The sequence below is a fragment of the Pseudomonas laurentiana genome (genome assembly GCF_014648275.1).
Classification (GTDB): Bacteria; Pseudomonadota; Gammaproteobacteria; order Pseudomonadales; family Pseudomonadaceae; genus Aquipseudomonas; species Aquipseudomonas laurentiana.
The window spans coordinates 115,344-167,087 of sequence record NZ_BMQU01000012.1; the positions used below are offsets into that span (position 1 = coordinate 115,344).

The 51,744-nt window shown below is 58.6% G+C and carries 53 protein-coding genes, 1 tRNA gene and 5 pseudogenes (1 of these 59 cut by a window edge); 33 read left to right on the top strand and 26 right to left on the bottom strand.

Annotated features, from left to right (window positions below):
• The 7 genes and pseudogenes from IE038_RS14190 to IE038_RS25315 form a co-directional block, all read right to left on the bottom strand.
• Positions 1–968, bottom strand: the 5' portion of a protein-coding gene (locus IE038_RS14190; RefSeq protein ID WP_163939562.1) for a right-handed parallel beta-helix repeat-containing protein. It extends 724 nt beyond the left edge of the window; only the first 968 of its 1,692 coding nucleotides appear in the window; the start codon lies at positions 966–968; the stop codon falls past the left edge of the window.
• Entirely contained in the window at positions 965–2,161 is a 1,197-nt protein-coding gene (locus IE038_RS14195) for a hypothetical protein (protein WP_163935249.1), read from the bottom strand. Before IE038_RS14195 ends, IE038_RS14190 begins: the two co-directional genes overlap by 4 nt.
• Positions 2,158–3,552 (bottom strand): ABC transporter ATP-binding protein, encoded by a 1,395-nt coding sequence (locus IE038_RS14200; RefSeq protein ID WP_189395810.1) that lies wholly within the window; start codon positions 3,550–3,552, stop codon positions 2,158–2,160. Before IE038_RS14200 ends, IE038_RS14195 begins: the two co-directional genes overlap by 4 nt.
• The gene (locus IE038_RS14205) at positions 3,549–4,400 is read right to left on the bottom strand and encodes an ABC transporter permease (RefSeq protein WP_163935258.1); all 852 of its coding nucleotides are present in this window, start codon (positions 4,398–4,400) and stop codon (positions 3,549–3,551) included. Before IE038_RS14205 ends, IE038_RS14200 begins: the two co-directional genes overlap by 4 nt.
• A gap of 5 nt (positions 4,401–4,405) precedes the next feature.
• Positions 4,406–5,956 (bottom strand): CDP-glycerol glycerophosphotransferase family protein, encoded by a 1,551-nt coding sequence (locus IE038_RS14210; RefSeq protein ID WP_163933339.1) that lies wholly within the window; start codon positions 5,954–5,956, stop codon positions 4,406–4,408.
• Positions 5,957–6,623: 667 nt separating this feature from the next.
• Positions 6,624–7,298 (bottom strand): nucleotidyltransferase family protein, encoded by a 675-nt coding sequence (locus IE038_RS25310; RefSeq protein WP_438810775.1) that lies wholly within the window; start codon positions 7,296–7,298, stop codon positions 6,624–6,626.
• 42 nt (positions 7,299–7,340) lie between these two features.
• Positions 7,341–7,670: pseudogene (locus tag IE038_RS25315) on the bottom strand (CBS domain-containing protein); the annotation flags it as partial.
• A 612-nt stretch (positions 7,671–8,282) separates the two neighbouring features.
• Here IE038_RS25315 and IE038_RS14220 point away from each other — a divergent pair.
• From IE038_RS14220 to IE038_RS14255, 8 genes are all read left to right on the top strand, one after another.
• Complete coding sequence (locus IE038_RS14220) at positions 8,283–9,263, top strand: NAD-dependent 4,6-dehydratase LegB (RefSeq protein ID WP_163933342.1); 981 nt, start codon at positions 8,283–8,285, stop codon at positions 9,261–9,263.
• Positions 9,264–9,271: 8 nt separating this feature from the next.
• Entirely contained in the window at positions 9,272–10,423 is a 1,152-nt protein-coding gene (locus IE038_RS14225) for a LegC family aminotransferase (protein ID WP_163933345.1), read from the top strand.
• The gene (gene neuC, locus IE038_RS14230; protein WP_163933348.1) at positions 10,420–11,574 is read left to right on the top strand and encodes a UDP-N-acetylglucosamine 2-epimerase; all 1,155 of its coding nucleotides are present in this window, start codon (positions 10,420–10,422) and stop codon (positions 11,572–11,574) included. The genes IE038_RS14225 and neuC overlap by 4 nt, the downstream gene beginning before the upstream one ends.
• 27 nt (positions 11,575–11,601) lie before the next feature.
• Positions 11,602–12,663, top strand: a complete 1,062-nt coding sequence (neuB, locus tag IE038_RS14235) for an N-acetylneuraminate synthase (protein ID WP_229775670.1) — start codon at positions 11,602–11,604, stop codon at positions 12,661–12,663.
• Positions 12,664–13,074: 411 nt separating this feature from the next.
• Positions 13,075–14,388 carry an N-acetyl sugar amidotransferase gene (locus IE038_RS14240; RefSeq protein WP_189395812.1) on the top strand — a complete coding sequence of 438 codons (1,314 nt, stop codon included), beginning with the start codon at positions 13,075–13,077 and terminating at the stop codon, positions 14,386–14,388.
• The gene (gene hisF, locus IE038_RS14245) at positions 14,385–15,146 is read left to right on the top strand and encodes an imidazole glycerol phosphate synthase subunit HisF (protein ID WP_189395813.1); all 762 of its coding nucleotides are present in this window, start codon (positions 14,385–14,387) and stop codon (positions 15,144–15,146) included. Before IE038_RS14240 ends, hisF begins: the two co-directional genes overlap by 4 nt.
• Positions 15,139–15,789: an imidazole glycerol phosphate synthase subunit HisH gene (gene hisH, locus IE038_RS14250; RefSeq protein ID WP_163933357.1), complete on the top strand. Its 651-nt coding sequence runs from the start codon at positions 15,139–15,141 to the stop codon at positions 15,787–15,789. The genes hisF and hisH overlap by 8 nt, the downstream gene beginning before the upstream one ends.
• Positions 15,786–16,481 carry an acylneuraminate cytidylyltransferase family protein gene (locus IE038_RS14255; RefSeq protein WP_189395814.1) on the top strand — a complete coding sequence of 232 codons (696 nt, stop codon included), beginning with the start codon at positions 15,786–15,788 and terminating at the stop codon, positions 16,479–16,481. Before hisH ends, IE038_RS14255 begins: the two co-directional genes overlap by 4 nt.
• Before the next feature lie 11 nt (positions 16,482–16,492).
• Here the strand turns inward: IE038_RS14255 and IE038_RS14260 are convergent, their stop codons facing one another.
• Entirely contained in the window at positions 16,493–17,173 is a 681-nt protein-coding gene (locus tag IE038_RS14260; RefSeq protein ID WP_229775671.1) for a metallophosphoesterase, read from the bottom strand.
• Positions 17,174–17,527: 354 nt separating this feature from the next.
• Here IE038_RS14260 and IE038_RS14265 point away from each other — a divergent pair, with 354 nt between their 5' ends.
• Both IE038_RS14265 and IE038_RS25320 read left to right on the top strand, forming a co-directional pair.
• Positions 17,528–17,851, top strand: coding sequence for a hypothetical protein (locus tag IE038_RS14265; RefSeq protein WP_189395815.1), 324 nt, complete (start codon positions 17,528–17,530; stop codon positions 17,849–17,851).
• A 320-nt stretch (positions 17,852–18,171) separates the two neighbouring features.
• A pseudogene (locus tag IE038_RS25320) lies at positions 18,172–18,360 on the top strand (ComEA family DNA-binding protein); the annotation flags it as partial.
• 56 nt (positions 18,361–18,416) lie between these two features.
• Here IE038_RS25320 and IE038_RS14275 read toward each other — a convergent pair.
• Complete coding sequence (locus IE038_RS14275; RefSeq protein WP_229775672.1) at positions 18,417–18,566, bottom strand: DUF2897 family protein; 150 nt, start codon at positions 18,564–18,566, stop codon at positions 18,417–18,419.
• A gap of 203 nt (positions 18,567–18,769) precedes the next feature.
• Between IE038_RS14275 and IE038_RS14280 the strand changes: the two are divergent.
• Positions 18,770–19,403, top strand: a pseudogene (locus tag IE038_RS14280) (orotidine 5'-phosphate decarboxylase).
• Between the two features lie 10 nt (positions 19,404–19,413).
• Here the strand turns inward: IE038_RS14280 and IE038_RS14285 are convergent.
• The 3 genes and pseudogenes from IE038_RS14285 to IE038_RS24515 all read right to left on the bottom strand — a co-directional run.
• A complete protein-coding gene (locus tag IE038_RS14285; protein WP_163934973.1) occupies positions 19,414–19,782 on the bottom strand; it encodes a hypothetical protein in 369 nt (122 codons plus the stop codon).
• 22 nt (positions 19,783–19,804) lie between these two features.
• Complete coding sequence (locus IE038_RS14290; RefSeq protein ID WP_163934976.1) at positions 19,805–20,551, bottom strand: formyltransferase family protein; 747 nt, start codon at positions 20,549–20,551, stop codon at positions 19,805–19,807.
• 162 nt (positions 20,552–20,713) lie between these two features.
• Positions 20,714–20,806: pseudogene (locus tag IE038_RS24515) on the bottom strand (hypothetical protein); the annotation flags it as partial.
• A 219-nt stretch (positions 20,807–21,025) separates the two neighbouring features.
• Between IE038_RS24515 and IE038_RS14295 the strand changes: the two are divergent.
• Positions 21,026–21,346, top strand: a complete 321-nt coding sequence (locus tag IE038_RS14295) for a ComEA family DNA-binding protein (RefSeq protein ID WP_163934979.1) — start codon at positions 21,026–21,028, stop codon at positions 21,344–21,346.
• A 122-nt stretch (positions 21,347–21,468) separates the two neighbouring features.
• Here the strand turns inward: IE038_RS14295 and IE038_RS14300 are convergent, their stop codons facing one another.
• Complete coding sequence (locus tag IE038_RS14300) at positions 21,469–21,636, bottom strand: DUF2897 family protein (protein WP_065759863.1); 168 nt, start codon at positions 21,634–21,636, stop codon at positions 21,469–21,471.
• Between the two features lie 145 nt (positions 21,637–21,781).
• On the opposite strand from IE038_RS14300, the gene pyrF reads away from it, so the two are divergent.
• A complete protein-coding gene (gene pyrF, locus IE038_RS14305) occupies positions 21,782–22,483 on the top strand; it encodes an orotidine-5'-phosphate decarboxylase (RefSeq protein WP_163934981.1) in 702 nt (233 codons plus the stop codon).
• On the opposite strand, the gene IE038_RS14310 is transcribed toward pyrF, so the two are convergent.
• Positions 22,473–23,477, bottom strand: a complete 1,005-nt coding sequence (locus IE038_RS14310; protein ID WP_163934984.1) for an NADP-dependent oxidoreductase — start codon at positions 23,475–23,477, stop codon at positions 22,473–22,475. The two genes, pyrF and IE038_RS14310, sit on opposite strands and share 11 nt — an antisense overlap.
• Before the next feature lie 1,192 nt (positions 23,478–24,669).
• Here IE038_RS14310 and IE038_RS25325 point away from each other — a divergent pair.
• A pseudogene (locus IE038_RS25325) lies at positions 24,670–24,888 on the top strand (HAMP domain-containing protein); the annotation flags it as partial.
• Positions 24,889–24,891: 3 nt separating this feature from the next.
• Positions 24,892–25,755, top strand: coding sequence for a methyl-accepting chemotaxis protein (locus IE038_RS25330; RefSeq protein WP_438810776.1), 864 nt, complete (start codon positions 24,892–24,894; stop codon positions 25,753–25,755).
• A 43-nt stretch (positions 25,756–25,798) separates the two neighbouring features.
• On the opposite strand, the gene IE038_RS14320 is transcribed toward IE038_RS25330, so the two are convergent.
• Positions 25,799–26,992 carry a benzoate/H(+) symporter BenE family transporter gene (locus IE038_RS14320; protein WP_189395817.1) on the bottom strand — a complete coding sequence of 398 codons (1,194 nt, stop codon included), beginning with the start codon at positions 26,990–26,992 and terminating at the stop codon, positions 25,799–25,801.
• Between the two features lie 147 nt (positions 26,993–27,139).
• On the opposite strand from IE038_RS14320, the gene IE038_RS14325 reads away from it, so the two are divergent.
• Positions 27,140–27,742 carry a glutathione S-transferase family protein gene (locus IE038_RS14325; protein WP_163934987.1) on the top strand — a complete coding sequence of 201 codons (603 nt, stop codon included), beginning with the start codon at positions 27,140–27,142 and terminating at the stop codon, positions 27,740–27,742.
• 36 nt (positions 27,743–27,778) lie between these two features.
• Here IE038_RS14325 and IE038_RS14330 read toward each other — a convergent pair whose 3' ends face one another.
• From IE038_RS14330 to IE038_RS14350, 5 genes are all read right to left on the bottom strand, one after another.
• On the bottom strand, positions 27,779–28,150 hold the full coding sequence (locus IE038_RS14330; protein ID WP_163934990.1) for a glutaredoxin family protein: 372 nt from the start codon (positions 28,148–28,150) through the stop codon (positions 27,779–27,781).
• Between the two features lie 59 nt (positions 28,151–28,209).
• The gene (gene folE, locus IE038_RS14335) at positions 28,210–28,755 is read right to left on the bottom strand and encodes a GTP cyclohydrolase I FolE (RefSeq protein ID WP_065759870.1); all 546 of its coding nucleotides are present in this window, start codon (positions 28,753–28,755) and stop codon (positions 28,210–28,212) included.
• 69 nt (positions 28,756–28,824) lie between these two features.
• A complete protein-coding gene (locus IE038_RS14340; RefSeq protein WP_065759871.1) occupies positions 28,825–29,382 on the bottom strand; it encodes a Smr/MutS family protein in 558 nt (185 codons plus the stop codon).
• A 53-nt stretch (positions 29,383–29,435) separates the two neighbouring features.
• The gene (locus IE038_RS14345; protein WP_163934992.1) at positions 29,436–29,756 is read right to left on the bottom strand and encodes a hypothetical protein; all 321 of its coding nucleotides are present in this window, start codon (positions 29,754–29,756) and stop codon (positions 29,436–29,438) included.
• A 68-nt stretch (positions 29,757–29,824) separates the two neighbouring features.
• Complete coding sequence (locus IE038_RS14350) at positions 29,825–30,415, bottom strand: cysteine hydrolase family protein (protein ID WP_065759873.1); 591 nt, start codon at positions 30,413–30,415, stop codon at positions 29,825–29,827.
• Positions 30,416–30,602: 187 nt separating this feature from the next.
• On the opposite strand from IE038_RS14350, the gene prmB reads away from it, so the two are divergent.
• Entirely contained in the window at positions 30,603–31,511 is a 909-nt protein-coding gene (gene prmB, locus IE038_RS14355; protein ID WP_163934995.1) for a 50S ribosomal protein L3 N(5)-glutamine methyltransferase, read from the top strand.
• 102 nt (positions 31,512–31,613) lie between these two features.
• Here prmB and IE038_RS14360 read toward each other — a convergent pair whose 3' ends face one another.
• Positions 31,614–32,411: a hypothetical protein gene (locus tag IE038_RS14360; protein WP_163934998.1), complete on the bottom strand. Its 798-nt coding sequence runs from the start codon at positions 32,409–32,411 to the stop codon at positions 31,614–31,616.
• 106 nt (positions 32,412–32,517) lie between these two features.
• On the bottom strand, positions 32,518–33,477 hold the full coding sequence (locus IE038_RS14365; RefSeq protein WP_163935000.1) for an alpha/beta hydrolase: 960 nt from the start codon (positions 33,475–33,477) through the stop codon (positions 32,518–32,520).
• 136 nt (positions 33,478–33,613) lie between these two features.
• Here IE038_RS14365 and aroC point away from each other — a divergent pair, with 136 nt between their 5' ends.
• From aroC to IE038_RS14435, 14 genes are all read left to right on the top strand, one after another.
• Positions 33,614–34,705 carry a chorismate synthase gene (gene aroC / locus IE038_RS14370; RefSeq protein ID WP_189395818.1) on the top strand — a complete coding sequence of 364 codons (1,092 nt, stop codon included), beginning with the start codon at positions 33,614–33,616 and terminating at the stop codon, positions 34,703–34,705.
• Positions 34,706–34,743: 38 nt separating this feature from the next.
• On the top strand, positions 34,744–35,892 hold the full coding sequence (locus IE038_RS14375; RefSeq protein ID WP_163935003.1) for an MFS transporter: 1,149 nt from the start codon (positions 34,744–34,746) through the stop codon (positions 35,890–35,892).
• Entirely contained in the window at positions 35,889–36,509 is a 621-nt protein-coding gene (locus tag IE038_RS14380; protein ID WP_102053189.1) for a methylthioribulose 1-phosphate dehydratase, read from the top strand. The genes IE038_RS14375 and IE038_RS14380 overlap by 4 nt, the downstream gene beginning before the upstream one ends.
• Positions 36,510–36,535: 26 nt before the next feature.
• Positions 36,536–37,081 carry a 1,2-dihydroxy-3-keto-5-methylthiopentene dioxygenase gene (locus tag IE038_RS14385; RefSeq protein ID WP_163935006.1) on the top strand — a complete coding sequence of 182 codons (546 nt, stop codon included), beginning with the start codon at positions 36,536–36,538 and terminating at the stop codon, positions 37,079–37,081.
• A gap of 11 nt (positions 37,082–37,092) precedes the next feature.
• Entirely contained in the window at positions 37,093–37,776 is a 684-nt protein-coding gene (mtnC, locus tag IE038_RS14390; RefSeq protein WP_163935009.1) for an acireductone synthase, read from the top strand.
• A gap of 210 nt (positions 37,777–37,986) precedes the next feature.
• Entirely contained in the window at positions 37,987–38,508 is a 522-nt protein-coding gene (locus IE038_RS14395; protein WP_163935012.1) for an ankyrin repeat domain-containing protein, read from the top strand.
• A 57-nt stretch (positions 38,509–38,565) separates the two neighbouring features.
• A complete protein-coding gene (locus IE038_RS14400; RefSeq protein WP_163935015.1) occupies positions 38,566–39,096 on the top strand; it encodes a hypothetical protein in 531 nt (176 codons plus the stop codon).
• Between the two features lie 72 nt (positions 39,097–39,168).
• Positions 39,169–39,360, top strand: a complete 192-nt coding sequence (locus IE038_RS14405) for a PLDc N-terminal domain-containing protein (protein ID WP_163935018.1) — start codon at positions 39,169–39,171, stop codon at positions 39,358–39,360.
• A 127-nt stretch (positions 39,361–39,487) separates the two neighbouring features.
• Positions 39,488–40,348 carry a polyamine aminopropyltransferase gene (gene speE / locus IE038_RS14410; RefSeq protein ID WP_065759885.1) on the top strand — a complete coding sequence of 287 codons (861 nt, stop codon included), beginning with the start codon at positions 39,488–39,490 and terminating at the stop codon, positions 40,346–40,348.
• Positions 40,349–40,555: 207 nt separating this feature from the next.
• The gene (locus IE038_RS14415; RefSeq protein WP_163935021.1) at positions 40,556–42,640 is read left to right on the top strand and encodes an LTA synthase family protein; all 2,085 of its coding nucleotides are present in this window, start codon (positions 40,556–40,558) and stop codon (positions 42,638–42,640) included.
• A gap of 248 nt (positions 42,641–42,888) precedes the next feature.
• On the top strand, positions 42,889–43,221 hold the full coding sequence (locus IE038_RS14420) for a ribonuclease E inhibitor RraB (protein ID WP_163935024.1): 333 nt from the start codon (positions 42,889–42,891) through the stop codon (positions 43,219–43,221).
• Positions 43,222–43,405: 184 nt separating this feature from the next.
• On the top strand, positions 43,406–44,815 hold the full coding sequence (locus IE038_RS14425; protein WP_163935027.1) for a circularly permuted type 2 ATP-grasp protein: 1,410 nt from the start codon (positions 43,406–43,408) through the stop codon (positions 44,813–44,815).
• Positions 44,816–44,818: 3 nt separating this feature from the next.
• Positions 44,819–45,769, top strand: a complete 951-nt coding sequence (locus IE038_RS14430; RefSeq protein ID WP_163935030.1) for an alpha-E domain-containing protein — start codon at positions 44,819–44,821, stop codon at positions 45,767–45,769.
• Positions 45,766–46,563: a transglutaminase family protein gene (locus IE038_RS14435; RefSeq protein ID WP_163935033.1), complete on the top strand. Its 798-nt coding sequence runs from the start codon at positions 45,766–45,768 to the stop codon at positions 46,561–46,563. The genes IE038_RS14430 and IE038_RS14435 overlap by 4 nt, the downstream gene beginning before the upstream one ends.
• 2 nt (positions 46,564–46,565) lie before the next feature.
• Here the strand turns inward: IE038_RS14435 and IE038_RS14440 are convergent, their stop codons facing one another.
• A complete protein-coding gene (locus tag IE038_RS14440) occupies positions 46,566–47,369 on the bottom strand; it encodes a cytochrome c (protein ID WP_189395819.1) in 804 nt (267 codons plus the stop codon).
• A 530-nt stretch (positions 47,370–47,899) separates the two neighbouring features.
• Between IE038_RS14440 and IE038_RS14445 the strand changes: the two genes are divergently transcribed.
• Positions 47,900–48,628 (top strand): amidotransferase, encoded by a 729-nt coding sequence (locus IE038_RS14445; RefSeq protein WP_163935036.1) that lies wholly within the window; start codon positions 47,900–47,902, stop codon positions 48,626–48,628.
• Between the two features lie 9 nt (positions 48,629–48,637).
• Here IE038_RS14445 and IE038_RS14450 read toward each other — a convergent pair whose 3' ends face one another.
• From IE038_RS14450 to IE038_RS14460, 3 genes are all read right to left on the bottom strand, one after another.
• On the bottom strand, positions 48,638–49,609 hold the full coding sequence (locus IE038_RS14450) for a magnesium and cobalt transport protein CorA (RefSeq protein ID WP_163935040.1): 972 nt from the start codon (positions 49,607–49,609) through the stop codon (positions 48,638–48,640).
• 62 nt (positions 49,610–49,671) lie between these two features.
• A complete protein-coding gene (locus IE038_RS14455) occupies positions 49,672–50,394 on the bottom strand; it encodes a lysophospholipid acyltransferase family protein (RefSeq protein ID WP_163935043.1) in 723 nt (240 codons plus the stop codon).
• Between the two features lie 176 nt (positions 50,395–50,570).
• Positions 50,571–51,260 (bottom strand): crotonase/enoyl-CoA hydratase family protein, encoded by a 690-nt coding sequence (locus IE038_RS14460; RefSeq protein WP_163935046.1) that lies wholly within the window; start codon positions 51,258–51,260, stop codon positions 50,571–50,573.
• Positions 51,261–51,549: 289 nt separating this feature from the next.
• On the opposite strand from IE038_RS14460, the gene IE038_RS14465 reads away from it, so the two are divergent.
• Positions 51,550–51,639 (top strand) — tRNA-Ser (locus tag IE038_RS14465).
• Positions 51,640–51,744: the final 105 nt, after the last annotated feature.

The window sequence follows — 51,744 nt, forward strand, 5'->3', positions numbered from 1 at the left end:
TTGAGTATCAACGTCTGCTGGTCGGAGGTGTTATTGCCCAGGTCTTTCACTCGTGTTTTGTCATGGTTGTCGGGTAAGTAGTAAGGAATTAATGACTGCGTGACATCGTTGTCGCGTATGGCGCCAGCTTCCGAGCGTTTGAATGTGATGCCATGTATGAAGTTCTTGACAGTATTACCCTTCACCAACACATCGGTGGCTCCATCACCGCCGACCCATATACCGTAGGTTGAGCGTGAGCGCGTGTGCCAGGCAGGCATATCAGAAGTGAGTTCCAGAGATCGATTGGAAATGCGGTTGCCTCGAACGATACTGCCGTCACCGAAGTGAGTCAGGCAAATGCCGACGCCTTCGCCTATGTCCTTGACGCCGCTACCCCGGACCTCCTCGATAGTGTTGTCACTGACCTGTATGTCTTTGCCATAGACTTCGATGCCCATGGCGTAGGCGTTGGCGATCCCAGTGCTCCCGCCTATGTCAGTAATCGTATTGTTGCGTATGACTGAATTATTACCTTCGACCCTGATGCCCCTGAAGGTGCTGTCATGAATAGTCAGTCGCTCGACCAGATGCTTGCCTTCACCCATGTCGTCAGAGGTTTTTGCGCGGTCGAAATAACCGGAGATGTAAACGGCATACTGGAAACCCGAGAGGGTTCCATTCCTGATTTCGAGTGCTTTATGCCCAAAGGCAGAAATGCCATAGAAGGCATTATCGGGTGTGCGAGGACCGCTCAGTGTGTGTCCGCCAAGATCCAGTACGACGTTGTCCGCAGCAATCTGGATGCCATTGCCCTGGGTTTCGAGGGATGCAGATAGTGTGTAGTGCCCAGGTACGCTGATGGTATAGGGCAGCGAGCTAATCTGCTGCACAGTTGCAGGGTTGGCAAGGGTGGTGTGCCCCCACAAACTGAATACAAGCAGGATCGTTGTTCGCAAGGAGGTAAGGTTGGCGAAGATACGGTTCATTGGTTTTGATCTTGTCGAAGAGCAGGCTTGTTAAGTCGGGTCGAGTTTCGCATTATCCGGTCGTTGGCGCTGTTCATGTATTGGCGTTGAGCTGGAACAAACAGGCTTCCTATGTGCTGCCGTGTCAGGGCATGGATCACCGAGCTGTCGGACGACAGGGCTAGCAATGCTGAGGCCGATGAAACCGAAATCACCTTGCATTGTTGGTTGAGTACCGTAAATAGCTCGATGGGCAGATGTTCCAGATGCTCTGGAAATGGTTGTACCCTGTATTCGCCAAGCGCGTCGAGTAACTGTGTGACAAAGGCAGAGTCTGTACCGGCGTGTTTTTTTATATAAAGCAATTCGCGGGTCGTCACGTGCTCTTTGCAAATGTCGATGTACAAAGCGAGCTCATTTTTCTGGCTGGTAAATTTACTTCGGGTGAAGTTGCTGAGTATCAATAAGGCCGTCGTGCTATACCCCGCTTGGATTACATGCTGTTCGAATTCATCGATTTCTGGAAACGTTTTCTTTAGGGAATGCAGGGTGTGCATTACCGCATCGGCGGGAATCACCACCGGTTCAGGGTAGGGAATCCCTTCGACCTGATCATCGAAGTTGATCGCGATCAGTGCCTTTTCCGCCGTTAGCCATGTTTTCACATTGCGCAATCGGCTTCGCCAGAACAACTCCTTAAAGCCACGTAGGCTTAGGGGCGCGCGCGGCCGCTCAGGTGGGTAGGAGGGGTAGAGAAATCCCGGCGCATCACCGTAGCAGATTATTCGCCCGGGCCTGAGGGCTTGCATGAAGGCCTGGGACGTATGGTCTGAGCTCGCATCGTGAGCGTAATAGAATGTGGAACAGCCACCGATTTCACTCAACCGCTGCTCAAGCCATCGAGCACGCTTCATCAGATTCCGATAGGGCGATAGGGGGCCGTCGCGCTCTTGCCGGGAAAATATCAATGTTGAAATGAAAGGATATTGGTGGAGTGCGCTAGCAAAGAACTGGCGTGTTCGCGAATCCGGCTCGTGGTCGCTTGCCTCGTAAGACCATAGCACCAAGACCGCCGGAGTATCGGTCGGTATGGCATTGATTACACGGTCATGTTCCAGTGCACACAGTGCGTGCAATAGTTGGTGAGGAAACGACACCATCATGACCGCACACGCTGTCTGCGCGACAGCGGTGTCAGGGTTCGAATGGCTCATGGTTTCTCGCGCAGGGGCGACATCTGGATGTCCCAAGGCAGATGAGGGCGAATCAGGCAGCCGGGCCAAGTGTTCGGCCAGTTACCTCGCACACCCGCAGCTTGACTATCGTCTGCCACGCTGAACTTCAGCACTGAAGACTGGATGATTCGATGTTCGGCTTCCGAGCCGGGCCAAAGCTCCACGTCGATACGGAAGTCCCCCACGTTCAGAAGTGGAGATTGGATCGTGCAGCGTTCAGTATATTGGCCTATCGCGCGGACACCCGGTGGGGCCTGATGATTGTCCATGCTGAACAGCAGGTAGTGGCCCGCGAGATCCTTGAGGTGGATGTGGGCGTTGATAGGCCATTTTTCCTTGAGGATGGTGAAGGTTATCTCAACGGTGCAACTGGCTTTGATATCGAATTGAGCGCTCGGCTTTCCATCCAAGTCGACGATCCTGACGGAATCCAGGCGCACGCAATCGTCGAACAGCGGCGCTTCGGACTCTGCCCACACTACCTCGGAGGTCATCGCTATTCCCGACCTGATATAGGAACGGGTGATGTCTGAAACGGTTGGTGCCGAGTCCCTTGACGCTTGGAGGTGTGTCTGTTCGATCCTGCTATCGTTGATGATTCTGCCGTGGGCCATGTGTACAGCACGATTGCAGATCCGGTTGACAGCATCCATATCGTGGCTGACGAACAGGAGCGTGCGACCTTGGTCCGCGACCTGCAGCATCTTGTCTGTGCAACGTCGCTGAAAGGCCGCGTCACCAACCGCCAGCACTTCGTCGACGATCAGGATTTCGGATTCTAGGTGCGCCGCCACCGAGAACGCCAAGCGAACATACATGCCGGATGAATAGCGTTTGACGGGCGTATCGATAAGTTCTCCGAGCTCGGAGAACTCGATGATCTCCTCGAGTCGCCGGCTGATTTCCTTGGGCTTCATGCCCATGATCGAGCCGTTCAGGAAGATGTTTTCACGGCCGGTAAGATCACCATGGAACCCTGTGCCGATCTCTAGCAAACTGATCAGGCGACCGCGAAAGCGGAACTTGCCAGACGAAGGTGAGGTAATGCGTGACAAAATCTTGAGCAGCGTACTTTTTCCGCAGCCATTTGGGCCGATGATACCGACACGGTCACCCTCTCCGATTTCCAGATTGATATCTCTGAGCGACCAGAAATGGTTAAGCGGTGCATCCTCTGTCTGCAGCCCGTCAAGGATGGTATGGGTACCAGGTGCTTCATAGGCAATCTTCACTGCAGGTTTGCGCAGGGGATTGACCACCCGGCCAAAGGCACGGCGCAATTGCTGATTGACCATTTCGGCGGCGGTCACATTCGATTTGCCAATTCGATACAGCTTGGAAATTTCTTCGCAACGAATGGCCCAGGTCATAACGTATCCACGACATTTTTTTCGAAATGCTGGAATATCAATACCCCAACAGTGAAGCACACCACTGCGATCGCAATCAGTGTCAACAACGTGCTTTGCGCCGGCCACTCTCCGTGCATGGCGTCACGGTAGCTGGTGATGACTAGGGAAAGCGGGTTAACCGAGTACCAAGGCTTGGCCCAGGACGGTACTGCCGAGACCGGATAAATGGCCGGTGTGGAGTAATAGAACAGCTGTAGTGCCAGGGGGACCAGATGCTTGATGTCGCGATACTTGGCGTTGAGCGGTGCCAGCATGAGGCCTACGCCCAGTCCGATCATCAGCGTGCAGCCGAGCAGTAGCGGCATCAGCAGCAGTAGTTGCAGCGTCCACACGCCGTAGGCGATGGCGAAAGGGGTGATCAGAAAAGCATACGCAATCAGGAAGTCGACTGCTGCACCTACGGCATATGAACCGCCAATCAGCAGCCTGGGAAAGTAGACCTTGCTGATCAGTCCCGCGTTGCCCTCGATCATTTGTACTGAAGGATTCAACACGTTCATGAACGCGTACCAGGGGATCACCGCGACCAGGTAGAACATAATGGTAGGCAATCCATCGGTCGGTACTTTCACCATTAGCCCGAAGACGATGACGAATACACCAACGGTAATCAGCGGAGTTAGAATGACCCAGCCCAGGCCGAAGATAGTCTGTGTATAACGGCCCTTCAGGTCGCGTTTGCAGAAAACCCACAGCAGTAGTCGAAAGTCCCAGAGGTTTCTAAGCAGCCCCAGAAGGTCGAATTGGCTGGTGTTGCTGACGACCGTTTCCCTGAGTGGGGGACGGCTGTTTCCTTTGCTACTCATGGGCGTCACGTTCTGCTTGAGGTGGTGAACTGGGCTTGAACGCTGGTCAGTTCGGCGATCAGGTCAATTATGCGCGCCATGGAGCGCCCGTCCTGCATACCCCATTCGCTGGCACTCTCAATTTGACCGGCGCGGGCCCGTTCATATGCCTCCTTGTCATCGGTCAGGCGCTCGAGCGTGGACTGGAAGACGCTGTATCGATTGGTCGTCACCAGGCCCTTGGCCCCGTCGAAATCGGTATAGCCATAGTCATAGCAGTCGTAGTTGATTGCCGGGATGCCACATGCAGTCGCCCAGCGCAAGGTAGAGGAGACGCAGGCGACAAAGAGGTCGCAGGCCGGTACCAGATCGAGGGTATCGATATCGGTAACGCGATGATGCAGGCGATAAGGTCGCAGTACCTCGGTCAGCAGTTCGGGGTCGGTTACCGGGTGAGGGCGGATGACCACGTTGAAGTCAGTGAATCGGCTGACAGTGGCTAGTGCTTTGGCCCAACCCTTGCATAGCGCCTTGTAGTCGGGAAACTCCATGGGGATATTGCGCGAACCGTACTGGTCGGTGGGCCAGGCGCACACCAGCAGTGGCTTCTCGGGGTCTAGCCTCAGGCGCCGGAATACACGGTTTCTCGCCTGCTCGTCATGCCGTGCGGCATGCAGGATGTCGTCATAGGCAGCCCCCGTCACGCGCAATTGACTCTCGGGAAACTGCATCCGCTGATAGTAACGTTCCATTTCGGGGCTTTCGACACCGATGCAGGTAACGCGACTGCTATTGGGGATCCATGGGTGCTCGGGGGCACACCCGAATGCTTCGAGCAAAATGATCCTGTCCCCAGGCATCCGTAACAGTTTTTTCGAAGCGTAATAGTTGACCCAGTGTGGGAATAGTGACGCGGTGATCTTGTTGATCAGATTGTGTTCGGCATCATACATCGGCTTGTCGAACAGGCTTTCCACCATCTCCTTGGCTGTGCCCACAGCGAAAGGAATGATGAGGGTCGGCACCTGGTCGTTGTTGCAAAGCTTGGTAAGCAAGGCGTTGACCGAGCCAGGGAACTCCTGGCCAAAGACCACTAGAGAAGGGTTCACCTTCTTGTACACCTGGCGTGCGTAATAGAATGGTCGGAAGAATTTTGCGTTTCTTTTCTTCTGCTGTTTTTCCACGGCACTGGCCGTCGCATCGGTGAGCCTAAGCAGAGGACTCAGCAAAGCCGACAGCATAAGGACGCCCCATACGGACCATTTGCTTTTGTTGCTGCGCTGCTCTCGCAAAGAGTTTGGAACGTAGCCGTTCTCCAGGCCGTCGGCTATCTCCTCGTACTTTTTCGACAGTGGCGAGTGCTTCAATGATTTACCTGGAAAGTAGTCACTGAAGTCGTTGAGGCGACAGGTCGCCCGATCCTGCTTGAGGTTTATGTAGCCTGGCTGCGCAAAGAGAAAGCTGATGCCGTAACCAGCCTGTTTCGCTGCCACGGCAACCCGACGGAGCTCTACGAACTCACCTGCCTCATTGATGACAAAAAGAATGTTCTTGTCAGGAAGAGAACTGCACTTCATTCGTTACTCACTCGCATCGTAGCTGAGTCTCCATGCTTGAATACTATCTGTGGAGGACGGCCCTGGGGGCGTACCTTGGGTATGCGTGGTCTGGTCGAGTGCTTGTCAGGATCACCGTGTGTCGTTGAGTGCATTTAAAGCGCGCAATCGGGCGCTCTCGGTTGCCTTCGCAGCTTCTGCGACAGGCCCCGACCCAGGCGTAAACTTTGCAATTTCCTTTGTCAGTTGCGCGTAGGCATTCAGCTTGACCATCGATGATTCGGGGGATGCGGAAAGTTCGCCCAGCGATTTTTCCGAGGCCAAGCGAGCGGCAGCTGCAACGGACTCGGGTGCTTTCGTGGCGAGTTTGGCTGCAGCTTCCGGTGAGGACACTGCCAAGTTCAGTGCATCATCCTCTAGTGTCCCCGCCTCGTCACTGATCTCTGCGGTCAGGGTGGGGGCAGGAGGCACGGGAGCTACAGCTGGAGTAGCAGGGGTGGAGGCGCTTAGCGAGGCAGGGCGGCCAATTATCTCGTTCTTGACTTTCGGGGAATTATCACAGCCGGTGAGGAGTAGGCACATTGAGCTCAGCACAATGAGAGACATAGGAAGCTTTTTCACGGATATCAACCTTTCAATGCGAGGCCTGCAAAGTATCCCCGATATGGGGGCGCCAAGTTATTTGCAGTCATCTTTGCGAGGGCCATTCGTGTTGGGCGCGCTCAAACTCTTCGATCTGGCCGATATCCAGCCAATACTCCCGTAGCGGGAATGCAGCCGTGCTCTTGCGGGCCTTGATCAGGTCCTCGAACAGGGTCGGCATGTCGTAGAAAGTCTCGGGCGGAATCAGGTCAAGCGCAGCGGGCGAGATCGCATAAATGCCGGCGTTGACAAAGAATCGGTGGACCGGCTTCTCATCGATGGACTCGATGGCTGCACCGTCCATTCGTACCACGCCATAGGGGACCTGGAAGTCGTATTCGCGGACGGTCATGGTCGCCAAGGAATCATGCTCGTCATGGAATTGCACCAAGTTGTCGAACCGAGCGTGTGTCAGCAGGTCACCGTTCATGACTAGGATCGGATCTTGTGGGCGTTCTGGTAGCAGCGAAAGCGCACCCGCGGTGCCCAGGCGCTTGTGCTCCTGCAGGTAGCAAATGTTCACGCCCCATTTGCTGCCATCGCCGAAATGGTCTCGCACCACGGACGCGAGGTAGTTCACCGAAAGGAAGAAGTTGCGAAAACCCTGCTCGATGAAGCTTTCCAGTATGCATTCCAAGATTGGCTTGCCTGCGATCATCAGCATGGGTTTGGGGCAGTTTTCGGTCAGCGGACGCAGACGCTCGCCCAGCCCGCCGGCCATGAGTACGACCCAGTTCGGGCGCTCCAGAATGCCGGCAATGCCGTCCAGCGTCACCAGGCCGACAACCTTGCGTTGGTCATCGATCAGGGGTAAATGGTGCAGCACGTTGCGCCGCATCAGCTTGAGCTGTTCGGCGGGCAGGGAAGTAGTGTGCGCGGTGATCGGCGAGGCATTCATGACTTCGGATGCGGGGCCGTCCAGCGAAAAACCACGGAGTATGGCCCGGCGGACATCGCCGTCGCTCAGCGTGCCGACGAGCTGTTGATCCTTGTCTAGCATCAGCGCCAATTGCAGGCCGCTGGCGTCGATACAGCGAATGGCGTCGCGCAGCGTTGCGTCCGTGCCAACTACGGTGTCTCTCCAGTCCTTCACTTATTGATTTCCTAATCTGTGCCTATTACCAGGAACTAAGATATCCCCGGTTGTCCTTGTCTTGCGAATGATCCCAGCGCGACTAGCATGTCGTCATGCCAGGGCTAAGTCGGGAGGGGCGGTATTGTTACCGATTTTGCGTTCGTGACCTAGCTTTGGGCACTCGCAAACTTGCCAGAGATCGTGTCGCGTCAATTGGGGTAATTCTCCGGGGCAGCGATGGTCAGGTCTAACGCCGTTGCAAAAATGATTAGGCGAGTCCGGCGTCAGTGTGCAGAGCGTTTGCTCTGCTGGCATGCTCTGACATATTTTGATGCAGCTTTTCGTAAGCTCTTTTATTCCTGTGCGGGTAGCAAGGTGCGGAACGCTGCTTGCTGTATAGTGTCGCTCCCCAGAAGCTTTTCCCTGCGGATTAGGGTGAAGATTGTGCTGTTGGCGGTGTGTCATGCCGACTACGGGGTGGATGCCGAAGCAGCATGCCAGGCGTGTCGCAGCTGTTTTGCAGAAAGTGCTCAAGCGACACCGATTGCTGTCGAGTATTGAAGGACCTATTCATTTGTTTCGCGCCTCACGGAATGTATTTTCGAGGCGGTCTAGTTTAAGGGTTGAACGATGACTACAGTTTTAGTGACCGGCGCCGATGGCTTCATTGGTTCGCATCTGACAGAATTGCTTGTGCGTGAAGGCTACAAGGTCAAGGCGCTTTCTCAATACAATTCGTTTAACTACTGGGGGTGGCTGGAGGACGTCGACTGCCTTTCTCGTATCGAAGTGCTCAACGGTGATGTCCGTGATCCGCACTACTGCAAGCACATTACCAAAGACGTGGATATCGTTTTCCACTTGGCCGCGCTGATTGCCATTCCTTACTCTTACGTTGCACCTGACAGCTATGTCGACACCAACGTCAAAGGTACCTTGAATATTTGCCAGGCGGCCATGGAGAATGGTGTCAAGCGGGTCATCCATACTTCTACCAGTGAAGTTTACGGTACCGCGAAGTATGTTCCGATCGACGAAAAACATCCGTTGCAGGCTCAGTCGCCCTACAGTGCTTCGAAAATTGGTGCCGATGCGATGGCGATGAGTTTCTACAACGCTTTCGACCTGCCGCTGACGATTGCCCGGCCGTTCAATACCTACGGGCCTCGCCAGTCTGCGCGTGCAGTGATCCCTACTATCATCAGCCAGATCGCTTCGGGTCAGAAGCAGATCAAGCTGGGCGATGTGACGCCTACCCGTGACTTCAACTACGTCGCCGACACCTGCCGTGGCTTCCTCGAACTGGCCCGCTGTGAGCAGGCGGTTGGCGAAGTCGTGAATATCGGCTCCAACTTCGAGATCTCGGTAGGGGACACCCTCAACCTGATCCGCGAACTGATGGGTAGCGACGTCGAGTTCCTCACCGACGAGCAGCGGATGCGTCCGGAGAAGTCCGAGGTCTTCCGCTTGTGGTGTGACAACAGCAAGATCAATGGCCTGACCGGCTTCAAGCCCGAGTACTCGATCCGCCAGGGCTTGGAGAAGACGGTTGAGTGGTTCACCCAGCCACAGAATCTCGCCAAGTACAAAGCCAATATCTATAACGTCTGAGGTCTGGTATGTACGACTCGCTTGTCAGGTTTGTGCGCGATCAGTACCGCACTCAGGAGTTTATTCCACTGCATGCTCCGGTATTTGCGGGTCATGAACAGCGGTATGTTGGCGAAACCATCGCCTCCACTTTCGTCTCCAGTGTGGGGGCCTTCGTCGACCGCTTCGAGCACGACATGCAGGTCTTCACTGGCAGCCCGCGCGCCGTGGCGACCGTCAATGGCACGGCGGCCTTGCACATTGCCCTGTTGCTGGCCGGAGTGAGGGCTGGCGACTTGGTGATCACCCAGTCGCTGACCTTCGTGGCGACGTGTAATGCCATCGCTTACTGTGGCGCCGAGCCGGTCTTCGTGGACGTCGATCGCGAGACGCTGGGGCTTTCACCCTCGGCGCTGGAGCGCTGGCTCGATAGCGAAGCGATGATGGGCGAGGATGGCGTATGTCGGTTGCGTAAAGATGGCCGGGTGCTGCGCGCCTGCCTACCCATGCATACCTTCGGCCATCCGGTGGCGCTCAAGGAACTGCTGGTAGTCTGTGAGCGCTGGCAGTTGGCGTTGGTTGAGGACGCCGCCGAATCCCTGGGCAGTACCTATCAGGGGCAGCACACCGGCACTTTCGGGCTGATCGGGACGTTGAGCTTCAATGGCAACAAGATCATCACCACGGGAGGCGGTGGTATGGTGCTGACTAACGACGCGCTGGGTACAAGGGCCAAGCATCTGACGACAACCGCCAAGCAGCCTCACGCCTATGAATATGTGCATGACGAAGTGGGCTACAACTATCGGCTGCCTAACCTGAATGCCGCGCTTGGCTGTGCCCAGCTCGAGCAGTTGGACGGTTTCCTGGCGGCAAAGCGTCAATTGGCCATGAACTACAAAGAGGCACTGCAGAGCAGTGACCTGACATTTGTCACCGAGCCGGCAGATTGCCGTTCGAACTACTGGCTGAATGCTGTCATCTGCCAGGATCTCGCTCAGCGGGATGCGTTGCTCAAAGCTACCAACGAGCGAGGCGTGATGACGCGCCCCATCTGGGCGCTGATGAACCGTCTGCCAGCCTACCAACACTGTCTGAGGGGGGACCTGAGCAACGCCGAGTGGCTGGAAGCGCGGGTTGTCAACCTGCCGAGCAGCGTGCCGCCGCAGGAGGTCAAATGAGCCGTCGCATTGCCGTCTTTACCGGTACCCGGGCTGAGTACGGCCTGCTTTACTGGCTGATGAAGGAAATCCAGAAGAGCGAGCAGTTGGACTTGCAGCTCATCGTCAGTTGCATGCACTTGTCACCAGAGTTCGGTTACACCTGGCAGCAAATTGTCGAGGACGGCTTCGAGATCGACGCCAAGGTAGAGATGTTGCTTTCGTCCAATACCGATGTTGGTACTGTTAAGTCCATGGGGTTGGGGGTGTTGGGCTTCGCTGATGCGCTGGATCGTCTGCGCCCGGATCTTCTGGTGGTGCTGGGTGATCGTTTTGAGGCGTTGAGTATCTGCCAGGCGGCCCTGATCATGCGCATCCCTATCGTGCATGTGCATGGTGGGGAGTTGACTGAAGGCGCGTACGACGATGCCATCCGGCATGCAATCACCAAGATGGCGTACCTGCATTTCGTCGCCGCGCAACCCTATCGCAAGCGTGTTATCCAGATGGGGGAGTCGCCTGAACGGGTGTTCAACGTGGGTGCCGTTGGGCTCGATCATCTCAAGCGCACGCCCGATATGCCGCTTGAGGCGTTGCGCGACAGCCTCGGCTTCGATTTGTCGGCGCCGTTCCTGCTGGTGACCTACCACCCTGTGACGATGCTCGAAGAGGATCCGGAAAAAAGCTTCGAGGCGCTTCTGCAGGCCTTGGAGGCGTTTCCTGCTTATCGCGTGGTCGTCACCTATCCGAACGCGGATAACGGCGGCCGGGCGATCATTCCGATGATCGAGCAGTTCGCGGTACAGAATCCCGAGCGTGTGCTGGCGATACCTTCTCTTGGGTTCAAGCGCTACCTGAGCGTTGTGAAGCGTGCTGCCGCCGTCGTTGGCAATTCGTCCAGCGGTATCATCGAAGTCCCTTCGTTCGGTGTCCCCACTGTCAATATCGGCAGCCGCCAAGCAGGGCGCCTGAGCGCAGACTCCGTGTTGCACTGCGCGCCGGACAGGGTAGCGATCGAGTCCGCTATCGGCTTGGCGCTGAGCGAGCCTTTTGCCCAGGCAAGCAGGCAGACGATCAACCCCTATGGGCAGGGCGATGCCGCCAGCGCAATCGTGCGTATCCTTGAAACCTGTGACACTTCGGGTCACAAGTCATTTCATGATCTGAGTTGACGAATGAAATCTGTAAGCAGAGATTCCGTGTACATCATCGCTGAGGCCGGTGTTAACCATAACGGTCAGCGTGAACTGGCTTTCGAACTGATCAATCAGGCGGCACGAGCGGGCGCAGATGCGGTGAAGTTTCAGACGTTCAACGCCAGCAAGCTTGCGTCCGTCACGGCACCCAAGGCGCTCTACCAGAAAACGACCACTGATGCCGAGGAAAGCCAGCAGGCCATGCTTCGGAAGCTGGAATTGCCTCGCGACTGGCATGCTGACCTTCAGGCTCATGCAAAAGACAAGGGGATCGAGTTCATCAGCACGGCCTTTGATAATGACAGCCTCGATTTCTTGGGCACACTAGACATCCCGTTTTTCAAGGTGCCGTCCGGTGAGTTGGTCAATGGCCCGTTGTTGTGGCAATTCGCCCGAACTGGCAAGCCGCTGATTGTCTCTACTGGTATGGCGACCTTGAGCGAGGTTGAGCAGGGCCTGGCCATAATCACGCATGCATTGGTCAATGATCAGGAGCCTGCGGATATGGATGATGTGTGGCGTTGCTGGAGCGACGGGCAGGCGCGAGCCCGGCTTCAGGGACATGTCACGCTGCTCCATTGCACTTCCCAATACCCGACGCCGCTTGCAGAGGTGAACTTGCGGGCGATGGATACCCTTCAACAGGCTTTCGGCCTGGAGGTTGGCTATTCGGACCATACCCAGGGGGTGCTTATTCCGGTAGCTGCCGTGGCGCGAGGCGCGCGTGTCATCGAAAAGCATTTCACCCTCGATCGGTCAATGCCTGGCCCTGACCATAAAGCCTCGCTGGAACCTGCCGAGCTTGCCGACATGATTGCGCAAATCCGCGGGTTGGAGCAGGCACTGGGCCAGCCGGCAAAATTGCCGCAGCCGAGTGAGTGGGATACGCGCAAGGCAGCGCGGCAGCAGGTAATGGTCGTTCGTGACATTTCGGCGGGTGAATGCTTCTCGCGTGACGACCTGTCGACCGCGCGCTGTGGCGGCGGCCTCCCTGCTACGGCGCTGTGGGGGCTGGTCGGTGCAGTCGCGACAAGGTCCTATCGCGCGGGAGAGGCGGTAGAGTAAAGCCCATGCTACCTGGCGATATGGGTACCTGATGTTTCGCCGCAACCGATGCCAAATTACCAGGGCCCGATTTGATCACGTCTGTATACTTCGCCACCGTGGTCATGTCGGTCCAACGGTGGCGCGATCAAGGCGTGTGGCGGGGCGAGTGCGACATGTATCGGCGATTTTCCCGCTCCCCGGGCCCGTTGAAGTTTTTTTATTTCCTATTTCGACATGGAGTGTCGACAGCAATGACAGTAAGGCTGCATGAGTGGCAGAACCCGCTTGGGGTGATTCACAAGGAAGGAATCAACTGTGTCGGCTTTAGTGATGTTCGAGTCGTAGCAAGTAGGCGTCATTACAACGACCTGCATTTGGCTCGCAATAACTACCCCGTTTGATTGTTGTATTTGCATTTGGAGACTGGTTTTGAAAATTTCCCCTAGTTCGACGATAGATCTTTCCAAGTTCACCGCCCCAAAGGCTGAGCGGGAAGTTTTCTATGGGCTGCCGCGAGACGTAAAATTCTGCAAGATCTGCAACATGTCTAACCAGCAGCCCATGTCGAGCAACGAGTACGCGCACAGCAACAGCTCCACCAAGTCGACCATGAGCTTTGACGAACATGGCGTGTGCCACGCTTGTAATTTCAACAAGCTCAAGGAGGACGGCGAAATCGACTGGGATGAGCGCGAGCGTGAACTGCTCGAGCTTTGCAATCAGTACCGCAAAAACGACGGCAGCTATGACTGCATTGTCGGCGGCAGCGGTGGTAAAGACAGCGCGATGCAGTCGCACCTGCTGAAGTATAAATACGGCATGAACCCGTTGACCGTGACCTGGTCGCCGCACCTGTACACCGACATTGGCTGGAAGAACTTCCAGAACTGGCTGCATGTTGGCGGCTTCGACAACTTCCTGTATACCCCGAACGGCAAGATCCACCGCTTGCTGACCCGCAATGCGACGATCAACCTGCTGCATCCCTTCCAGCCGTTCATTCTGGGGCAGAAGACTTTCGTCGCCAAAATGGCCGCTAAGCTGAATATTCCGCTGATCTTCTACGGGGAAATGCCGGGCGAGTACGGCGAGAAGATTTCGCACAAGACCTCCAGCTACGCTGCTACCAATGAAGTTGCAGAGAGCGAAGGTTTCTCGCTGGATTATCTGGGTGGCAAGGACATTCGCGATGTCTTCCTGGGCGGCAAGCCGATCGGCGAGTACCTAGACGAAGGTGTGCCGATGGTCGATTTGGCCAGCTACCTACCGATGGCGCCGGACATCCTGGAGCGCAAGGGTATTGAGTTCAAGTATCTGGGCTACTACAAGAAGTGGGTGCCACAGGAAGCCTACTACTACGCCGTCGAACACACCGGCTTCGAAGCCAATCCGGTGCGTACCGAAGGCACGTATTCCAAGTACAACAGCCTTGATGACAAGGTCGACGGGTTCTTCTACTTCACCCGCTGGATCAAGTTCGGCGTGGGCCGCTCGATGATGGATTCCGCCCAGGAAATCCGTAATCACCATATCGACAAGGAAGAAGCTATCGCGCTGATGCAGCGTTATGAGGGTGAGTACCCTTCACGCTACGAGAAAGAGTTTCTTGACTACATCAGCATGACCCGTGAAGAGTTCCTGGCCACCTGCGACCGTTTCCGTTCGCCGCACCTGTGGCACGTGGTCGATGGGGAGTGGAAGCTGCGCTACACCCCATGGAATCCACAGGGCAACGCTGAATGAGCAACACGCGACTGATAGCCCGCCTTGATGTGAAGGGGCCTAACCTGATCAAAGGGATTCATCTCGAGGGGCTGCGCATCATCGGTTCACCAAACGAACATGCCCTGAGCTATTACGAGCAGGGCATTGACGAGCTCATTTACATGGATTGTGTTGCGAGCCTGTATGGGCGCAACAGCCTGGGTGAACTGATCCGCAAAACTGCTGAAAACGTCTTCATCCCGATGACCGTTGGTGGTGGTGTGCGCTCGGTCGAGGATGTGGCCAATTTGCTGCGTTGCGGCGCGGACAAGGTCGCCGTCAACACGGCGGCCGTGGGCAACCCCGGTCTAGTGAGCGAAATTGCGCGCCGTTTCGGTAGTCAGTGCATGGTGCTGTCGATCGAGGCGAAGCGCGTCGCGCCAGACCGGTGGGAGGTCTTCACCGACAACGGTCGGGAAAGCACCGGGCTGGATGTGGTCGAGTGGGCTCGCAAGGGTGCTTCGCTCGGCGCAGGGGAAATCCTCTTGACCTCGGTCGACCAGGAAGGCACTCGCAAAGGGTTCGATCTGGAACTGGTTCAGACAGTCACCGAAACGGTAGGCATACCTGTCATCGCCAGCGGCGGCATGGGCAGCGCCCAGCACGCCGTCGACGTGGTTGGTACAGGGGCGGATGCTGTCGCGATGGCTGACATCTTGCACTACAAGCGGGCTGCTTTGGCTGATATTCGCAATGACGTTTCGGCGGCGGGAATCCGGGTACGCATGTATGAATGATATAGTCAGCGTTATCGATTATGGCGTGGGTAACCTGTTCAGCGTGCAAAAAGCGCTCGAACACTGTGGTGCGACGGTCCGCTTGGTGTCTAGCCCCGAGGACCTCAAACATGCCACTAAAGTGCTGTTGCCGGGTGTAGGCGCGTTTGCCGATGCTATGCGCCAGCTCAATGCCAGTGGCATGGACGAGGCCATCAAGGCTTATGTGGCCTCCGGCGCTCCACTGTTCGGGATTTGCCTAGGCATGCAACTGCTGCTCGACAGCAGCCATGAGTTCGGTCATTCCGAAGGCTTGGGGCTGATCCCCGGCACGGTCGAGCTGATAACGGCCAGGGGCCTTTCGGGGCAACCCATCAAAGTGCCGCATATCGGTTGGTCCAGCCTTGTAATGCCGCCGACGCGCAGCTCATGGGAGGGCACCGTGCTTGAAACTGTCGAGACTCGGAACAGTGCGGTCTACTTTGTTCATTCCTACATGGCAGTGCCCAGTGTTGCCGAGCACCGTGTCGCGGATTGCCAGTACGGCGATACTGCGGTGGCGGCGGTGGTTGCCAGGGATAACGTCTGCGGTGCGCAGTTCCATCCGGAAAAGAGCGGCAGGGTTGGGCTCTCCATGCTGCGCAGCTTTGTGACGGCCCGATGAAAATCCTCGCGATCATCCCCGCTAGGGGAGGCTCAAAGCGTTTGCCCGGCAAGAACATCAAGCATCTTGACGGGCGGCCGCTGATTGCCTGGACGATCGAGGTGGCGTTGCAGAGCCAGATGTTCGTCGAGACCATCGTCTCTACGGACGACCCGGCGATTGCCGAAGTCGCGCAGCGTTTTGGTGCAGCGGTTCCGGGATTGCGCCCAGCGCACCTGGCAACCGACACGGCAGGCAGCGTGGATGTGGTTCTACAGGTGCTGGACGACTATGAGGCCGTTCACGGCGACGTGAATGGCGTCATGCTGCTCCAGCCCACGTCTCCGTTTCGCACCAGTGAGTCGATTCGCCAGGCAGTGGCGCTATTCGAGGCCAATGGCAGGCGAGCGGTGGTGAGTGTCTGCACTGCGGCCTCGCACCCTGCGTGGAGCTTCAGTCTCGAAGGCGATACACTAGCGCCGTTCCTGGGGTGGGAGCCGTTGACCAGGCGCTCCCAGGACCTGCAGCCGGCATATACCCTCAATGGTTCGATCTACTTGGTTGCGCCACAGGTGTTGCGCCAGGAAAAGCGCTTCGTCGGGCCTGGTGTCCAGCCCCTGGTGATTGCCGAGGCGTTTGAATCGCTGGATATCGACACGCCTGAAGATTGGGAGATGGCGCTCTTTGCTCTAGGACAACGTGCCCGGCAATAACGGGCATTGCCTCAGGCCGGTCGGGCTGTGCCCGGGAAAACCCTGAACAGGCGTTCGCTGCCCAGTTCGATCGCGCTAAGGTGGCCATCGGCAAATGAGCAGCCGGTGTCGATGTAGGCCACATTGCCGTGCCGGGTAACCTGCGGCACGGTGGAATGTCCGACATACACCGTGCTGATGCCCTGGATGGGCGTGGCGTCCTGGCGGGTGATCTTGCCCCGGGCGTACAGGGCTTGCATCAGCGCGTTGGGCTGCCCAGGGTGCTGCCTGGCCACCAGCAAGCGGATCGATTCCTGCCAGCTCAGGCCCTTTTCCCAACTGGGGCATTCGGCATGGATGACCCCGATGGCATGGCCTTCATTCAGCCTGACCTGTAGGGCCACCGGCATGCTGCATAGCGCCGCTGAGATCTGCGCCTGTCGGGCGTGCGGTAATTCATAGAACCACGCACCTCCGTTGCGGGCGTGGCGGGGGGCGTCGCCTGTGCCTGCGATGTAATCTAGCACCATCTGTTCGTGGTTGCCCCGCACGGCGTGAAACCACGGGCGTGACAACCAGTCCAGCACGTCCTCTGAGCATGGGCCGCGGTCAATCAGGTCGCCGGTACAGAACAGGCGGTCGACCGCCGGCGCGAATCCGATGTCTGCCAGCAAGGCATCGAGCATTTCAAAATGCCCATGCACATCACCCACGACAAAATCCCGTCCTGCAGTATTGACGTCAAAAAAACCCAGGTGCGGTGTGTAAGAAAATTCCTGCAACCTGCCTACTCGTTTAAACAAATGTGAAGTGATCGCTGTGCATGGGGCACGCGGCTATATTAACCCGATACCCCAGCAGCCAGAAGTTGGTATGCGTGCATCGGGGTAATCAATTGGTCGGCAGTGTTGTCTGAAGGTGCAATCGTGGCACATTGCCTTTAACTGTTGTAGGATATTTCTCTGTTGGGCTTCAGGCTAGACCCTACCAAAGACCTGGCTGAGCATCAGGTTGGTTTAAACAATAATTTAAAAACATTTCGATAATTCATTCTTTGTGGGGGAGTTATGGATCGTTTCGAGTCCATATTGACTGCTATCGGGTATCTCAGGATTCCATTGCGCCTGTTGTTGTTGGTAGTACAGACAGTTGCCATCTACGGTGCGCTGGCCTATTACGCTGACCTGCACTGGGCGCTCAGTGCCTTCGTTCCAGCGGTGTTCCTGTATTTCTGCCGGATTCAGTCGGTCAACTGTGCCCTGGCCGTGTTGGGGGCGTTCTACGGTTGGGGTATGTCCTGGGTTGGGGCGATCAGCGTGATCTTCGGTTTGTTGGCGTTGCTTTTAATCGTCAAGGCGTTCGGTGACGTAACACAAGAAATGGCAACCTGAAATCGAGTCAGGCAGTGCAAGGTAGGGAGTAACGAAGGCCACTGTTGACTTTTCGAAAAGACCAGATCGCTTGGCGCGTTTGGAAAGAAATCCAGGCCTGCCAGCGCTTGCCGCTGCATCCATTGGCGTCTAGTTTTCAGTTGCAGCCAAGGAAACTCCGTCTTTGAACTCAACACCCATGGAGTATCACCTATGCTCCTCACCACGCTCGCTTTGCTGTTCGCCGCACTGCTCGGCTTCTCTTCCGCTGCCGTGGCGACCCCTCCGCAGCTTCCGTCACCATAGCGACGGTTACGGTGTAGCAGGGCGTTGCCACGATCAACCTGAACACTGCCGAAGCTACCACGCTGTAAGCCGCGCTCAATGGCATCGGCAAGGCCAAGGCCAAAGCCACCGTTACCTATCGCGAACAGCATGGCGCCTTCACATCGGTAGACGAGTTGCTGGAAATAAAGGGCATCGGCAAGGCGCTGCTGGAGCGCAACCGTGACAAGATGAGCATCAACTGAAGAATGGCGGGAGTGCGACACTGCATTTCCGCCAAGTGACCGAGGCGCCGCGGGGTTCAGCGGTCGTGTGCGTCTTTGGCATTGGCCTCGGCATTGCGTTCCCTGACATTGCGCAGCTTCTCTTTGGTCCATGGCAATTTCTTCGCGGTGTCCTTGAGCAACATCAGACTGCCGATGATCGAGCCGATCGCCACCAGTAGTATCAACTAGGCATACCAAGGCATGACATTCTCCTTCTTGCGTGAATGGTGCCCTTGTACCCGTTCGAGTCAGGCGAGTCAGGGTGTCCTGCCTTGGTTTCATTATAGGAAAGCCGCCTTGTGCAAGACATTTGGCAATCCCGGTCCCCGCTGCACCGCAGCATCGGCTACAAAGCGCGCCGATTTCGACTTGCCCAGAGAGCCTGCCCATATCCGCTTGCCAGGCACCTATTATCGTCGCTCTGGATTTCCCTTCCCGCGACGCCACCCTGAAGCTGGCCGATCAGTTGGGCCCAAAGATGTGCTGGGTTAAGGTCGGCAAAGAACTGTTCACCAGCAGTGTATGCGGTATCGTTGAAGCGCTCTGCGACATGTTCCTAGACTTGAAATTCCACGACATTTAGAACACTACCGCGATGGCAGTGAAGGCCGCAGCCGCTCTTGATTGGTGTGACTGTGGCGACCAGCATGGAGCGCGAGGACCTGGCCGGTATCGGCCTGGACATCGAGCCGCAGGAGCAGGTGCTTCGTCTGACGGCGCTGGTCGAGAAGTCTGGTATAGACGGGTTGATGTGTTCGGCGCTGGAGGCGTCTGTGCTCAAGGTGGCGCACCCCTCGCTGCAACTGGTGACCCCCCCCGGTATCCGCCCGGCTGGCAGTGCATAGGACGATCGGCGACGTACCCTCACACCGCGTGAGGCGCTCGATGCAGGCTCCGATTACGTGGTTATCGGTCGTCCGATCAGCCAGGCAAAGGACCCAGCGCAGGCATTGGCAGCTGTGGAGGCGGAATTCGTACCTGACCAGCAGGCTTTCAACGGGGCGCTTTCCGGGCGCCCCTAACCCTTGACACTCAGTTGGAACGCTTTGACGCAAAATAGCCTTCCAAGCTCGCCATTGCCTCCTTTGGAAAGTTTACAGCCGTTTCAAAGACGAATTCGTCAGTCAGACATGGATTGTTCCTGTCTCGCAGGTCGTTCCACTGGCAAGTCCAGACATCCAGATGCAAGACAAGCTTCATCAGGTTTTTTTGCTGAATTTGCGGTAATAAGTGGCAGTGATCAAGGATTAGCGCCAGAGTCTTTTCGTTATTTGTTTTTATTATTTTTGCGTATAAATAAATACGACCATTTTTCAAATAGGCTTGATAGGCTTCGTGGCCGCGTAAGAAAAGCGTATCAAGCAGCCCGATGAAATGTTCTTCTGAAATAACTGGGGTCATTGCATGTCTGTTCCGGTAATGTTCAGTTTCGTACTCTCTTGTTGGATTTCAGTACAAACTCATATCCGTGAAGCGTTATCTTGGGAGGGAAACGCTCGGTATAGGTTGCGCGGATAACTCGCTCGAGTTCAGCTGAGCAAATACCTGGGTCCAGGCTGGACAGTTGATCGAGCTCTTTCATGCGCCGCGCTTCACCTCTCCAGCGCTCATGTGCGGAGCTGGCCAGCATTTTCTCTACATAGCGTTTACCGGAGGCGTCGATGCCGCCGGCAATATCAAAAAACAGATCCAGCAGTTTTAGGTGCGATCGCTCCAGTAGCGAATCAACCGTGTCACCCGGGGCGATCGGGAAACGACGGCAATCCAAGATGTTACCGTGATCGACCTTTTCGTTCATCAGGTGAGCTGTCACACCGTATTCGGGCGCATCTTCGTACAAAGCAAAATTGAGGCAGCCACTGCCAGGGTACTCGGTGGGTCCTGGGTGGAAATTGATGGCGGCAATACTGGCTTGATCCAGCAACGACTTGGGAAGAATAAACAGGCTACGGAAGCACAGTATGTAGTCGCCGCACCATGATTTTAGTTCCTCCGGAAGAACTTCGCCTCGGCCGCCGGAAATGACAGTGGTGACTTCAAATTTTAAGCGATTCAGATAGCCAAGCGCCTTCAGAGTTGCATCGCATTGGGAGCGGCCAAAGAATAGAACTTTGATCTTGTCTGGGGAGGTGACAGGTGCGTTGTACTGTTCAGGGTTTACGGAGGTCATTCCTATTCCTTGCCAATTTGGTCCGTTCGTTGAAAAGTATCACATACTGATCCCCTCATATAGTTCGCCAGGTCTTATAGTCCTGGTTCGACAGGTTGTCGGCCGGCCATGCTCCTCGACTCAGACCTCAGACCTCAGACCTCAGACCTCAGACCTCAGACCTCAGACCTTTAGCACCAACTTTCCGAAGTTCCTCCCGCTGAACAGCTTCAACAATGTCTCCAGCCCGTCGACCACATCTTCCTTGCTTCCTAGGGGGGCGGTCCCGGAATGAGATCATCATTTACCTATTTCAGATTCATCTGAGCGAGCAACTGTTCGGCATGCAGCGCCGTACGCAGGTCAACGCGCTGTCGAATTTAGTAAAAAATCATCCGTCCATCTCGTTTGACGCACCGCACCCGCCGTCTACGTTTCAAAGGCAGCCAAGGAAAAGCTGCCTCTGCAAGCAAACGTCCTAAGGAGTGTCACCTTATGCGCCACATGTACCTGTCCTCTCTGCTGTTAGCCCTGTTTGCCACGTTCTCGTTACCTGCCTCGGCGGCGCCAACGGCCCCGGCCCAGCCTGCGGTTCAGGCTGTCGTTGAGCAAAACGTGGGCAAGGTTGATCTGAATAAAGCCAGCGCCGCCGCCCTGCAAAGTGAATTGACCGGTATCGGTAAAGCCAAGGCCGAGGCTATCGTTGCGTACCGTGAGGCTCACGGTGATTTTGCGTCGGTTGATGAGTTGTTGGAGGTCAAGGGTATTGGCAAAGCGTTGCTGGAACGCAATCGCGATAAGTTGACGGTCAACTGACCGGGAGTGGGGCGGGTGTGTCGGCGCGGCGTTGTGAGTGTTTGGCGTCGGGGAGGTGTTGCCTTCCATCGCGGGCAAGTCCGCTCCCACACGTTTTTGGGGGCGAGCTCGCACCCACAGGTTTAGCGGTCCTTGGCGTCTTTGGCGTCCATTTCGGCGTTGCGTTCGTGGATGCGTTTGAGCTGTTCTTCGGTCAGCGGCAGTTTTTGCGCGGTGTCGCGCAGCAGCATCAGGCCGCCAATGATGGAGCCAAGGGCAACCACCAGGATCAACCAGGCATACCAGGGCATAGGGTTCTCCTTGTCCAGCGTTGGATGTATAGCTTCAGTATAAGAGGGCCAGCGGATTGACGGCGAATTCGTGATCAGTGGCCCCCCTTGCGCTGCTGCATCGGCTACAATGCGCGCCGATTTCGACTTGCCAAGAGACTTGCCCATGTCCGTCTGCCAGACGCCTATTATCGTCGCCCTGGATTTCCCTTCCCGTGACGCCGCCCTGAAGCTGGCCGATCAGCTGGACCCGAGCCTGTGCCGGGTCAAAGTCGGTAAGGAGCTGTTCACCAGCAGCGGTTCGGGCATCGTCGAGACCCTGTGTGAGAAGGGCTTCGAGGTGTTTCTCGACCTGAAATTCCACGACATTCCGAACACCACCGCCATGGCTGTCAAAGCGGCTGCCGAGATGGGCGTGTGGATGGTTAACGTGCACTGTTCTGGCGGCCTGCGCATGATGACGGCCTGCCGTGAGGTGCTGGCTCAGCGCAGCGGCCCACAGCCACTGCTGATTGGTGTCACCGTGCTCACCAGCATGGAGCGTGAAGACCTGGCCGGCATCGGTCTGGACATCGAGCCGCAAGAGCAGGTGCTGCGCCTCGCTGCGCTGGCCGAGAAGGCCGGAATGGACGGCCTGGTCTGCTCGGCACTGGAGGCCCCGGCGCTGAAGGCGGCTCACCCGGCGCTGCAACTGGTCACCCCGGGTATCCGCCCGGCGGGCAGCGCCCAGGACGATCAGCGCCGTATCCTCACGCCACGTCAGGCGCTGGATGCGGGCTCCGACTACCTGGTGATCGGTCGCCCGATCAGCCAGGCCGCCGATCCAGCCAAGGCGCTGGCCGACGTGGTTGCCGAGATCAGGGCTTAAGCACCAGCTTGCCGAAATTTTCCCCGCTAAACAGCTTCAACAGTGTTTCGGGGAAAGTTTCCAGCCCTTCGACCACGTCCTCCCGGCTTTTCAGCCTGCCGGTAGCCAGCCAGCCGGCGATTTCCTGCCCCGCGGCGGCAAACTGTGGGGCGTGGTCCATCACCACAAAGCCTTCCATCCGTGCCCGATTCACCAGTAGCGACAGGTAGTTGGCCGGTCCCTTGACCGCCTGTTTGTTGTTGTACTGGCTGATGGCGCCGCAAATCACCACCCGCGCCTTGAAGTTCAGGCGGCTGAGCACGGCATCCAGGATGTCGCCGCCAACGTTGTCGAAATAGATATCCACACCCTTGGGGCACTCGCGCTTGAGGCCTTCCAGTACATTTTCGGCCTTGTAGTCGATGACCCCATCGAAGCCCAGTTCATCGACCAGGTAGCGGCACTTGTCCTGACCACCGGCAATCCCGACCACGCGGCATCCTTTGATCTTGGCGATCTGCCCGGCAATGCTACCCACCGCACCGGCTGCGCCGGATATCACCACGGTTTCGCCAGCCTTGGGCGCGCCGACGTCCAGCAGGGCGAAGTAGGCCGTCATACCGGTCATGCCCAGAGCCGACAGGTAACGCGGCAGTGGTGCCAGTCGTGGGTCGATTGTGTAGAAGCCTTTGGGCGCGCCGACGAAGTAGTCTTGCACGCCAAGTGCGCCGTTGACGTAGTCGCCCACGGCGAAGTCCGGGTGTTTGGAGGCGATCACTTCGCCAACGCCCAGGGCACGCATGACCTCACCGAGTGCCACCGGCGGAATGTACGACTTGCCCTCATTCATCCAGCCGCGCATGGCCGGGTCCAGTGACAGGTAGAGGTTCTTGACCAGCACCTGGCCGTCTGCCGGTTCCTCGACGGGCACTTGTTCAAAGGTGAAATCATCTCGCGTCACGGCGCCCACCGGGCGTTTGGCGAGCAGGAAGCGGCGATTGTTCAAGGCGGTCATGGCGTAGCTCTCTGGTGGAAGGTAAAGCCTGTTCATAGACCCTGTGGGCGGTATCGGCAAGGGTTAGCGTTCGGCGAAATACCCGACGATTGATACCGGTGATTGAGTCTTGGCGGTATTTGACGGAAGCCGGTTGCACTGTGCGGAAGGCGTTTTCAGGCGTTGCCCCAGGCATCGCCAGCACGACCTCCGGGTTTCTGAAAACGACGTGTGTCTAGCTTTTTGCCATTATTCCGACGCCAAAGGCTTGTGCGGCGGCTTGCGTGATTGCCACTCTGCGTCCTGGGGATTGTCCGGGGTTTCCGGGATAGCAGCAGGGGAGCGGGGCGCAATGAATTCGGCCAGCAAGGGTGGTTTTGCCAATTGGGGAATGGCCCGCAAGATGGGCCTTGGGTTTAGCCTGGTGTTGCTGTTGACGACACTGGTGGCAGGGTTGGGTGTCGCGGCCTTGTTGGGTGTTGGCAAACGCTTCGATGGCCTCAAGCAAATGACTGCGGTCAACGATGCCTTGCTGCAGGTACGCCTGCGAGAGCAGACCTACGCACTGACCTCCGATCCCAAGGCGGTTGAAGCCTTGCACCAAGGCGTGGAGGTTCTACAGACGCAGGCCCGTGAACTGCCGCAGCTTGCCAGTGCCGATGTTGAACAGGCGTTGGCGGCCTATCGTCAGGCATTCGACCAGTTCGTCGAGTTGACGCAGGCCAAGGAGCTGGCGCTGGACATGGCCAATTGGTCGGTCTCCAGCGTGGCCAATAACCTGGACGTGTTGCAAGCCGGGCTTGCGGATGACGGCACCTGGACCCTGAAAGACTCTCAGGGTGCGCGAGGGGCGGAGTTCGTTGAGCAGGCCGGCCAGGTCGCACAGGTGGCACGGCTGATGCTGCTGGCCATGGACGAGGCCCGGGTACGGCTGGAGCAGAATCGCAAGGGTGCAGAGGACGTCCGTCAGGGACATATCGAGCAAGCGGAGCAGGCGGCGGCACTGGTCGAGCAGTTGAAGAGTAGTGTGCAGGACGCCGGTTACCAGAGCGTGCTCGCTGAAGTGGCGACTCATATCGCCAGCTTTGGCGAGAAGCTTGGTGAATACACCGACCTGCTGGGTCGCGAACAACAACTCAAACAGCAGCTGCAGCAGCGCGCCGAGCAGGTCATGGCGCAGGTCGACCACGCGTCGACCGCCGAAGAGGCGGCAATGCAGGCTGAGCTTGGGCGAAACACCTGGCTGATTATCGCTGCCTCGCTGTTGGCGTTGGTGGTCGGTATCGTTGCTGCGTTGTTGATTACCCGGGCAATCGTTGGCCCGCTGCGCCGGGTGATTGGTCGTGCTCAGCAGATCGCGGCCGGTGACTTGAGCGGCGACATTGCGGTCGACCGGCATGATGAGGTGGGGCAGTTGCTATTGGCCATGCAGCAGATGGGCAGTGGCCTGGCGGGTATCGTCAGCGGTTTGCAGGTGGGGATCGAGCAGTTGGCCGGCAATGCTCAATCGTTGTCGGCCGTCACCGAACAGACTAACCGAGAGGTCAGCAGCCAGAAGGAAGAAACCGAACAGGTCGCCACGGCCATGCACCAGATGACTGCGACCGTCCACGATGTGGCGCGCAATGCCGAAGAGGCCGCGCAAGCGGCGCAGTCAGCGGACGACAAGGTTGAGAGTGGCCAACAGGTGGTGCGTCAGAGCATGCAGCGTATCGAGGCATTGGCCAGTGCCTCGGCGTCGGCCAGTGAAGGTATCGAGCGCTTGAGCGCCGAGGTGCAGAACATCGGCAAGGTGCTGGAGGTGATCAAGAGCGTGGCCGAGCAAACCAACCTGCTGGCGCTCAATGCGGCCATCGAAGCGGCGCGGGCAGGCGAGCAGGGGCGTGGGTTTGCGGTGGTCGCCGATGAGGTGCGCGCATTGGCCAAGCGTACCCAGCAGTCCACAGAGGAAATTGAGCGGCTGGTCAGCAGCCTGCGCAGCAATGCCCAGGCGTCGGTCGAACAGATCCAGGGCAGTGGTGAGCTGGTCAAGCTGGCCGTTGCCGATGCGCTGCAGACAGAGAGTGCCCTGGGCAGCATCGCGGCGGCGGTGTCGTTGATTCAGCAGATGAACCAACAGATTGCTGCCGCTGCCGAGCAGCAGAGCTCGGTGGCAGAGGAGATCAACCGTAGTGTCAGCAATATTCGCAGCAGTGCCGATCAGTCCGCGCTGGCCATGCAGGGCAATGCCAGTTCAAGTATCGAACTGGCACAACTGGGCACCGAGTTGAAAGGGATGGTTGGGCATTTTCGCTTGTGAGGGGCTTGTGAGGGGTGGCGCTGCCAACCCTAGGCCGCTGCGGTCAGGCGGCCTTGCGCCAGTTCAGAATCATCAGTGTCAGCACCCCGGCCACGATGCCCCAGAACGCCGAACCCACGGAAAATAGTGTAAAGCCCGACGCCGTGACCATAAAGGTGATCAGTGCCGCTTCACGCTCCTTGGCTTCGTTCATGGCCACGGTCAACCCGTTCATGATCGAGCCAAACAGCGCCAGGGCGGCAATCGACAGCACCAGCTCCTTGGGCAGCGCCGCGAACAACGCCGCCAGCGTCGCCCCGAACACCCCGGCGATACCGTAGAAAATCCCGCACCAGACGGCGGCGGTGTAGCGTTTGTTCGGGTCTTCGTGGGCGTGCGGGCCTGTGCAGATGGCCGCACTGATAGCAGCCAGGTTGATGCCGTGTGAACCGAACGGTGCCAGTACCAGTGAGGCCAGGCCGGTGACCGTAATCAGTGGTGAGGCCGGTACTTGATAGCCATCGGCACGCAGTACGGCTACCCCTGGCATGTTCTGTGAGGTCATGGCGACGACAAACAGCGGGATACCGATGCTGATGGTGGCGGCGAGAGAGAAAGACGGGGTTGTCCACACCGGCGTTGCCACTTCCAGGCTGAAGCCGCTGAAGTCCAGCAGGCCAAGGGCGCCGGACAGCGCCGTACCCACCAACAACGCCGCGAGTACCGCATAGCGTGGCGAGATGCGTTTGATCACCAGGTAGCTGAAGAACATTCCCAGCACCAGCAGCGTGCGGTGTTGGGCTGCAATGAAAATCTCGCTGCCGATCTTGAACAGAATGCCCGCCAGCAAGGCCGACGCCAGCGAGGCCGGGATGCGCTTGACCAAGCGCTCGAAGCTCCCGGTCAGGCCGCAGATCACCACCAGCAGGGCACAGGTGATGTAGGCACCGATGGCTTCGCCATAGCTGACGCCCCCCAGGCTGGTGATCAATAGCGCTGCGCCCGGGGTTGACCAGGCGATGGTCACTGGCGTGCGATAGCGCAGCGACAGGCCGATGCTGCATGCGGCCATGCCAATCGACAGGGCCCAGATCCAGGAAGAAATTTGCCCGCTGCTAAGCCCTGCCGCCTGACCTGCCTGGAACATCAACACCAGCGAACTGGTGTAGCCGGTGAGCATGGCGATAAAGCCGGCGACCACCGCTGAAGGGGAGGAGTCGGCCAGCGGGCGCAGGTGCGCAGAAGTGGCGTCGGTCATGCGGGCATTCCTTGTACGTCTGTAAGCAGATTTTTCAGACTAACCTGCACTACCGTGATGTTTGCAGTACAGCAATCGTTGCATTTAGCCGTACAGTCACCAACTATTACAGACAGTTTCGTTTCAGCACTCAAAAGGGGAGGGGAAATGTACAAGGTCTATGGTGATTACCAGTCGGGCAACTGCTACAAGATCAAGCTGATGCTCCACCTGTTGAACCTGCCCTATGAGTGGCATCCCATCAACATTCTCAATGGCGACACCGAAACGCCCGAATTTCTGGCCAAGAACCCTAATGGCAAGGTGCCTGTGTTGGAACTTGAGGACGGCACCTGCCTGTGGGAGTCCAATGCCATTCTGAACTTCCTCGCTGACGGCACGGAGTATCTGCCGACGGAACCGCGCCTGCGCACCCAAGTGTTGCAGTGGCAGTTTTTCGAGCAGTACAGCCATGAGCCATACGTGGCCGTGGCGCGTTTCATTCAGTTCTACCTGGGGCTACCAGAGGAGCGCCTGGATGAATACAAGAAGCTGCAAAAGGGTGGTCACAAGGCACTGCGGGTGATGGAGAAGCAGCTGCAGCTGACACCTTATCTGGTGGGCGACGACTATTCGATTGCCGATGTGGCCTTGTATGCCTACACCCATGTCGCCCATGAAGGCGGCTTCGACCTTTCCGGTTACCCGGCGATCCAGGCGTGGCTCAAGCGCGTGGCCAGCCACCCACGCCATGTGGCCATGCTGGGCTAACTACCCTGAAGTCGCGGCGCCTGCGATGGCGTCGCTTCAGGCCGCCGAGAAGCGTTGATCCAGGTACGCAATGATCGCCTTGGATTCATACATCCAGGTGGTTTCGCCATTTTCTTCGATACGCAGGCACGGCACTTTAATCCGTCCGCCACCTTCAAGCAGGGCCTGGCGATGCTGTTCGTCGTTCTTTGCATCACGCAGGGCCACCGGTACGTTCAGGCGGTGCAGGGTACGGCGGGTCTTGACGCAGAAGGGGCAGGCGTGAAACTGATACAGCGTCAGGCCTTTTGCATGCTGTTCGATCTTGGCTTGTGCGGCAGGGTCACGCTTGAGCTTGCGCGGGCGGGTGATCAGGTCGAGAACGACGATCAGTTGGCCTAGGCCAATGCGAAGGGCTTTGACGATCATGGCTGCTTCTCACAATAAAAAGCCGACCCCGTGAGGTCGGCTTGAAGGTGTACAACCGATCACTTGATCAGGTTGAGGAACTCGCTGCGGGTGGCGGCATTTTCACGGAACTCGCCCAGCATCACCGAGGTGACCATGGAGGAGTTCTGCTTTTCTACGCCGCGCATCATCATGCACATGTGTTTGGCTTCAATGACTACGGCCACGCCGAGGGCGCCAGTCACTTGCTGGACTGCATCGGCGATCTGGCGGCTGAGGTTTTCCTGGATCTGCAGGCGCCGGGCGTACATGTCGACGATACGCGCGACTTTCGACAGGCCCAGGACCTTGCCGGCCGGGATGTAGGCGACATGCGCCTTGCCGATGAACGGCAGCAGGTGGTGCTCGCACAGCGAGTACAGCTCGATGTCCTTGACCAGGACCATTTCGCTGTTGTCGGAGCTGAACAGCGCTCCGTTGGTCACTTCTTCCAGGGTTTGGGAATAACCGCGGCAAAGGTACTGCATAGCCTTCGCGGCACGCTTGGGCGTGTCGAGCAGGCCCTCGCGGGAGACATCCTCGCCCAGTTGGCCGAGGATCGCGGTGTAGTTCTGTTCCAGGGACATGGATCTACCTGTGGGGAATAATCGCAAACGCGAAGGGTACGGCGGCGGCGGCGGCGCTGCAAGCACAGCTTACTCGTCGCGCCCTTCGAGCATGGTGCGTTTGAGCATTACATACACCGCCCCGGTGCCACCGTGGCGGGCCTGGCACGAGGTGAAACCCAGTACCTGTGGATGTTGACGCAGCCAGGTATTGACGTGGCTCTTGATCATGGGTCGTTTGCCGTCCAGGCGTACCGCCTTGCCGTGGGTGACCCGTACGCAGCGCACCTCGAAGCGGGTGGCTTCGGCAAGGAAGTCCCAGAGGGTTTCCCGGGCTTTTTCCACGCTCATGCCGTGCAGATCGAGGCTGCCTTCAAAGGCGATCTGCCCAAGCTTGAGCTTGCGCATCTGGCTTTCCTGGACGCCATCACGGCTCCAGTGCAGGTCGTCTTCTGGGCCGACATCGATCACGAACTGGTCGGAAAGCCCGTCGACGATCGTCTGGTCGCTACGCACGGTGGCCGCCTGGCGCAGGCCGGCCAGTTGCTTGCGGTCGGCCTTGGGTTTACCAATCTCGGCGCGATCGTGCTTGATCGGCTTGACGCCGCGCACTTCGCTCTTGAACAGGGAAAAATCGTCGTCTTGCATGTAAGCCTCCGCCTGGGCGGCGCAGTTTACGCGACTCCCCGCGTCTCGTTAATTCAATCGTGCTTTTTCATCAAGTGTGGCGCCAGGTTCAGTTCCCGGCCGCGGCGCAGTCGTGCCCTGCAACGGCGCCAGAACCACACGCCCAGCCACAGCATCAACACGCCGCAGCCAGTGATGATGCCTGCTGCGGCACGGTTTGTAGTCAGCTCGCCCAAGGCGGGTGCATGGCCCAACAGGCTGGCGGTGCCGGCCATCGCCAACAGTACGCCAAGGGTTGCCAGCAGGGCCGAAAAAGCAGCCGCAAAACGCATTGACCAATTACGCGGTTCGCGTGAGCGAAGGCGCTTGGCGTCGAAACCATCGGATAACTTCATTCCGATTTCCTCTATGGATATCGGGCCTTCGACCTGAAAGTACCGATGTGGTTCCGCCAGCTGTCAGGTCAAATCAGGCTGGCGACTTGGGTCACACAGGCAAAGTTGTCGGCCATGATCGCCATTTCACTTTGCTGGATCTGCGCCGCCGGTATTACGCCGCCCTTGAAGGGTAGGTCACGGGTGGTGCAGGCGTCTTCGACCAGGGTGCAGCGGTAGCCGTAGTCCTTTGCCCGACGCACGGTGGTGCTGACACTGGAGTGGCTCATGAAGCCGCAGACAATCAGGTCCAGATGACCGAGTTTTTGCAGTTCTTCATGAAGCTTGGTGTTCTTGAACGCGTTAGGCATGCGTTTTTCGATGATGACTTCATCGCCCTGTGGCTCGAGGCCAGGGATGAACTCGCCACGTTCGCCCTGCGGGTCGAACAGGCCACCAACGGTACCGAGGTGGCGTACGTGAATCACTGGTCGACCGGCCTTGCGTGCCGCGTCGAGCAGTTTGCCGATGTTGGCCACGGCTTCGTCCATGCCCGACAGCGCCAGAGGACCGCTCAGGTACTCTTTCTGCGCATCGATAATCACCAGGCTGGCGTTACTCAGCTTCGCCGGCGGGTAACCGCGACCGCTGAGGTGGAACATCGTCATTGGAACGGACATCAGGGGCTCCTTTGGATAGGGCTTTTCGCCTATTCTCCCCTGCTTGGACGCAGATGTGAATCGCTTAGCGTACAAGCAGCGTGGTTAGTGGCCTGCAGCTATGCCGGTCAATCGCTCAAGACGTCATGGGCCGCCATATTCCTGGCCAGGCTGTTAGAATCGTCGGTCGTTTTTTTAGGAGTCTACCGTGACCACTTCCCGCCTGCGCACCCTGCGCGACCATATTCGTTGGGCTGTCAGCCGTTTTCACGAGAAGGAGCTGTTTTTCGGACATGGCGCCGACAACGCCTGGGATGAGGCGCGCCTGCTGGTGCTGGGCGCGGTACACCTGCCATGGGAAGTGGCTGACAGCTATCTTGACTGCCGCCTTGAGGATGAAGAAGTGGCGCACCTGCAGGCGCTGCTCAAGCGTCGCATCGAGGACCGCGTTCCGACCGCCTACCTCTTGGGTGAGGCCTGGTTCTGCGGCATGTCGTTCATTGTCGACGAGCGTGTACTGATTCCACGCTCGCCCATCGGCGAGTTGATCGAAAAGCGTTTCGAGCCGTGGCTGGCGGCAGAGCCGCAGCGCATTCTTGACCTGTGCACCGGCTCGGGCTGCATCGGTATCGTCAGTGCCGAAGTGTTCCCGGAGGCCGAAGTGGTGTTGGCCGACCTGTCCTTCGAGGCATTGGAGGTTGCCAATCAGAACATCGAGCGCCATGGCCTGGAAGAGCGGGTCTTTACGGTTCAGGGTGATGGTTTCGAGGGGCTGCCTGGGCAGCGTTTCGACCTGATCCTGTCCAACCCGCCGTATGTCGATGCCGAAGACTTCGCGGATATGCCGCAGGAGTACCACCATGAGCCGGAGCTGGGCCTGGCCTGTGGCGACGACGGTCTGGACCTGGTTCGGCGAATGCTGGCCGAGGCCGCGGATCACCTGACCGAGAAGGGCTTGTTGATTGTCGAGGTGGGCAATAGCCAGGTGCATCTGGCAGCCCTTTACCCTGAAGTGGATTTCGCCTGGCTGGACTTTGAGCGCGGTGGCCATGGCGTGTTCATGCTCACGGCGCAGCAGTGCCGGGAGCATCAGGCATTGTTTGCTTCGCGGGTGTAAGCGCTAGCGCAGTGTCTGCATCGCAGGAAAGACCAGCTCCTACAGCATTGCGCCTTGCGCGTCTGTTGGGGCAGGCTTGCCTGCGAAGGCCTCTGCTGGTTGTCAGCGGTGGGTTGCAATCCAGATCAGCAGCCCGGCCTGGAACACGGCGAAGGCAACCAGGCAGGTGATGGTAAAGCGCAGGCCACTGTCCTCGCGCTTGTATTTGTTCACACGTTCGTCACGCTCACGCAGTTGTGCTTCTTTTTCCTGCAGGGTCTGTTCGGCCTGCTGGAGCATGCCCGCAGCCTCGATGATATCGACCTGCTGGACCTTCTCGGTGTTCCAGCCACCCTTGAGCTCACCGACCTGCACTTCGAGGTAGCGGCCCTTCATGTGCTGGACATCGGCGTACTCGACGTCCAGCCCGACGTTTTTCAGCACATGGTCACGGCGCTGACGGGTGTCTTCGTTCAGCGCGTCCTTGCTCGGAAGTGCCGCACCTTCGATCCGGTAGTGTGACCACTTGTGTTGTGCCCACTGCACCCCCTGTGCCAGCAGAAAGCGTCCGAGGCCGCGGTTCAGGGGTTCCATCTGCAGGCCGCTGTCAGGGCCGAAGCTCACATGGTGCGTCTCATGGTCGACGCGGATGTCCAGGTGATTCTGCTCCTTGCGCACTTTTTGCCCAGGCAGACGAATCTCCATGCGCAGCAGGCTGTGCTCCTTGCTGTGCCGTTCGGCATAGCCGTACTGGACGAAGCGCAAGGGCCGCGCACCGGTTGCCCGGTCAGTCGGCAGCGGGGCCAGGCGCAGCATGCGAAAATGCTCCGGCTTCAGGTCGGCCCAGGGCAGCGGGGCCGGTTCTGGAGCGGCCGTTTCGGCGCTCGCTTCGGGTGCATCCTGGGGTGGGGCATCGGTCATCACGGCAATCCTCTTGTGCGCAGCAGGCTGGCCGTAATTTTGACGCCAGCACCGGCTTATCGGCAGGGTTGGCCGGGACTGGAGCGCATTTTTCCGGAACTTCCGCTCAGGCCGCCGGCAATCGACGAATAAACTCGACGATTCTCTCGCCAAGCTCACTGGCCAGCGGTAACGCCGGGTTGATGTAGCTTTGCTGCTGTTGGTGCATGTCGGCCGGTGCTATCCGCAGCATATGGTTCATGCCCTCGATCAGTGCCAGTTCGGCATCGGGTTTTGCGGCCTTCAGGCGCAGGGCATTGTCGACGCTGACCTGGGCGTCATGGTTGCCCTGCACGATCAGGGCCGGGACGCTCAGGCGGGCAAAGGCCGCTGCCGGGTCTTGCCGGAACAGTGAAATCAAATAGGGTTGAACGCTGGGGCGCAGTACATCCTGCAAGGGCAGGGGAACGTCGTTCGAGGTGCTGCCAGCCTTGAGCTGGTCGATGATTGTCAGCGCCCGCGCTTGATAACGACCCGGTACGCGTTCAGCAATCTGTTCACGCAGCACCTCATCCACTGGGCGACCGCTGCCGGCTACGGCAATCACGGCGCTGGCGCCTGCCGGCTCCGCCGCCAGGCTGGCGATCAATGCACCTTCGCTGTGGCCCAGCAGCACCAGCGGGCCGAAGCGCGGGTCGGCGTTGAGTGCGCGCCCCCAGGCCACGGCATCGGCGACATAGCGCTCGACGCTCAGGTTGCGCTCGTCGGGTGTTGCTTCCAGGCTGGCCGCAACGCCGCGCTTGTCATAACGCACGCTGGCAATATTGTTGCGGGCGAGCAGCAGCGCCAGGCGTTTGAGGTTGTCGGTGTGGGCCCCATTGGGGTTGTTGCCGTCGCGGTCAGTCGGGCCTGAGCCTGCAATGATCAGCACCACGGGCGGCGGTCGCTCGCTGCGTGGCAGCAGCAGGCTGCCGCGCAGGATGCCAGCGCCGGTGTCGAGGTCCAGGGGGTGTTGCAGAACAGTCGGGGCCGCCGCTTGGGCGAAGCTGCTGAGGAACAGAAGAAGCAGGGTGAGGGCGCGTAGCATTACAAGACCGCTGCTGGAAAGATGAAGGTTGGACACACGCTGGCCTAGAAGGTTCGCCAACAGGGATGAACTCACCGGTTAGCCTGCGTATACTGGCGGCCTTGTTCAAATCAGGCTGATTCGCGGAGCGTCCTGCATGTCCGGCAATACCTATGGCAAGCTGTTCACTGTCACCACCGCTGGCGAAAGCCATGGTCCGGCGTTGGTCGCTATTGTCGACGGCTGCCCGCCGGGCCTGGAGCTTTCGCTGGCCGACCTGCAACACGACCTGGATCGGCGCAAGCCTGGCACCAGCCGCCACACCACGCAACGCCAGGAAGACGATGAAGTCGAAATCCTCTCTGGCGTTTTCGAGGGCCGTACCACTGGCTGCGCGATTGGCCTGCTGATCCGCAATACCGACCAGAAGTCCAAGGACTATTCGGCGATCAAGGATCTGTTCCGCCCGGCGCATGCCGATTACACCTACCATCACAAGTACGGTGTACGTGACTACCGTGGCGGGGGCCGCAGCTCGGCGCGCGAAACTGCGATGCGTGTGGCCGCCGGTGCCATTGCCAAGAAATACCTGGCCAGCCAGGGCATCACCATTCGCGGCTACATGAGCCAGTTGGGGCCGATTGAAATCCCCTTCAAGACCTGGGAGTCGGTGGAGCAGAACGCGTTCTTCAGCCCAGACCCGGACAAAGTGCCAGAGCTGGAAGCCTACATGGACCAGTTGCGCCGCGACCAGGATTCGGTCGGGGCGAAAATCACCGTTGTCGCCGAAGGCGTCATGCCAGGCTTGGGTGAGCCGATCTTTGACCGTCTGGATGCCGAACTGGCCCATGCCCTGATGAGCATCAACGCGGTCAAGGGTGTGGAGATTGGTGCCGGTTTTGCCAGTGTGGCCCAACGGGGTACCGAGCACCGCGACGAACTCACGCCGGAAGGTTTCCTCAGCAACAACGCCGGCGGCATTCTGGGCGGGATTTCCTCGGGGCAGCCGATCATTGCGCACCTGGCGCTCAAGCCAACATCGAGCATCACCACCCCTGGCCGTTCGATTGATATTGACGGCAACCCGGTCGAGCTGATCACCAAAGGCCGTCACGATCCATGCGTGGGCATCCGTGCCACACCGATTGCCGAGGCGATGATGGCCATCGTGCTGATGGACCACCTGCTGCGTCACCGTGGGCAGAATGCCGAAGTACGGGTCAGCACGCCGGTACTGGGCCAGCTGTAATGCCCCGAGCGTTCGATCGCGCCATGGCCGCCTGAGCCGTGGCGCCGATTCCCTACTGGCGACTGTCCAGCTTCTACCTGTTCTATTTCGCCTTGCTCGGTTCGACAGCGCCATTCCTGGCGCTGTACTTCGATCACCTGGGTTTTTCCAGTGCGCGTATCGGTGAACTGGTGGCTATTCCCATGCTGATGCGTTGCGTCGCCCCGAATTTATGGGGGTGGCTGGGGGATCGTACCGGCCAGCGCCTGCTGATTGTGCGGCTCGGTGCATTGTCGACACTGGCGAGTTTCTCGCTGATCTTCATCGATAAGAGTTATGCCTGGCTGGCGCTGGTGATGGCCTTGCATGCGTTCTTCTGGCATGCAGTGCTGCCGCAGTTCGAGGTCATCACCCTGGCGCATCTGCAGGGGCAGACGGCGCGTTACAGCCAAGTCCGCCTATGGGGGTCGATTGGCTTTATCCTGACCGTTGCGGGCCTTGGCCGGTTATTTGAGTCGTTGAGCCTGGACATTTACCCGGTTGCACTGGCTGTGATCATGGCCGGCATCGTCCTGGCCAGCCTGTGGGTGCCCAATGCCCATCCTCCCGGGCAGCATCTCCATGACGCTGGCGATGGGTTTATCAAACAATTGGTTCGCCCTGGCGTGCTGGCCTTTTATGCCTGTGTGGCCCTGATGCAATTGAGCCATGGCCCGTACTACACCTTCCTGACCTTGCACCTTGAGCGCTTGGGGTACAGCCGTGGCACCATTGGTCTGCTCTGGTCGTTGGGCGTGGTGGCCGAGGTACTGATGTTTCTGGCCATGAGCTGGATCATGGCGCGGGTGTCGTTGCGCCGGGTGTTGTTGGCCAGTTTCCTGTTGGCCGCGTTACGCTGGATGCTGCTGGGCGAGTACGCCGAGCACCTGGCCGTGTTGCTGGTTGCGCAGTTGATGCATGCGGCCACCTTCGGCAGTTTTCATGCCGCGGCCATTGCCTTTGTCCAGCGCAGCTTTGGGGCACGCCAGCAAGGGCAGGGGCAGGCGTTGTATGCCGCATTGGCTGGCACCGGTGGTGCACTGGGCGCCTTGTATTCAGGCTACAGCTGGAATGCGTTGGGCCCCACTACAACCTTTAGTATTGCCAGCGTCGCTGCCCTGGCTGCAGCCGTTATCATTGCGACTCGAATGAAAGAGGACAGGGCATGAGCCTTACCCGTGAACAATTGGCCTTGGAAATCATCGAAGCAGGGCGCTTCCTCTACGGCCGTGGCTGGTCGCCGGCCACCAGCAGCAACTATTCCACCCGCCTGGCGGCGGATCAGGCACTGTTGACTGTTTCTGGCAAGCACAAGGGGCAGCTGGGCGTGGACGATGTCCTGGCCACCGACCTTGCAGGCAATAGCCTGGAGCCGGGCAAGAAGCCTTCGGCGGAGACCTTGCTGCATACCCAGTTGTACGCCTGGCGGGCAGATATCGGGGCAGTCCTGCATACCCACTCGGTCAATGCCACGGTGTTGTCACGCGTGACTGCTGGGGACTACCTGGTGTTCGAGGACTATGAACTGCAGAAGGCCTTCAGTGGTATCTCGACCCATGAGTCGACAGTGCAGGTGCCAATCTTCGAGAACGATCAGGACATTGCCCGCCTGGCGGCCAAGGTTCAGCCTTGGCTCGAGGCGCACCCCGACTGTGTCGGTTACCTGATCCGTGGCCATGGCCTGTATACCTGGGGCCCGCGCATGAGTGATGCGTTGCGCCAGGTCGAAGCTTTCGAGTTTCTCTTCGAGTGTGAATTGAAAGTGCGATCGGTTACCGGTCGTTGAGTCGCTACAACTAGGAGTTGCCCCTGATGAGCAGCCTGACCGTGTACCACCAGTCCACCCCGGACATCCCGAACAAGGTGCTGACCCACGTTGAGGACATCGCCTCGACCCTGGCCGAGCAGGGCGTGCGTTTCGAGCGTTGGGCCGCCAATGCGCCAATCCAGCCGGGCGCTAGCCAGGAAGAAGTGATTGCAGCCTATCAGGTCCAGATCGACAAACTGATGACCGAGTGTGGCTACATCACCGTCGATGTGGTGAGCCTGAACAGTGACCACCCGCAGAAGGCCGAACTGCGCGCCAAGTTTCTGGATGAGCACCGCCATGCTGAAGACGAAGTGCGTTTCTTTGTCGCCGGACGTGGTCTGTTCACCCTGCACATTGGCGAATATGTCTATGCCGTGCTCTGTGAGAAGAACGACCTGATCTCCGTGCCGGCCGGCACCCCTCACTGGTTTGACATGGGCGAGAACCCGCACTTCGTTGCCATTCGCCTGTTCAACAACCCTGAAGGTTGGGTGGCGCAGTTCACCGGCGACAAAATTGCCGATCAATTCCCGCGCATCGACGACTGACCGGAGCCTGCATGACTATCAAAGCCATCCTCACCGACATTGAAGGCACTACCAGCGCGGTGAGCTTTGTCTTCGACGTGCTGTTTCCGTTCGCGGCCAAGCACCTGCCGGATTTTGTCCGTACCCATGCCGCCGAAACGGCTGTGGCAGCCCAGCTTCAGGCCGTGCGCACAGACAGTAATGAGCCTGCCGCTGACGTTGAACGGGTGATTGAAATCTTGCTGCAGTGGATTGCCGAGGACCGCAAGGCCACGCCACTCAAGGCGTTGCAAGGGATGGTCTGGGCCGAGGGCTATCAGGCGGGGCTGCTCAAGGGCCATGTCTACCCGGATGCGGTTGAAGCGCTCAAGCGCTGGCATCAGGACGGCTATGCCCTGTATGTGTACTCCTCGGGGTCCATTCAGGCGCAGAAGCTGATTTTCGGCTGCTCCGAAGCTGGCGACCTGACACCGTTGTTCAGTGGGTATTTCGACACGACGTCCGGTGGTAAACGCGAGGCGCAGTCTTACCACACCATCGCCCAGGCGATTGGTTTGCCTGCAGAGCAGATCCTGTTTCTCTCGGACATCGTTGAGGAACTGGATGCCGCGCAGCAGGCGGGCATGGCGACCTGCGGACTGGTGCGCCAGGGTGGGGTGCTGGCGGGCCACAGCAATGTGGTGAGCTTTGCCTTGATCGATGTAAGCCAGTTCTGACGCCGCGAGCACCCCACCGACGCTATCGCAGGCAAGCCTCCCACAAAAAGACCTGTAGGAGTCGGGCTTGCCCGCGATACAAACGCCGCGAACTCACGGGCAGCACTGCGTACCAATAGATTTCTTCTGTTGCATCAATGCGTTATTCCGCGTTGACCACCAGCCCGTGCTGGCCAAGACTTGGGCTTTTCCGGCAGCCAGGAGCGCCCCATGTCCGATCAACCCACCTCCGAACCGCTCAACGACGACGCCATTGCCTTTGCCGAGCAGGTGTTCGATTGCGCCCGTCAAGGTGATGCCGTCGTACTTGAGCGCTTGTTGAAGCAGGGGCTGCCGGCCAATCTGTGTAATCACAAGGGCGATAGCCTGTTGATGCTCGCCAGTTACCATGGTCATGTCGAGGCTGTACGCGTGTTGTTGCAACAGGGTGCCGATCCGCAAATGGCCAACAACAATGGTCAACTGCCGATTGCCGGTGCGGCGTTCAAGGGTGACCTGGCCATGGTGCAGTTGCTGGCAGAGCAGGGGGCTGGCATCGAGGCAGCGTCGGCTGATGATCGTACGGCCTTGATGATGGCGGCGATGTTCAACCGAACGGCCATCGTGGATTACCTGTTGGCACAGGGGGCTGACCCCAACCGTGCCGATGCCAAGGGCATGACCGCTTTAGGGGCTGCCCAGGCCATGGGCGCACAGGACACCATGAAGCAGTTGCAAGCGCTGGCCGGCTAACCCTTGGCGAGCGTTTGCGGCTATCCTTGGCGCCTTTTATCGTCGTAGGGCCCCCTCATGAAAAACCAACTGGTCGAACTCATTGGCAAAATCAGCTCTGGCTGCCTGCGTGAGGATGACATTGAGCGGATCGCTGACGAAGCCGCCCAGGCCTACGCCGACCCCGCAGGGTTTCTGGCCGCCAACCCGGACATCAACTACGACGACACTTTCCCTATTTCCCTGGGTGAATGGGTCGTTGTAGGCAGCCTGCCGGACACCGTGCTGTTCCAGGCCGACAGCTACCAGGACCTGTTCGCCCAGATCGTTGCCTCCTTCGGCCCAGATGTGACGTTCAACATCAAGCCCAAGCAATTGGCCAAGACTGAAGCCTTGACCGCACTCAACCGCATCCAGATTCAGATGAGCAGCATGAACAAGGAGGCGGGCGGCTATGTGTTGCTCGACTTCAGCCAACCGCTTGATGATGAATTGCAGGTGGTGCTGGTCTACGGTAATGACTTGGAGCGTGTGCTTGAGTTGGCGGACGAAATCGGGATCGCCGCCGCACCGTCGCTTGAAGCACTGCGGTTGGCCTTGCACGTTTAAACGAGCATGGTCGTGCCCAGATGTTGAGCGCTGGCTATGCTCAGTGGCACACCAGCCCTCAGGAGCAGCACCATGGGTTCGACGTTTAATGGCTTTGTTGGCCTGATCATTCTGGCCCTGGACATCTGGGCAATCATCAATGTGATCAAAAGCAGCGTAGGAACCGGGCCCAAGGTGCTCTGGGTGCTATTGATTCTGCTGTTGCCGGTGCTGGGCCTGATCATTTGGGCGATTGCCGGCCCCCGAGGCAGCGTCCGTCTATAGGCTCCCGTGTTGCCAGTTGCGCCTCGACGAATATTCGACCTGTCATGTTCGACAACGTACACTGCGCCCTTTTCTATGGCGGGCGCGTTTGCGCCCGTTGCCAGCCGCTTTTATTGGAGGTCCCGCAATGAGCGACTACCTGGAAACGTTGTACGAAGGCTACGGCCAGCGCTTTCGCATGGACAAGCTGCTGCACGAGGTTCGTACCGAGCACCAGCATCTGGTGATTTTCGAGAACCCGCGCATGGGCCGTGTAATGGCGTTGGACGGTGTAATTCAAACCACCGAGGCCGATGAGTTCATCTACCACGAGATGCTCACCCACGTCCCGATCCTGGCCCATGGCACTGCCCGGCGCGTACTGATCATCGGCGGTGGTGACGGTGGCATGTTGCGTGAAGTGACCAAGCACCGTGGCGTCGAGCACATCACCATGGTCGAGATCGACGGTACCGTTGTCGACATGTGCAAGGAATTCCTGCCGGAGCACTCCAAGGGTGCCTACGACGACCCGCGCCTGAACCTGGTCATCGATGATGGCATGCGTTTCGTCGCAACCACCGAAGAGAAGTTCGACGTCATTATCTCCGACTCCACTGACCCGATCGGTCCGGGAGAGGTGCTGTTCTCCGAGAACTTCTACCAGGCGTGCCATCGTTGCTTGAACGATGGCGGTATTCTGGTCACTCAGAACGGCACGCCGTTCATGCAGTTGTCCGAAGTTCAAACCACTGCAAGCCGCATGCGCAGCCTGTTCGCCGACTGGCACTTCTACCAGGCCGCGGTACCGACCTATATTGGCGGTGCAATGACCTTCGCCTGGGGTGCGACCAATACCAGCTACCGCAAGCTGCCTCTGGAGACCCTGCGTCAGCGTTTCGCCGGTAGTGGAATCGTTACGCGTTATTACAACCCGGAGATTCACATCGGTGCGTTTGCCTTGCCACAGTACGTGCTGCAGGCCGTGAACAAGCCCAGCAACGATTGATGCCGCACTACGGCGCCTTAGGGCGCCGTAGTCGATTTCATGAAGTGTGGCAAGTTTCTGAACAGAATTTTCACATTCGATTGCTGACAATTCGTGCGCTCAAATGCCTGTTCGACGAATGGCTCTCCAGTGCCCGGCTGTTTAGGGCAGGCTTGTTATTTCGCTCTTCGTTTCTTTCAAATCTGAATCTTTGGGATCTTCCTATTCATGGCTAACACGGACGCCTTGAGTCATCAGCGGGCTGCTTCGCGCGCGCTGCAACCGACCGTCAAATCGCACCTGGCCTACACGCTGCTGAGTGGTCTGGTGATCATGCTGATGCTCAGCCTGGTAAGGCTGGCGCTGCTGGTTTACAACAGCGATCAGATCGGCAACACCCCGGTTTCGACGTTGGCCGAGGCGTTCGCCAACGGCCTGCGCTTCGACCTGCGCCTGGTGGTATACCTCTGCGTTCCGCTGATGCTGGCGCTGTTGAGTGTCCGGGCGATGGCCGCGCGCGGCCTGTTCCGTTTCTGGTTGACCATCACCTCCAGTGTGGCCATGTTCCTCGGCCTGATGGAGATGGACTTCTACCGTGAGTTCCACCAGCGCCTGAACGGGCTGGTCTTCCAGTACGTCAAGGAAGATCCAAAGACCGTACTGAGCATGCTGTGGTACGGCTTTCCGGTCGTTCGTTACCTTCTGGCCTGGGCCTTCGGGACCTGGTTGCTGAGCCTGCTGTTCAAGTGCGTCGATCGCATGACGCGGCCTCGTGGCGAGTACGGCAGCAGTGTGGCCGGTGCGCGCAGCGTGGCACCTTGGTATGTGCGGGGTGGCGTGTTCTTCATGGTGCTGATGGTGGCCGTGGTTGCTGCACGCGGCACCTTGCGTCAAGGCCCGCCGATACGTTGGGGCGACGCCTACACCACCGACTCGAACTTTGCCAACCAGTTGGGCCTGAACGGCACGCTGACCCTGCTCACTGCCGCCAAGAGCCGGATGTCCGAAGAGCGCGACAATATCTGGAAGGCCACCCTGCCGCAGGACGAGGCGCAGGAAACCGTGCGCAGCATGCTGCTGACGCCTCACGACAAGCTGGTCGATGCCGATGAAGCGGCCGTGCGCCGTGAATTCACCCCGCCGGTGGAAAACACCCTGCCGATCAAGAACGTCGTTGTGATCCTGCTGGAAAGCTTCGCCGGGCATTCGGTGGGTGCGCTGGGCGCCACCACCAACGTTACGCCATACTTCGACAAGCTGGCCAAGGAAGGGTTGCTGTTCGACCGTTTCTTCTCCAATGGTACCCATACTCACCAAGGTATGTTCGCCACCATGGGTTGCTTCCCCAACCTGCCAGGCTTCGAGTACCTGATGCAAACCCCTGAAGGCAGCCACAAGCTGTCGGGTCTGCCGGCGCTGCTCAGTGCGCGCAAGTACGACGACGTCTATGTCTACAACGGCGATTTCGCCTGGGACAACCAGTCCGGGTTCTTCAGCAACCAGGGCATGACCACCTTCATTGGCCGTAACGATTTCGTCAATCCAGTGTTCTCCGACCCGACGTGGGGCGTGTCTGACCAGGACATGTTCGACCGCGGTGCGGAAGAGCTGGCGAAGAACTATGGCAAGAAGCCGTTCTATGCCTTGCTGCAAAGCCTGTCCAACCACACGCCATACGCGCTGCCGACAAACCTGCCGGTAGAGCCTGTGACTGGCCAGGGTCGTCTCGACGAGCACCTGACTGCCATGCGTTACTCTGACTGGGCACTGGGCCAATTCTTCGAGAAGGCGCGTAAAGAGCCGTACTTCAAGGAAACCCTGTTTGTCATCGTCGGTGACCATGGTTTCGGCAACAACCAGCAGGTCACCGAACTCGACCTGAGCCGCTTCAACATTCCGCTGCTGCTCATCGCTCCGGGTATCCAGGAGAAGTTCGGCGCGGTCAACCACACCGTTGGTACCCAGATCGACATCGTACCGACCATCATGGGTCGTCTCGGTGGCGAAACCCGCCATCAGTGCTGGGGGCGTGATCTGCTGAACCTGCCTGAAGGCGACCAGGGTTTCGGCATGATCAAACCGTCGGGTAGCGAGCAGACCGTTGGCCTGGTAACGGGTGATCGGGTGCTGATCGAGTCCAAGGACATGTCGCCGCGCATGTACCGCTACCAGTTGGGCCGTGAGTTCAAGGCCGATCTGATCGAAAGCCCAGACCAGGTTGAATTGACGCGCAAACTGGAGTCGTTCATCCAGACCGCGACCAAGAGCCTGCTGGACAACACCGCCGGCGTGGTTCACGGCGTGCCGAACTGATCACCGGCACTACGTGATGCCTGTTTGACTGAAGCCCCGATTTATCGGGGCTTTTGTTTTTTGATGTGTCGATACGACATACATCGATTGGCATCGGCCCTGCGCAAGCGCTAGGATGCACTCAGGGTCTACCTGATTCACGCTTCCCGGCCCTGTCTTGATCACTAGCTCGAAGGCCCGCGCCTCTACTGCGGGCGATAGCGTCACGCACTGAAGGTTAATCCATCGGTATTTGCGGAGGACGATTCATGAGCAGCCAATATGATGACATCAGCATTAATGTCTTGCGCAGCATGAAGGAAGGCGGGTTCGACTTTGCCCGTATCCACCCCATCGAGTTCTATGCCGTTTTCCCCGATGAGGAGCGTGCCCGCAGAGCAGCCGGGAAATTCCGTGGCGAGTCACTCAATGCACAGGTCTGTGAATGTGCCGATGGCGGCTGGCATCTGGAATTGAGCAAGGTGATGTATGCCACCTATGGCGGCATTGATGAGTTCGAGCAGGGCTTTGAGGCGGTGATTGCACCGCTGGGTGGTGAGGTTCAAGGCTGGGGGGTCAAGCAAGAGCGTTTGCTGGCCTGAGCCAATCGACCGTCAGCCGGGCACTGCCTCGCAATGAGGCGCCGTTGCCCGGTTGACGGTGTATCTCGCACTGCACTGGTGCGGCGTTTTTCCCTCGCATCTATAACCACTTGAAATAAAAGCATTTATGCCGATGGCACGGGGCTTGCGATGACGTCTTGGTCCGGATGACAAGGAGTTCGGCATGATCCGCAGCTTTTATGACGAAATGTATGCCGGCAACGGCGAAGTCCGAGCGCACTACAGCGGATTCGCCAGTTGGCTGGCCGAGACCCCGGCGGAATTGTTGGCTCAGCGTCGTCGGGAAGCCGACCTGCTGTTTCATCGCGCGGGTATTACATTCACCCTCTACGGCGATGAGCAAGGCACTGAACGGCTGATCCCCTTTGACACGATCCCCCGCAGTATTCCCGCCACAGAGTGGCGGGTGATCGAGCGGGGCTGCATCCAGAGGGTCAAGGCCCTCAATCTGTTTCTCGCTGACCTCTACCATGATCAACGCATCCTGCGGGCCGGCATCATTCCAGCCGAACAGGTGCTGGCCAACGAGCAGTATCAGTTGGCAATGCAGGGGCTGAACCTGCACCGTGACGTGTATGCGCATATCTCCGGGGTTGACCTGGTACGCGACAGTGACGGCAGTTACTACGTGCTGGAAGACAATCTGCGTACCCCCAGCGGTGTCAGCTACATGCTTGAAGACCGCAAGATGATGATGCGCCTGTTCCCAGAGCTGTTCGCTGCTCAGCGCATCGCGCCGATCGACCACTACCCGAACCTGTTGCTCGACACCCTGAAAAGCTCCAGCCCGCTGGATAACCCCAGTGTCGTGGTGTTGACCCCAGGGCGCTTTAACAGTGCTTTCTTTGAACATGCTTTCCTCGCGCGTGAAATGGGCGTGGAACTGGTTGAAGGGGCGGACCTGTTTGTGCGCGACGAGCGGGTATACATGCGTACCACGGACGGCCCCAAGGCGGTTGATGTGATTTACCGGCGTCTGGACGATGCCTTCCTCGATCCGCTGGCCTTCAACCCCGACTCGATGCTGGGCGTGCCCGGCCTGCTGTCTGCCTACCGTTGCGGCAATGTGGTGCTGGCCAACGCCATTGGTACCGGGGTGGCCGACGACAAGTCGATCTACCCCTATGTCACCGACATGATCCGTTTCTATCTGGACGAGGAGCCAATTCTGAAGAACGTGCCGACCTGGCAATGCCGCAAACCGGCTGAGTTATCCCATGTGCTGGCGCATCTGCCGGAACTGGTGGTCAAGGAGACCCAGGGCTCGGGCGGCTACGGCATGCTGGTCGGACCAGCGGCCAGCCGTGCCGAAATCGAAGCCTTCGCGGCGCGGATCAAGGCTCGGCCTGCGGCCTACATCGCTCAGCCGACGCTGTCGCTGTCGACCTGCCCGACCTTTGTCGAGAATGGCATTGCCCCACGGCATATCGATCTGCGCCCCTTTGTCTTGTCTGGCCGGGAAACCCGCGTGGTGCCCGGAGGGTTGACCCGTGTGGCGCTGCGTGAGGGCTCGCTGGTGGTCAACTCGTCCCAGGGGGGCGGTACCAAGGACACCTGGGTCGTTGAGGATTGAATCATGTTGAGTAGAACGGCCTCGGATCTGTATTGGATGTCGCGTTATCTGGAGCGGGCGGAGAACCTCGCGCGGATGCTGGATGTGAGTTACTCACTGTCACTGATGCCGCAGGATGGCCGGGGAGGCGGCCTTGATGAGCTGGCGATGCCTTTGCTGATCACGGGCACCCTTGATGACTACCTGGCACGTCATGGCGAGTTGCACGCCGAGCGGCTGTTGCAGCACTTCGCGCTGGACCCAGGCAACCCGGCCAGTATCTACAGTTGCCTGGGCGCGGCGCGGGCCTGTGCCCATGCGGTGCGTGGGCGAATTACCGCCGACATGTGGGAGAATATCAACGCGGCCTGGCTGGAAATCCGTGGCATTGCTGAACAGGGCGTGGGGCGTTACGGCCTGAGTCGCTTTTGCGAGTGGGTAAAAGAGCGCTCGCACCTGTTTCGCGGCGCCACCTACGGCACCATCATGCGCAACGATGCCTTTCGTTTTATCCGGCTGGGCACCTTTATCGAGCGTGCCGACAACACGTTGCGCCTGCTTGACGCCCGTTATGAAGTGCTCGGTGATGAGGCCGATGCGGTCAGTGACAGCTCGGCCCGAGGTTACTACCAATGGAGTGCCTTGCTCAGGGCGCTGTCGTCGTTCGAGGCCTACACCGAGATCTACCGCGATGCTCCCGCAGCGCGGCATGTGGCCGAGTTGCTGTTGCTGCGGGCTGACGTGCCGCGCTCGTTAAGGGCCTGCACCGAAGAGATCGATCAGATCCTCGCCAGCCTGCCCGGCGCCAATGGCCGCCCGGCACAGCGCCTGGCCGCTGAGGTGGATGCACGCCTGCGCTACACCGGTATCGACGAAATTCTCGATGCAGGCCTGCACCCTTGGTTGAGCGACTACATCCCGCTGGTGCGCCAGTTGGGCAACGCTATTCACAGCGCTTACCTGGAGGTCGTATGAGACTGACCATTAGCCATGAAACTGCCTATCGCTATGAAGATCCTGTTCGCAGCAGTATCCAGTACCTGCGCCTGACGCCGCACGATACTGAACGGCAGCAGGTGTTCAGTTGGCACCTCGACCTGCCTCGTCCGGTGCGTGCTCAAGTGGACCCATTCGGTAACATCCTGCATGTGTTGAGCCTGGATGAGCCACATTCCGAACTGATCATTCGTGCCCAGGGGCAAGTGGAAATCGATGAACAGTTCGAGGCAGAGCATGACGCGGGTTCGGCGTTACCGTTTTTGCGTTTCACGCGCTTGACCGAAGCCGACGAAGCATTGCGTGCGTTTGCCGAGCGTCAATGTCGCAAGCGCCGCGACCGCTCCGCGCTGATTGAGCTGATGCACGGGTTGCATGAGCGCATTGCCTATACCCCCGGGGCGACGCTGGTGGAGACCTGTGCCGCGCAGGCATTCGCGGGTGGTGCTGGCGTCTGTCAGGACCACGCCCATGCGTTTCTGGCCTGCGCTCGCAGCCTCGGCATTCCGGCGCGGTATGTCTCCGGTTACTTGTTTGACAGCGATAGCCAGCATCTGGCGAGTCATGCTTGGGCAGAGGCCTGGTTGGACAACGGTTGGTACAGCTTTGACGTCACCAATCAATTGCAGCGCCCCGAGCGCCACTTGAAATTGGCAGTCGGCCTGGACTACCTGGACGCGTGCCCGGTACGGGGTATGCGTCGTGGCGGTGGCTTTGAGCAGATGCACGCCAAGGTGCTGGTCACCCCGACCCTCAGCGCGCAGCAGCAATAGCCCTAGGGCTGCTTGTGGTCGGCCATGTGTTGGAGGTAGGCGAGCAGGGCGTCCAGTTCCCCGTCGCTGAGCACACTGCTGCTGAAACCTGGCATTTTCGCCTGTGGCCACTGGCGCAGGCTTTGCGGGTCACGGATGTAGCGACGCAGGTACTCGAGGTGGAAGTACTCGGTCGGGTTGTAGGGCAGGTTCAGGTCCGGGCCGAACTGCGCGTCGCCTGCACCGTTGAGCGTGTGGCAGGCCAGGCAGTTTTTCTGGAACACAGCAAAGCCCAGGTTGACCGGGCTATTGTCTGCCAGTCCTGGTGCCGGACGCATGGCCGGGAAACGCTCGGCAACGGCTGCCAGCAGGCGAATGCTGGCAACCTGGAAAGGCCACTGTTCAGGGCTGATATGGCCCGCTCCTGGGTTCGTCCACACTAAATAAAACGGGCCCGCACTTGGCTTGCCTTTGCCCAGGCCCGGCCAGGGGCTGGCGGGGTCTTCGATGGCCAGCCAGGCTTGGGCTGGCCCCTTGGTGAGCAGTGGCCCCGCAGGCATCTCGGCGGCAAAACCGTCCAGCGCAACCGCCTGCAGGTGATCCTGTGCTGAAACGCCCGTGAGCAGGGCGCTCAGAGGGATTGCGCGGTAGTGCATGGCTTTTTTATAGGACACATCATCAGTGATGCTGATCGACTGCGTTTGCGGGTGCTTGAGCAAGTCTTCGGTTTGCCAGCGGATGGGCGCATCGCCCAGTTCCAGAACCAGTTGAGCGGCCTGTACGGGCAGGCTCAGGGCGGCAAATAGCAGGACAAGGCAGCGTCGCATGAAACAGTCTCCAACCAATGAGGCCGGCAGCATACACCACGGCAGATGCGGTCCTGAGGTGCGTGCCCGGTTTAGCCGAACAGTCGCGATAGATTCGGCAGAATCAAGAGGAGTGTAGTGGCAAAGAGGATGAGCCCTGCCTGACGTACCTTGGTGTGTTTGAACATGGCTGACTGCCTTTTTGTTGTTATTTCCTGAATGCCGAGTGGCGTCCCTGTCGAAGGTCTTGCGTGTAATTTCGGGCCTGCCAGGCACCGACACAAACCTGCTGAAAGTGGGTATACAACTAACCTTAGGGTCAGCGGCACCCACCTTTTAGAACTGTTTGGTATTTACAGCTTAAAATAAATTTCTTTTGGCTATCAGGCGTTATGCCATCCCATGACGATCGCCCTTTCTAGACGCATGCGTGCAGTTCGTCGGTGGATCCAGTTAGCGCGACCGTTCGTCGGTGCATTCTACTTGCTTACAAGCCTTATTCGCGGCAGGCTCTAGCACGCTTTTCACCTTTGTCGTTCGGGACTATCTCTATGTCGCTACGCATCTGCATCCTGGAAACCGACGTCCTGCGGCCGGAACTGGTCGATCAGTTTCAGGGCTACGGACGGATGTTCGAGCAACTGTTTGCCCGGCAGCCCATCGCTGCGGAGTTCAGCCTGTACAACGTGATGAACGGCGAGTACCCCAGCGATGAGCAATCGTTCGATGCTTATCTGGTCACGGGCAGCAAAGCCGATTCGTTCGGCAGCGATCCCTGGATTCAAACCCTCAAGACTTTTCTGCTCGAGCGCTATCAACGTGGCGACAAGTTGCTTGGTGTGTGTTTTGGCCATCAACTGCTGGCGCTGTTGTTAGGCGGCAAGACCGAGCGTGCGACTCAGGGCTGGGGTGTCGGTATTCACCGCTACCGGGTGAGTGCACAGCAGCCGTGGATGACGCCGGCAATCGAAGACCTGACCCTGTTGATCAGCCATCAGGATCAGGTCACCCGCTTGCCGGAGAACGCCACGCTGATTGCCTCGAGCGAGTTCTGCCGCTATGCCGCCTATCACATCGACGATCAGGTGTTGTGCTTCCAGGGCCACCCCGAGTTCGTCCATGACTACTCCCGGGCGCTGCTTGACCTGCGCCAGCAGCACTTGGGCGATGAGGTCTACCGCAAGGGGTTGGCCAGTCTTTCCGCTGAGCATCAGGGCGAAACCGTGGCCGAATGGATGATGCGCTTCGTGGCCTATAAGCCTGAGGGCACGTCGGCCTGACGGCGCCTCTCAGAGCCAGCCGGAGCGCTTGAAACTGGCAAAGAGTGCGGAGCAACCTACGGTGATCACGCCCAGTACCGCGAAGTAGCCGTATTGCCACCCAAGCTCGGGCATGTTCTGGAAGTTCATGCCATAGATGCCGGCTACGGCGGTGGGGAAGGCCAGTATCGCCGCCCAGGCGGCGAACTTGCGCTGGACGATGCTTTGCCGCGATGACTCCAGCAGCATACCGATCTCGATGGTCTGGCTGGCGATGTCACGAATGCCCGCCAGGTCTTCCATCTGCCGGGTTACGTGAATCTGCACATCGCGAAAGTACGGCCGCATGTTCTTGTCGATGAACGGGAATGTCAGGCGTTGCAATTCCTCGCTGATCTCGACCATCGGGGCCACGTAGCGACGCAGGCGCAGAATGTCCCGGCGCAGGCCGTGCAGGCGCTTGATGTCATCTTCATTGAGTGCGCCACTCAGTACACTCTGTTCCAGCTCTTCGATTTCGCCGTGAATGGCTTCGCTGACCGGCTGATAGTTCTCGGTGACAAAGTCGAGCAGGGCGTAGAGCACGAAGTCCTCGCCGTGCTCCAGCAACAGTGGGCGTGCCTCGCAGCGCTGGCGTACCAGCGCGTAGGACTTTGAGTGGCCATTGCGGCAGGTGATGATGTACCCCTTGCCGGCGAAAATGTGCGTCTCGATGAACTCCAGCTTGCCCTCGTGGCGCACGGGCGAATACGTCACGATGAACAGTGCATCGCCGAACGTTTCCAGCTTCGGCCGGCTGTGCTTTTCCAGCGCATCTTCAATGGCCAGTTCATGCAGGTTGAACTGTCGCTGCAGGTTGGCCAGCTCCTGTGCATCCGGTTCTTCCAGGCCGATCCAGACAAAGTGCCCTGGCTTGCTGGCCCAGTGACTGCCTTCGTCCAGTTTGATTGACGTAACTTTTCTGCCGGCGCTATACACCGCGGCTGCAACGACTCGTCCCATGACTGCTCGCTTCTTCAGGTTATCCTGTCAGCTTGGTATGACTGCATCGATCCGGCAACTGCTCAGGCCGACTGCAGTTCGTTTTCCATCGTATCGATGCAGCGCTGCATCTGCTCCCGGCACTGTTGGATCAATGCCGGGATGTCATCTTTGCCGAGGCCGCTGGTAGCGATGGGCGCCAGCGAGCGGATGATGACATTGCCGCTGTTCCAGCGATTCAGGCGCATGCGTTGTGCATAACGGCTGACACACACCGGAACGATGGGAACCCCGGCCTCGATTGCCAGGCGGAACGCGCCGCTCTTGAAGTCGAGCAACTGGCTCTCGGGGTTTCGGGTGCCTTCCGGGAAAATCCAGATTGAGGTGTTGTTGTGTCGCACGATCTGGGTGGTGCTATGGAGTGCCTGTCGCGCATGGTAGGCGTTACTGCGGTCGACCAATATATTGCCGCCGAGCCAGAAGATCTGACCGAAAAAGGGTATCCAGCCCAGGCTTTTCTTGCCAATGCAAACGGTGCGTGGCGGGACTACATTACCGAGGACGAACAGGTCGAAGTTGGACTGGTGATTGGCGATGATCACGCAGCCGGGCGGCTGGTCGAACAAGGGGCCGACTTCGGCCTTGACGCGCAGGCGCAACAGCCCGCCAATGGGCCACGCATACAGGCGAGCGAAAATCCGGCTGTTATCTGGATTGAAGGGACGACACAGGCCGATCAACAAGCCAAGCACACCTGCCAGCAGAAAGTGCATGCCCAACAGAAGCATACGGATCAGATAAAGCATTGAGTGACTCACACTGGGCAAACGCGGCGCAGTGTACGGCTGTGCACTCTTGGGGGCAAACGCTGATGGCACGCGTCGAGTGTCAACGCATCGCAGGCAAGACCGGCCAGGTGTGAAAGCCCTTGTCCTGTGTGGGCCCCGTGGTAAGCCGGTTTGCCTGCGATCGGTGGGGGCCGTTAGCCCAAGTGTTCCTGATCGAGAATGATCGCGTCGTCCAGGGTGTCGAGCAAGGCCTTGCGCACCTTGAGCTTGGTGTTCTTGTGCGCCGTCATGTTGATTTTTTTCAGTTGCCGGGCGGCGGCCAGTGCGGTTTCCTGCAGCGTGTCGACTGCCACGACTTTGTCCAGGAAGCCGGCATCGACGGCGCTGGTCGGGTCGAACATCTCGCCATTGATCACCGAACGGTGAAAGGCCGAGCGGCGCAGGCGGTCGCGGGCCAGTTCGATGCCCGCGTGGTGCATGGTCATGCCGATCTGCACTTCGTTCAGGCCGATGCTGAAGGGGCCTTCGACACCGATACGGTAATCGGCCGAGAGCAGCAGAAAGGCTCCCTTGGCCACGGCGTGCCCTGGGCAGGCGACAATGACCGGGAACGGGTGGGCAAGCAGGCGACGGGACAGGGTAGAACCTGCGGTGACCAGGCTGACGGCAGCCTGTGGCCCGGAGGTCATCACCTTCAGGTCATACCCGCCGGAGAGGATGCCCGGCTGGCCGGTGATGATTACCACTGCACGGTCCTGCTGTGCACGATCCAGCGCGGCGTTGAACGCGGTGATCAGGTCGGGGGAGATCGCGTTGACCTTGCCGTTGTTCAGGGTCAGGGTCGCGATGCCATCGTCCAGGTGGTAGGTAATCAGCTCACTCATGAGAGGGATCCTTTGTTGAGAGTGAGGCAGACGTTACTCAGCCTCTGCGGCCAGGTAAAGCGCCAAGGCTGACCGGTCAGTCAGCCTTGGCGCGTGCGGCCCCGTGGGCTGGGGGGCGAGGATGAAAGGCGGGTAAAGCACTTTATAGATTGGCGGCTTTGCCCTGTTTAGCCGGTAAAACGGCTCGCTGCCCTTAAGCGCATGAAAATTCTGAAAAAAACCTTTGCCAAAGGAAAAACTTTCGACTACATTAGCGCCCCTCGACAGGCTGAACAGCTTGAAGAGATCCGGTGAAGTGTCCGAGCGGTTGAAGGAGCACGCCTGGAAAGTGTGTATACAGGAAACTGTATCAAGGGTTCGAATCCCTTCTTCACCGCCAGACAAATGAAAGCCCCGAACTCCTGTAGTTCGGGGCTTTTTTGTTGTGCGCCAGGCATGGCGCGTTGCGCGTTAGCGCAACCCGTTTGGCTGTGGTGGCTGAATG

What these genes read in the sequence shown, in the direction of transcription:
- IE038_RS14360 (WP_163934998.1), bottom strand. Translation starts at nt 32,411, where the DNA reads ATGACCGATGCCCCACCCCAGGATGCACCCGAAGCGAGCGCCGAAACG.
- IE038_RS14220 (WP_163933342.1), top strand. Translation starts at nt 8,283, where the DNA reads ATGACTACAGTTTTAGTGACCGGCGCCGATGGCTTCATTGGTTCGCAT.
- IE038_RS14290 (WP_163934976.1), bottom strand. Translation starts at nt 20,551, where the DNA reads ATGACCTCCGTAAACCCTGAACAGTACAACGCACCTGTCACCTCCCCA.
- IE038_RS14430 (WP_163935030.1), top strand. Translation starts at nt 44,819, where the DNA reads ATGTTGAGTAGAACGGCCTCGGATCTGTATTGGATGTCGCGTTATCTG.
- IE038_RS14285 (WP_163934973.1), bottom strand. Translation starts at nt 19,782, where the DNA reads ATGACCCCAGTTATTTCAGAAGAACATTTCATCGGGCTGCTTGATACG.
- IE038_RS14265 (WP_189395815.1), top strand. Translation starts at nt 17,528, where the DNA reads ATGGATCGTTTCGAGTCCATATTGACTGCTATCGGGTATCTCAGGATT.
- IE038_RS14435 (WP_163935033.1), top strand. Translation starts at nt 45,766, where the DNA reads ATGAGACTGACCATTAGCCATGAAACTGCCTATCGCTATGAAGATCCT.
- pyrF (WP_163934981.1), top strand. Translation starts at nt 21,782, where the DNA reads ATGTCCGTCTGCCAGACGCCTATTATCGTCGCCCTGGATTTCCCTTCC.
- mtnC (WP_163935009.1), top strand. Translation starts at nt 37,093, where the DNA reads ATGACTATCAAAGCCATCCTCACCGACATTGAAGGCACTACCAGCGCG.
- IE038_RS25310 (WP_438810775.1), bottom strand. Translation starts at nt 7,298, where the DNA reads ATGGCCGGCGGGCTGGGCGAGCGTCTGCGTCCGCTGACCGAAAACTGC.
- IE038_RS14205 (WP_163935258.1), bottom strand. Translation starts at nt 4,400, where the DNA reads ATGAGTAGCAAAGGAAACAGCCGTCCCCCACTCAGGGAAACGGTCGTC.
- IE038_RS14350 (WP_065759873.1), bottom strand. Translation starts at nt 30,415, where the DNA reads ATGTCCGTTCCAATGACGATGTTCCACCTCAGCGGTCGCGGTTACCCG.
- IE038_RS14440 (WP_189395819.1), bottom strand. Translation starts at nt 47,369, where the DNA reads ATGCGACGCTGCCTTGTCCTGCTATTTGCCGCCCTGAGCCTGCCCGTA.
- IE038_RS14445 (WP_163935036.1), top strand. Translation starts at nt 47,900, where the DNA reads ATGTCGCTACGCATCTGCATCCTGGAAACCGACGTCCTGCGGCCGGAA.
- IE038_RS14210 (WP_163933339.1), bottom strand. Translation starts at nt 5,956, where the DNA reads ATGAAGTGCAGTTCTCTTCCTGACAAGAACATTCTTTTTGTCATCAAT.
- IE038_RS14195 (WP_163935249.1), bottom strand. Translation starts at nt 2,161, where the DNA reads ATGAGCCATTCGAACCCTGACACCGCTGTCGCGCAGACAGCGTGTGCG.
- hisH (WP_163933357.1), top strand. Translation starts at nt 15,139, where the DNA reads ATGAATGATATAGTCAGCGTTATCGATTATGGCGTGGGTAACCTGTTC.
- IE038_RS14330 (WP_163934990.1), bottom strand. Translation starts at nt 28,150, where the DNA reads ATGATCGTCAAAGCCCTTCGCATTGGCCTAGGCCAACTGATCGTCGTT.
- IE038_RS14460 (WP_163935046.1), bottom strand. Translation starts at nt 51,260, where the DNA reads ATGAGTGAGCTGATTACCTACCACCTGGACGATGGCATCGCGACCCTG.
- IE038_RS14225 (WP_163933345.1), top strand. Translation starts at nt 9,272, where the DNA reads ATGTACGACTCGCTTGTCAGGTTTGTGCGCGATCAGTACCGCACTCAG.
- IE038_RS14345 (WP_163934992.1), bottom strand. Translation starts at nt 29,756, where the DNA reads ATGAAGTTATCCGATGGTTTCGACGCCAAGCGCCTTCGCTCACGCGAA.
- IE038_RS25330 (WP_438810776.1), top strand. Translation starts at nt 24,892, where the DNA reads ATGGGCAGTGGCCTGGCGGGTATCGTCAGCGGTTTGCAGGTGGGGATC.
- neuC (WP_163933348.1), top strand. Translation starts at nt 10,420, where the DNA reads ATGAGCCGTCGCATTGCCGTCTTTACCGGTACCCGGGCTGAGTACGGC.
- IE038_RS14320 (WP_189395817.1), bottom strand. Translation starts at nt 26,992, where the DNA reads ATGACCGACGCCACTTCTGCGCACCTGCGCCCGCTGGCCGACTCCTCC.
- IE038_RS14450 (WP_163935040.1), bottom strand. Translation starts at nt 49,609, where the DNA reads ATGGGACGAGTCGTTGCAGCCGCGGTGTATAGCGCCGGCAGAAAAGTT.
- IE038_RS14420 (WP_163935024.1), top strand. Translation starts at nt 42,889, where the DNA reads ATGAGCAGCCAATATGATGACATCAGCATTAATGTCTTGCGCAGCATG.
- IE038_RS14295 (WP_163934979.1), top strand. Translation starts at nt 21,026, where the DNA reads ATGCGCCACATGTACCTGTCCTCTCTGCTGTTAGCCCTGTTTGCCACG.
- IE038_RS14405 (WP_163935018.1), top strand. Translation starts at nt 39,169, where the DNA reads ATGGGTTCGACGTTTAATGGCTTTGTTGGCCTGATCATTCTGGCCCTG.
- IE038_RS14365 (WP_163935000.1), bottom strand. Translation starts at nt 33,477, where the DNA reads ATGCTACGCGCCCTCACCCTGCTTCTTCTGTTCCTCAGCAGCTTCGCC.
- IE038_RS14255 (WP_189395814.1), top strand. Translation starts at nt 15,786, where the DNA reads ATGAAAATCCTCGCGATCATCCCCGCTAGGGGAGGCTCAAAGCGTTTG.
- IE038_RS14385 (WP_163935006.1), top strand. Translation starts at nt 36,536, where the DNA reads ATGAGCAGCCTGACCGTGTACCACCAGTCCACCCCGGACATCCCGAAC.
- IE038_RS14300 (WP_065759863.1), bottom strand. Translation starts at nt 21,636, where the DNA reads ATGCCCTGGTATGCCTGGTTGATCCTGGTGGTTGCCCTTGGCTCCATC.
- folE (WP_065759870.1), bottom strand. Translation starts at nt 28,755, where the DNA reads ATGTCCCTGGAACAGAACTACACCGCGATCCTCGGCCAACTGGGCGAG.
- IE038_RS14455 (WP_163935043.1), bottom strand. Translation starts at nt 50,394, where the DNA reads ATGCTTTATCTGATCCGTATGCTTCTGTTGGGCATGCACTTTCTGCTG.
- IE038_RS14380 (WP_102053189.1), top strand. Translation starts at nt 35,889, where the DNA reads ATGAGCCTTACCCGTGAACAATTGGCCTTGGAAATCATCGAAGCAGGG.
- IE038_RS14325 (WP_163934987.1), top strand. Translation starts at nt 27,140, where the DNA reads ATGTACAAGGTCTATGGTGATTACCAGTCGGGCAACTGCTACAAGATC.
- IE038_RS14400 (WP_163935015.1), top strand. Translation starts at nt 38,566, where the DNA reads ATGAAAAACCAACTGGTCGAACTCATTGGCAAAATCAGCTCTGGCTGC.
- speE (WP_065759885.1), top strand. Translation starts at nt 39,488, where the DNA reads ATGAGCGACTACCTGGAAACGTTGTACGAAGGCTACGGCCAGCGCTTT.
- IE038_RS14340 (WP_065759871.1), bottom strand. Translation starts at nt 29,382, where the DNA reads ATGCAAGACGACGATTTTTCCCTGTTCAAGAGCGAAGTGCGCGGCGTC.
- hisF (WP_189395813.1), top strand. Translation starts at nt 14,385, where the DNA reads ATGAGCAACACGCGACTGATAGCCCGCCTTGATGTGAAGGGGCCTAAC.
- IE038_RS14200 (WP_189395810.1), bottom strand. Translation starts at nt 3,552, where the DNA reads ATGACCTGGGCCATTCGTTGCGAAGAAATTTCCAAGCTGTATCGAATT.
- aroC (WP_189395818.1), top strand. Translation starts at nt 33,614, where the DNA reads ATGTCCGGCAATACCTATGGCAAGCTGTTCACTGTCACCACCGCTGGC.
- IE038_RS14425 (WP_163935027.1), top strand. Translation starts at nt 43,406, where the DNA reads ATGATCCGCAGCTTTTATGACGAAATGTATGCCGGCAACGGCGAAGTC.
- IE038_RS14415 (WP_163935021.1), top strand. Translation starts at nt 40,556, where the DNA reads ATGGCTAACACGGACGCCTTGAGTCATCAGCGGGCTGCTTCGCGCGCG.
- IE038_RS14395 (WP_163935012.1), top strand. Translation starts at nt 37,987, where the DNA reads ATGTCCGATCAACCCACCTCCGAACCGCTCAACGACGACGCCATTGCC.
- IE038_RS14310 (WP_163934984.1), bottom strand. Translation starts at nt 23,477, where the DNA reads ATGACCGCCTTGAACAATCGCCGCTTCCTGCTCGCCAAACGCCCGGTG.